Annotated in this window: 59 protein-coding genes and 1 pseudogene (1 of these 60 running past the window's edge); 14 read left to right on the forward strand and 46 right to left on the reverse strand. The window is 37.1% G+C overall.

Annotated elements, in window-relative coordinates:
* Positions 1-159: 159 nt before the first annotated feature.
* From M3600_RS18125 to M3600_RS18150, 6 genes are all read right to left on the reverse strand, one after another.
* Positions 160-717 (reverse strand): PepSY domain-containing protein, encoded by a 558-nt coding sequence (locus M3600_RS18125; RefSeq protein WP_233314008.1) that lies wholly within the window; start codon positions 715-717, stop codon positions 160-162.
* 100 nt (positions 718-817) lie between these two features.
* Positions 818-1,522 (reverse strand): PepSY domain-containing protein, encoded by a 705-nt coding sequence (locus M3600_RS18130; RefSeq protein ID WP_251646974.1) that lies wholly within the window; start codon positions 1,520-1,522, stop codon positions 818-820.
* On the reverse strand, positions 1,519-2,883 hold the full coding sequence (locus M3600_RS18135; protein WP_251646976.1) for a sensor histidine kinase: 1,365 nt from the start codon (positions 2,881-2,883) through the stop codon (positions 1,519-1,521). The genes M3600_RS18130 and M3600_RS18135 overlap by 4 nt, the downstream gene beginning before the upstream one ends.
* Positions 2,880-3,578, reverse strand: a complete 699-nt coding sequence (locus M3600_RS18140) for a response regulator transcription factor (RefSeq protein WP_251646978.1) — start codon at positions 3,576-3,578, stop codon at positions 2,880-2,882. The genes M3600_RS18135 and M3600_RS18140 overlap by 4 nt, the downstream gene beginning before the upstream one ends.
* A gap of 158 nt (positions 3,579-3,736) precedes the next feature.
* The gene (locus tag M3600_RS18145) at positions 3,737-4,666 is read right to left on the reverse strand and encodes a manganese-dependent inorganic pyrophosphatase (protein WP_233314012.1); all 930 of its coding nucleotides are present in this window, start codon (positions 4,664-4,666) and stop codon (positions 3,737-3,739) included.
* Between the two features lie 228 nt (positions 4,667-4,894).
* Positions 4,895-6,229 (reverse strand): glutamine synthetase family protein, encoded by a 1,335-nt coding sequence (locus M3600_RS18150; protein WP_237941336.1) that lies wholly within the window; start codon positions 6,227-6,229, stop codon positions 4,895-4,897.
* 600 nt (positions 6,230-6,829) lie between these two features.
* Here M3600_RS18150 and M3600_RS18155 point away from each other — a divergent pair.
* Both M3600_RS18155 and M3600_RS18160 read left to right on the forward strand, forming a co-directional pair.
* A complete protein-coding gene (locus M3600_RS18155) occupies positions 6,830-8,047 on the forward strand; it encodes an aminotransferase-like domain-containing protein (protein ID WP_237941335.1) in 1,218 nt (405 codons plus the stop codon).
* Positions 8,047-9,024, forward strand: coding sequence for a D-2-hydroxyacid dehydrogenase (locus M3600_RS18160; RefSeq protein WP_237941334.1), 978 nt, complete (start codon positions 8,047-8,049; stop codon positions 9,022-9,024). Before M3600_RS18155 ends, M3600_RS18160 begins: the two co-directional genes overlap by 1 nt.
* Positions 9,025-9,070: 46 nt before the next feature.
* Here M3600_RS18160 and M3600_RS18165 read toward each other — a convergent pair whose 3' ends face one another.
* The 3 genes from M3600_RS18165 to M3600_RS18175 all read right to left on the reverse strand — a co-directional run bounded on the left by M3600_RS18165 (position 9,071) and on the right by M3600_RS18175 (position 12,776).
* Positions 9,071-9,460 (reverse strand): rhodanese-like domain-containing protein, encoded by a 390-nt coding sequence (locus M3600_RS18165; RefSeq protein WP_233314016.1) that lies wholly within the window; start codon positions 9,458-9,460, stop codon positions 9,071-9,073.
* Positions 9,461-9,596: 136 nt separating this feature from the next.
* Positions 9,597-12,302 carry an aconitate hydratase AcnA gene (gene acnA, locus M3600_RS18170; protein WP_233314017.1) on the reverse strand — a complete coding sequence of 902 codons (2,706 nt, stop codon included), beginning with the start codon at positions 12,300-12,302 and terminating at the stop codon, positions 9,597-9,599.
* A 213-nt stretch (positions 12,303-12,515) separates the two neighbouring features.
* Positions 12,516-12,776, reverse strand: coding sequence for a hypothetical protein (locus M3600_RS18175; RefSeq protein ID WP_233314018.1), 261 nt, complete (start codon positions 12,774-12,776; stop codon positions 12,516-12,518).
* A 165-nt stretch (positions 12,777-12,941) separates the two neighbouring features.
* Between M3600_RS18175 and M3600_RS18180 the strand changes: the two genes are divergently transcribed.
* Positions 12,942-13,094 carry a small acid-soluble spore protein P gene (locus tag M3600_RS18180; protein WP_233314759.1) on the forward strand — a complete coding sequence of 51 codons (153 nt, stop codon included), beginning with the start codon at positions 12,942-12,944 and terminating at the stop codon, positions 13,092-13,094.
* A 109-nt stretch (positions 13,095-13,203) separates the two neighbouring features.
* Complete coding sequence (locus M3600_RS18185; protein ID WP_251646980.1) at positions 13,204-13,512, forward strand: Hsp20/alpha crystallin family protein; 309 nt, start codon at positions 13,204-13,206, stop codon at positions 13,510-13,512.
* Here M3600_RS18185 and M3600_RS18190 read toward each other — a convergent pair.
* Both M3600_RS18190 and pdxR read right to left on the reverse strand, forming a co-directional pair.
* A complete protein-coding gene (locus M3600_RS18190; RefSeq protein WP_251646982.1) occupies positions 13,509-14,063 on the reverse strand; it encodes a hypothetical protein in 555 nt (184 codons plus the stop codon). The two genes, M3600_RS18185 and M3600_RS18190, sit on opposite strands and share 4 nt — an antisense overlap.
* A gap of 21 nt (positions 14,064-14,084) precedes the next feature.
* Positions 14,085-15,476, reverse strand: coding sequence for a MocR-like pyridoxine biosynthesis transcription factor PdxR (gene pdxR / locus M3600_RS18195; protein ID WP_251646984.1), 1,392 nt, complete (start codon positions 15,474-15,476; stop codon positions 14,085-14,087).
* A 107-nt stretch (positions 15,477-15,583) separates the two neighbouring features.
* Between pdxR and M3600_RS18200 the strand changes: the two genes are divergently transcribed.
* The 3 genes from M3600_RS18200 (at position 15,584) to M3600_RS18210 (ending at position 18,957) form a co-directional block, all read left to right on the forward strand.
* Positions 15,584-16,132 (forward strand): pyridoxamine 5'-phosphate oxidase family protein, encoded by a 549-nt coding sequence (locus M3600_RS18200; protein WP_251646986.1) that lies wholly within the window; start codon positions 15,584-15,586, stop codon positions 16,130-16,132.
* Between the two features lie 143 nt (positions 16,133-16,275).
* Complete coding sequence (locus M3600_RS18205) at positions 16,276-17,823, forward strand: ABC-F family ATP-binding cassette domain-containing protein (protein WP_233314023.1); 1,548 nt, start codon at positions 16,276-16,278, stop codon at positions 17,821-17,823.
* A gap of 114 nt (positions 17,824-17,937) precedes the next feature.
* Positions 17,938-18,957: a potassium channel family protein gene (locus M3600_RS18210; protein WP_251646988.1), complete on the forward strand. Its 1,020-nt coding sequence runs from the start codon at positions 17,938-17,940 to the stop codon at positions 18,955-18,957.
* 54 nt (positions 18,958-19,011) lie between these two features.
* Here M3600_RS18210 and M3600_RS18215 read toward each other — a convergent pair whose 3' ends face one another.
* The gene (locus M3600_RS18215; RefSeq protein WP_233314025.1) at positions 19,012-19,347 is read right to left on the reverse strand and encodes an antibiotic biosynthesis monooxygenase; all 336 of its coding nucleotides are present in this window, start codon (positions 19,345-19,347) and stop codon (positions 19,012-19,014) included.
* 205 nt (positions 19,348-19,552) lie between these two features.
* On the opposite strand from M3600_RS18215, the gene M3600_RS18220 reads away from it, so the two are divergent.
* Positions 19,553-20,515 (forward strand): processed acidic surface protein, encoded by a 963-nt coding sequence (locus M3600_RS18220; protein WP_251646990.1) that lies wholly within the window; start codon positions 19,553-19,555, stop codon positions 20,513-20,515.
* On the forward strand, positions 20,505-21,083 hold the full coding sequence (locus M3600_RS18225) for a class D sortase (protein ID WP_251646992.1): 579 nt from the start codon (positions 20,505-20,507) through the stop codon (positions 21,081-21,083). The genes M3600_RS18220 and M3600_RS18225 overlap by 11 nt, the downstream gene beginning before the upstream one ends.
* Positions 21,084-21,109: 26 nt before the next feature.
* Here the strand turns inward: M3600_RS18225 and M3600_RS18230 are convergent, their stop codons facing one another.
* The 5 genes and pseudogenes from M3600_RS18230 to ltaS all read right to left on the reverse strand — a co-directional run bounded on the left by M3600_RS18230 (position 21,110) and on the right by ltaS (position 31,339).
* Positions 21,110-21,817: a class I SAM-dependent methyltransferase gene (locus M3600_RS18230; protein ID WP_251646994.1), complete on the reverse strand. Its 708-nt coding sequence runs from the start codon at positions 21,815-21,817 to the stop codon at positions 21,110-21,112.
* Between the two features lie 97 nt (positions 21,818-21,914).
* Positions 21,915-25,265 carry a hypothetical protein gene (locus M3600_RS18235; RefSeq protein ID WP_251646996.1) on the reverse strand — a complete coding sequence of 1,117 codons (3,351 nt, stop codon included), beginning with the start codon at positions 25,263-25,265 and terminating at the stop codon, positions 21,915-21,917.
* A gap of 128 nt (positions 25,266-25,393) precedes the next feature.
* A pseudogene (gene helD, locus M3600_RS29380) lies at positions 25,394-27,717 on the reverse strand (RNA polymerase recycling motor HelD).
* 191 nt (positions 27,718-27,908) lie between these two features.
* The gene (locus tag M3600_RS18245; protein WP_251646998.1) at positions 27,909-29,162 is read right to left on the reverse strand and encodes an MFS transporter; all 1,254 of its coding nucleotides are present in this window, start codon (positions 29,160-29,162) and stop codon (positions 27,909-27,911) included.
* Positions 29,163-29,377: 215 nt separating this feature from the next.
* The gene (gene ltaS, locus M3600_RS18250; protein ID WP_233314760.1) at positions 29,378-31,339 is read right to left on the reverse strand and encodes a lipoteichoic acid synthase; all 1,962 of its coding nucleotides are present in this window, start codon (positions 31,337-31,339) and stop codon (positions 29,378-29,380) included.
* Between the two features lie 474 nt (positions 31,340-31,813).
* Between ltaS and M3600_RS18255 the strand changes: the two genes are divergently transcribed.
* Complete coding sequence (locus tag M3600_RS18255) at positions 31,814-32,863, forward strand: M42 family metallopeptidase (RefSeq protein WP_251647000.1); 1,050 nt, start codon at positions 31,814-31,816, stop codon at positions 32,861-32,863.
* Between the two features lie 52 nt (positions 32,864-32,915).
* On the opposite strand, the gene M3600_RS18260 is transcribed toward M3600_RS18255, so the two are convergent.
* The 9 genes from M3600_RS18260 to M3600_RS18300 all read right to left on the reverse strand — a co-directional run bounded on the left by M3600_RS18260 (position 32,916) and on the right by M3600_RS18300 (position 41,611).
* A complete protein-coding gene (locus M3600_RS18260) occupies positions 32,916-33,467 on the reverse strand; it encodes a M15 family metallopeptidase (RefSeq protein ID WP_233314033.1) in 552 nt (183 codons plus the stop codon).
* Positions 33,468-33,532: 65 nt separating this feature from the next.
* A complete protein-coding gene (locus M3600_RS18265; protein ID WP_233314034.1) occupies positions 33,533-34,471 on the reverse strand; it encodes a response regulator in 939 nt (312 codons plus the stop codon).
* Positions 34,472-34,860: 389 nt separating this feature from the next.
* Positions 34,861-35,805 carry a C40 family peptidase gene (locus M3600_RS18270; RefSeq protein ID WP_233314035.1) on the reverse strand — a complete coding sequence of 315 codons (945 nt, stop codon included), beginning with the start codon at positions 35,803-35,805 and terminating at the stop codon, positions 34,861-34,863.
* A 281-nt stretch (positions 35,806-36,086) separates the two neighbouring features.
* The gene (locus M3600_RS18275) at positions 36,087-39,221 is read right to left on the reverse strand and encodes an SbcC/MukB-like Walker B domain-containing protein (RefSeq protein WP_251647002.1); all 3,135 of its coding nucleotides are present in this window, start codon (positions 39,219-39,221) and stop codon (positions 36,087-36,089) included.
* The gene (locus M3600_RS18280) at positions 39,218-40,363 is read right to left on the reverse strand and encodes an exonuclease SbcCD subunit D (protein WP_237941319.1); all 1,146 of its coding nucleotides are present in this window, start codon (positions 40,361-40,363) and stop codon (positions 39,218-39,220) included. The genes M3600_RS18275 and M3600_RS18280 overlap by 4 nt, the downstream gene beginning before the upstream one ends.
* Positions 40,364-40,536: 173 nt before the next feature.
* A complete protein-coding gene (locus tag M3600_RS18285; protein WP_233314038.1) occupies positions 40,537-40,737 on the reverse strand; it encodes a cold-shock protein in 201 nt (66 codons plus the stop codon).
* 215 nt (positions 40,738-40,952) lie between these two features.
* Positions 40,953-41,087 (reverse strand): YvrJ family protein, encoded by a 135-nt coding sequence (locus tag M3600_RS18290; RefSeq protein ID WP_233314039.1) that lies wholly within the window; start codon positions 41,085-41,087, stop codon positions 40,953-40,955.
* A gap of 58 nt (positions 41,088-41,145) precedes the next feature.
* Positions 41,146-41,361, reverse strand: a complete 216-nt coding sequence (locus tag M3600_RS18295) for a DUF2922 domain-containing protein (RefSeq protein ID WP_233314040.1) — start codon at positions 41,359-41,361, stop codon at positions 41,146-41,148.
* Positions 41,362-41,392: 31 nt separating this feature from the next.
* Entirely contained in the window at positions 41,393-41,611 is a 219-nt protein-coding gene (locus M3600_RS18300; protein ID WP_233314041.1) for a DUF1659 domain-containing protein, read from the reverse strand.
* A 168-nt stretch (positions 41,612-41,779) separates the two neighbouring features.
* On the opposite strand from M3600_RS18300, the gene M3600_RS18305 reads away from it, so the two are divergent.
* Positions 41,780-42,037 (forward strand): phage holin family protein, encoded by a 258-nt coding sequence (locus M3600_RS18305; RefSeq protein ID WP_233314042.1) that lies wholly within the window; start codon positions 41,780-41,782, stop codon positions 42,035-42,037.
* Positions 42,038-42,422: 385 nt separating this feature from the next.
* Here M3600_RS18305 and M3600_RS18310 read toward each other — a convergent pair whose 3' ends face one another.
* From M3600_RS18310 to M3600_RS18350, 9 genes are all read right to left on the reverse strand, one after another.
* Complete coding sequence (locus M3600_RS18310; RefSeq protein ID WP_233314043.1) at positions 42,423-42,605, reverse strand: hypothetical protein; 183 nt, start codon at positions 42,603-42,605, stop codon at positions 42,423-42,425.
* 47 nt (positions 42,606-42,652) lie between these two features.
* Positions 42,653-42,970 (reverse strand): HIT family protein, encoded by a 318-nt coding sequence (locus M3600_RS18315; RefSeq protein WP_251647004.1) that lies wholly within the window; start codon positions 42,968-42,970, stop codon positions 42,653-42,655.
* A gap of 108 nt (positions 42,971-43,078) precedes the next feature.
* Positions 43,079-43,480 carry a VOC family protein gene (locus M3600_RS18320; RefSeq protein WP_233314761.1) on the reverse strand — a complete coding sequence of 134 codons (402 nt, stop codon included), beginning with the start codon at positions 43,478-43,480 and terminating at the stop codon, positions 43,079-43,081.
* A 54-nt stretch (positions 43,481-43,534) separates the two neighbouring features.
* Entirely contained in the window at positions 43,535-44,290 is a 756-nt protein-coding gene (locus M3600_RS18325) for a phosphotransferase family protein (protein WP_251647006.1), read from the reverse strand.
* Positions 44,291-44,367: 77 nt separating this feature from the next.
* Entirely contained in the window at positions 44,368-45,249 is an 882-nt protein-coding gene (locus M3600_RS18330; RefSeq protein ID WP_251647008.1) for a M23 family metallopeptidase, read from the reverse strand.
* Between the two features lie 119 nt (positions 45,250-45,368).
* Positions 45,369-45,911 carry a GrpB family protein gene (locus M3600_RS18335; RefSeq protein ID WP_251647009.1) on the reverse strand — a complete coding sequence of 181 codons (543 nt, stop codon included), beginning with the start codon at positions 45,909-45,911 and terminating at the stop codon, positions 45,369-45,371.
* A 32-nt stretch (positions 45,912-45,943) separates the two neighbouring features.
* Positions 45,944-46,477: a GrpB family protein gene (locus tag M3600_RS18340; RefSeq protein WP_233314048.1), complete on the reverse strand. Its 534-nt coding sequence runs from the start codon at positions 46,475-46,477 to the stop codon at positions 45,944-45,946.
* A 138-nt stretch (positions 46,478-46,615) separates the two neighbouring features.
* Positions 46,616-46,855, reverse strand: coding sequence for a hypothetical protein (locus M3600_RS18345; RefSeq protein WP_233314049.1), 240 nt, complete (start codon positions 46,853-46,855; stop codon positions 46,616-46,618).
* 228 nt (positions 46,856-47,083) lie between these two features.
* Positions 47,084-47,689, reverse strand: coding sequence for a hypothetical protein (locus M3600_RS18350; RefSeq protein WP_251647010.1), 606 nt, complete (start codon positions 47,687-47,689; stop codon positions 47,084-47,086).
* Positions 47,690-47,818: 129 nt separating this feature from the next.
* Between M3600_RS18350 and M3600_RS18355 the strand changes: the two genes are divergently transcribed.
* Positions 47,819-48,208 carry a hypothetical protein gene (locus M3600_RS18355; RefSeq protein ID WP_233314051.1) on the forward strand — a complete coding sequence of 130 codons (390 nt, stop codon included), beginning with the start codon at positions 47,819-47,821 and terminating at the stop codon, positions 48,206-48,208.
* Positions 48,209-48,255: 47 nt separating this feature from the next.
* On the opposite strand, the gene M3600_RS18360 is transcribed toward M3600_RS18355, so the two are convergent.
* Positions 48,256-48,891, reverse strand: coding sequence for a DUF1349 domain-containing protein (locus M3600_RS18360; RefSeq protein ID WP_251647011.1), 636 nt, complete (start codon positions 48,889-48,891; stop codon positions 48,256-48,258).
* A gap of 174 nt (positions 48,892-49,065) precedes the next feature.
* Between M3600_RS18360 and M3600_RS18365 the strand changes: the two genes are divergently transcribed.
* Entirely contained in the window at positions 49,066-49,245 is a 180-nt protein-coding gene (locus tag M3600_RS18365; protein WP_233314053.1) for a hypothetical protein, read from the forward strand.
* 106 nt (positions 49,246-49,351) lie between these two features.
* Here the strand turns inward: M3600_RS18365 and M3600_RS18370 are convergent, their stop codons facing one another.
* The 4 genes from M3600_RS18370 to M3600_RS18385 form a co-directional block, all read right to left on the reverse strand.
* Entirely contained in the window at positions 49,352-49,903 is a 552-nt protein-coding gene (locus tag M3600_RS18370; protein ID WP_233314762.1) for a DUF2441 domain-containing protein, read from the reverse strand.
* A gap of 135 nt (positions 49,904-50,038) precedes the next feature.
* The gene (locus M3600_RS18375) at positions 50,039-50,509 is read right to left on the reverse strand and encodes a CcdC family protein (protein WP_233314054.1); all 471 of its coding nucleotides are present in this window, start codon (positions 50,507-50,509) and stop codon (positions 50,039-50,041) included.
* Between the two features lie 141 nt (positions 50,510-50,650).
* Positions 50,651-51,010 (reverse strand): response regulator, encoded by a 360-nt coding sequence (locus M3600_RS18380; RefSeq protein WP_233314055.1) that lies wholly within the window; start codon positions 51,008-51,010, stop codon positions 50,651-50,653.
* A 157-nt stretch (positions 51,011-51,167) separates the two neighbouring features.
* A complete protein-coding gene (locus tag M3600_RS18385) occupies positions 51,168-51,875 on the reverse strand; it encodes a cytochrome c biogenesis CcdA family protein (protein WP_233314056.1) in 708 nt (235 codons plus the stop codon).
* Between the two features lie 244 nt (positions 51,876-52,119).
* On the opposite strand from M3600_RS18385, the gene M3600_RS18390 reads away from it, so the two are divergent.
* Positions 52,120-52,293, forward strand: coding sequence for an aspartyl-phosphate phosphatase Spo0E family protein (locus M3600_RS18390; RefSeq protein ID WP_233314057.1), 174 nt, complete (start codon positions 52,120-52,122; stop codon positions 52,291-52,293).
* Positions 52,294-52,461: 168 nt separating this feature from the next.
* Here M3600_RS18390 and M3600_RS18395 read toward each other — a convergent pair whose 3' ends face one another.
* From M3600_RS18395 to tkt, 6 genes are all read right to left on the reverse strand, one after another.
* Positions 52,462-52,671: a hypothetical protein gene (locus M3600_RS18395; RefSeq protein ID WP_233314058.1), complete on the reverse strand. Its 210-nt coding sequence runs from the start codon at positions 52,669-52,671 to the stop codon at positions 52,462-52,464.
* 857 nt (positions 52,672-53,528) lie between these two features.
* Positions 53,529-54,194 (reverse strand): 3'-5' exonuclease, encoded by a 666-nt coding sequence (locus M3600_RS18400; RefSeq protein WP_251647012.1) that lies wholly within the window; start codon positions 54,192-54,194, stop codon positions 53,529-53,531.
* Positions 54,195-54,402: 208 nt separating this feature from the next.
* On the reverse strand, positions 54,403-54,762 hold the full coding sequence (locus M3600_RS18405; protein ID WP_233314061.1) for a hypothetical protein: 360 nt from the start codon (positions 54,760-54,762) through the stop codon (positions 54,403-54,405).
* Positions 54,763-55,425: 663 nt separating this feature from the next.
* Positions 55,426-55,644 carry a YneF family protein gene (locus tag M3600_RS18410; protein WP_127741347.1) on the reverse strand — a complete coding sequence of 73 codons (219 nt, stop codon included), beginning with the start codon at positions 55,642-55,644 and terminating at the stop codon, positions 55,426-55,428.
* Positions 55,645-55,730: 86 nt separating this feature from the next.
* A complete protein-coding gene (gene sirA, locus M3600_RS18415; protein WP_233314062.1) occupies positions 55,731-56,174 on the reverse strand; it encodes a sporulation inhibitor of replication protein SirA in 444 nt (147 codons plus the stop codon).
* A gap of 182 nt (positions 56,175-56,356) precedes the next feature.
* Positions 56,357-57,671: the 3' portion of a transketolase gene (gene tkt, locus M3600_RS18420; protein ID WP_233314063.1), read on the reverse strand. Its footprint extends 695 nt past the window's final position; 1,315 of the gene's 2,010 nt are visible here — the last part of the coding sequence; its start codon lies beyond the right edge, outside the window; it ends in the stop codon at positions 56,357-56,359.

Genomic DNA, 57,671 nt, shown 5'->3' on the forward strand with positions numbered 1-57,671 from the left:
CTTCCCAATGTTGGTGTTTATCAAAAAATATTCTTCTCAATATATTGGTCTCCATAAAATGAAAATACCACAGCTTAAATGACTGTGGTAGACCCAAATTTTTATACTTTCTTATCTTTTAAAAAAACAGCCTAAATGAGGCTGCTTCTTATAGTCAGATTAAAACCTGTCTTGCTCTTTACTTAATATTTTTCCTGTTTCTGCTGAAATGCTCAGCTCTGTTTCCATGCCATCCTTTGCTGTTACTTCTAGGTCATAAATGAATTGAGCGTTATCATCATCTAACTCAAATTCTGTAATGGTGCCATCTGCTTCTTTTAATGCTATTTCTTTCGCTTGCTCTTCTGTTACTTTAATTTTATCAGCAAGCATTTCCTTTGTAATGATGGTGCCGTCTTCTGAATCGACATATATATCATCTTGGTCATCAGCGAATTCTACTTGGTATACACCTGCTCCAGTTTCCGTATACTCTTGCTCTACCTCTTCTACAGCACTATTCTTTTCTTTTGAAGCAATTTCAGCAGCCTCTTGTTTTGATACAGCCGCCGTTTCTGCTGTAAAGCTTTTTACAATACCACCGTTTGCATAGACATCTCTGTCATCAATCAGGTCATATGCAGCTGCTCCGCCAAAACCGATGATTGCTGCACCGATACCGTATTTTAACCATTTAGTTTGTATAATTTTGCTCCACGCTTTTTTTATTGTATTCATTTTTTAATTCCTCCTTTTTCTTATACTTCTATCCTATCCTGAGAAAATGATAAGACTTTAGCAGAAATATGAGAAATTGATGAGAATTCATCGGAGCGTTTTAATCATTGTCCCAATTAATTGATTCAATGGCACCTGTATAGGCATTAATATACATTTTTACTTCTTTATCGCCTTCCGCTTCTATTTCCAATTCATAAACGAGACCGAAATCTTCATCCTCTTCCATATCGATTTCTGAAACAGTTCCTGCGATTTCCTGTAAAGCTATTTCCTCTGCTTTTTCCTTTGAGATATATTCTGTAGTTCCGTCTGCCGCATCTTCTTTAATTTCTCCAGTTTCCCTGTCTAGCAAATAGGCTGTGTCTTTAGCTTCTGTTTTAATAATAAAAGAATAATAGGAAATACTATCTTGGTTTGTTTCTTCAATTGTCAATAAATCACCTGTTATCTGCTCTTGTATCAACGTTTTTGCCTCTTCTTCTTGGATGAGACTAGCTTTGTCGGTAGTATCCTTCACAGATTGTTGAATTAAGGTCTCCACTTTGCCTGTCTTTTTGTTAAGCACTATATTGTATACACCACTGTCTGTTTCAAAAATGATTTGATAAGAAGGTCCTGATTCTCCATCCCTTTGTGAAACACTACTTACTGTGCCTCCATAATTAGACAAGACAAAATCTTTTGCCGCATCCTCTGTTAAAGTACTGCTTTCATCGGCGAAGAAGATAAAATACCCTAAAACCAATAGGACAATAATCAGGAGGAAGCTGCTAATGAGGAGAAGTTTCTTCTTGTTCATCATTTGTCCACCGCCTTTTGTCCTGCAGGGAACATACATGTAAACGTTGTTCCTTTATCTAACTCACTTTCCACTTCAATCATACCATCATGAGCAGTCATGATAAGTTTTGCGATCGACAGTCCTAGCCCAACACCGCCGTTTTCCCGATTTCTCGACATATCAGCACGGTAAAAGCGGTCAAATATTAACGGCTGCTTTTTTTTATCAATACCGATGCCATCATCTTCAACCTTTAAAATAATATTCTCTTGTGTAGTGTTCACTGCCAATTTCACTGTATTTGCTCCATACTTAAAGGCATTATCAAGGAGAATAAGAAGAAGCTGCTTTATTTTTTGCTTATCACCATACAGAATGACTGGCGTGCTTGCCTTTTCAACTAACACGATCCGTCCTGTCGCCATTTCCATATTCTTCGCAGTCTTGATGCAAAGCTTATTCAGCTCAAAGTCTTCCAAATGCAAGACAAGATGATCATCGGCTTTTGCCAGCTCAAGCATTTCATTTGTCATTTCCTTCATACGTACCGCCTCTGATAAAATGGCATCTATTCCTTCCTCTAAAGCATCAGGCTTATTCTTTCCCCAGCGCTTCAGCATGCTGGCATAGCTTTCAATTACAGTAAGCGGAGTTTTCAATTCATGCGAGGCATCATAGACAAATTGTTTTTGCTTATCATATTGCAATTCTAATATAGATATCATTTTGTTAAAGGTGTTCCCAAGCTGATACAATTCATCCTTACTTCTGTCTTGCAATTCAAGCTTTTGAAAACTGCCCTTTGACTGGATCTCCTCCATTGTTTTTATAAGAGACTGAATTGGTGTCAATATGAAACTTGATAGCAATCTTCCAGCCAAAAAAGTCGGCAATATAACGAGAACAGTCCCGATTATCAGAATCAGTCTTAATACATCCAATATACGCAGTGAGCTGTCGATATTTTCAGCCATCTCCAGCTTTACTACACTGCCGTCATTCCAGATGACTGGCAGTGAAGCAACGGCAAACGAGCTTCCATCTTGTTTTAGAACGTTTTCCGATTGGCCAGCTGAAAAGGAATGGTCTATATCAGCATAGCTTGATTCTTTCGTGCTTGTAAAAATCACTGCATTATTTTCGTCAATTGCACGAATCATTCCATTTGCCGGGACGAAGGCACGCAGGAGGGAATTTCTCGTCATTTCTGTTGTTGCACTGTCAAGATTTCCTGCTGCCTGCATCAACTTGCCTGCTGTTTCGTTCACTTCATTTTTAAGGATTTCCTTTTGAAAAACGAAGTAAATGGTCGTATTAAGACAAACCATCATTAGGATTAGCAGCAATGTTGAAAAAACTTGGATGCGCGTTCTGACTCTCATATAGAAGATTCCTTAATGACATAGCCAACCCCGCGAATTGTTTGAATCAGCTGTCTATCAAATTGATAATCGATTTTCTTGCGTAAATATCTTATATAAACATCCACCACATTTGTATCTGCCATAAAATCATAACCCCAAACATGATTCATAATTTGTTCTCTGCTTAACACAATATTTTTATTTTCCATTAAATAAAGAAGCAGCTCAAATTCCCTTGGTGTCAGTTCAATATCGATGTCTGCACGCTTTACGGAATAAGATTTGACAAATACTTTTAAATCATCCACTTCTAGCACTTTTTCCTGCTCTTGTTTCCATTGCATCTTGCTGACGCGAAGGCTTGCCCGAATTCGGGCAAGCAGCTCCTCTATTTGGAATGGCTTTGTCATATAGTCGTTTGCCCCTAAATCAAGGCCTGCTACTTTGTCTGGAATAGAATCTCTTGCAGTCAAAAGAATAACCGGAACATGCACAGCTGCATTGCGGATTCTTCTTAAGACCTCTAAACCGCTTAATTTTGGCAGCATTACATCAAGCAAGACAAGACTCCAGCCTCCCTCAAGCACTTTCTCTAAACCTTTAACACCGGAATGCTCTGCGTGAACTTCATAACCTTCGTATTCGAGCTCCATCGTAATGATTCTTGCGATTTTTTGTTCATCTTCAATAACAAGAATTTTATCCTTTGGCAAACTTCCTCAGCTCCCTATTACATCTCTGGGGGAAATGTTTTTTAGTCATATCTTTACTTTGATATTATCGTAAACACGCACATAAAAAAAGAACTTGCCTTTGAATAAGTGATCTTTATGATCAACTTACACAAGCAAGTTCTTTTTACTATTATGGATTATTTTGATAATTCCTCTGTTAATACAGGAACGATTTGTTTTTTGCGTGATACAACACCTTTAAGCAAGGCTGTGTTATTTTCAAGTTTTACGCCAAATGCCGCTTCCACTGCACTGGTTTTCGTTCCAAGTGCGAGGGCAACAGAATCATTGTTTAAGATATCTGTTACAACAAGCAAGAATAAATCAAGCCCTTTGTCAGCAATCACTTTATTTAATGCATCTTCCAGTTCGCCTTGTTTAGCAAGTACATCATTTGTGTCCACTGCATTAACTTGAGCAACTTCCACTTTATATGACCCCATTGGAAATTCTTTTGCATCAAGGCTGATTAGTTGCTCTACTGTTTTGTCGCTTAAATCTGCACCAGCTTTAAGCATGTCCAAACCATATTGGTCCAAATTAATGCCAGCAATTTCAGCAAGCTCTTGTGCTGCTTTAACATCCTGATCTGTGCAAGTTGGAGATTTAAACAATAATGAATCGGAAATAATTGCAGAAACCATTAAACCTGCAATGTCTTTTTTGATTTCAACATTGTTCTCTTTGTAAAGCTTGTTAAGAATTGTAGCAGTACAGCCAACAGGCTCAGCGCGATAATATAAAGGATCGCTTGTTTCAAAGTTAGCAATACGGTGGTGGTCGATAACTTCCAGGATAGAAACCTCTTTAATATCTTCCACACTTTGCTGGAATTCGTTGTGATCTACAAGAATTACAGAATCTGTTTCCTCTGACGCCTTTTGTATGTATCTTGGAGCTTCAGCTTTGAAGTAATCTAGAGCGAACTTTGTTTCGCCATTGATTTCTCCCAGGCGTACAGCTTCCGCTTCTACACCTAAAGCTTTTTTCAATTCTGCATAAGCGATAGCAGAACAAATCGTATCCGTATCAGGATTTTTGTGACCAAAAACTAAAACTTTTCCCATTCTTTAATTCTCCTTGTAACTGAAATTATTGACATAGATAAACAAGGATGCACTTGTTATCCAATGTATTTATTGTATCATATCGCTAGCAAAAATAAATAATCGATAGACAAAATCTCCTTCTTATTTTATCGGAATTGTATTTTTGCGAAGAAGCATTTGACATAAACTACTAAGATAGCACAACAAAAAAAAGAGGGCTGATGCCCTCTCTTATCTATCAAACTATTAGAATTTAAATTGGTAGTTTTCAATTTCCCAAGCATGGATTTGTGTACGGTAGTTATCCCACTCTTCTTTTTTCGCTGCAACATACTCATAGAATACGTGCTCTCCAAGTGTTTTAAGACCGATTTCTCCTGCTTCTAGTTCAGCGATAGCTGCTTCTAGGCCACCTGGTAGGCTGTCGATGCCCAACTCTTCGCGGCGTGCATCTGTCATGTGGAAGATATCTTCGTTAACAGGTGCTGGAGCTTGCAATCCTTTTTCCACTCCATCAAGACCAGCAGATGCTATTACTGCAAATGTCAAATATGGATTTGATGCTGGATCTGGACAACGCAATTCTACGCGAGTTGCCATGCCTTTTTTAGCTGGAATACGGATTAAAGCTGAACGGTTTGAAGCAGACCAAGCAAGATATACTGGTGCTTCATAGCCAGGTACTAGACGTTTGTAAGAGTTTACTAGCGGGTTTGTAACAGCTACGAAACTCTTAACATTATCAAGGATACCAGCGATGAAAGAGTAAGCTTCACTTGAAAGCTGCAGTTCATCAGACGGATCGAAGAAAATGTTTTCGCCATCCTTGAAGAACGACATGTTAACATGCATTCCTGAACCGTTGATGCCGAATACTGGCTTTGGCATAAATGTTGCATGCAAGCCATATTGTGCTGCGATTGTTTTAACTACCCATTTGTAAGTAGTCGCAAGGTCTGCAGCTCCTAGAGCATCTGCATATTTAAAGTTAATTTCATGCTGGCCTTCTGCTACTTCATGGTGCAATGCTTCAATTGTAAAGCCCATTGCTCGCAAAGTTTTGAAGATTTCAACACGAACCTTTTCACCTAAGTCTTTAGGAGATGGCTCAAAGTATCCGCCTCTGTCACCTAGGACTGTCGTTGGGTAACCTTGTGCATCTGTTTCAAACAAGAAGAATTCCAATTCAGGACCTACAGAAATCGTATATCCTTGTTCTGCTGCACGTGCCACTGTCTTCTTAAGAACATTACGTGTGTCACCTTCAAATAATGTACCATCTGGATTTGTTACAGAGCAAAGGAAGCGTGCTTCTGAATATCCTTCTTCTTCTGTCCAAGGCAACACAACAAATGTGTTTAAATCTGGGGCTAAATAAGAATCTGATTTATTGATAGGTGAGAAACCTTTGATGGAAGAACCATCAATCATGATTTTCCCTTCTACTGCATCATCTAATTGAGCTGCTGTAATTGTGATATTTTTCAAAATCCCTTCAATATCTACAAATTGCATATGCAATAATTCTACATTTTTTTCTTTAATGATACTTTGAATCTGTTCTAATGTAATTTCAGCCATGTCAATTTACCTCACAATTCATGTTCTATTATCTAACTTGAATTCATTATAAGAAATTATTTATAGTTATACAATATCTTTTTTAAAATTTTTTAAATATTTTATAAGATAGCGTTTACATTCTTTTGTTTTTATGTTTGGTTCATTTTTTATAAAAATCCGAAAATTCTGTAAAAAATGAAACTAACTGCTTATTTTCTTTTGAATGCTCGTTTTTTCGCCGTCTTTTAATATTTCCATATTCGAAATAAATAGCATATAGTTGGCTCTATATTCAGTAATTCTCCAAACGTTTTACTGACGAAAGGAGCAAACTGGCTTGGCTTCATGCAGTTTTGCTATCGGCAGCTTCTTTTCCCATTAGGAATGTCTGCACCATTAATCTTGTCAGATTTTCTTCGCTTATTAGCAATTCATGGAAGATAAATCAGGAATTTACAAAACAGTACATGGAGGTAGTGAATCAAGGATTTATGATTAGCCTTTAACAAGCAATCCTTTTCTACTAAAAGCAGTTTTTGAAATAAATTACTTTATAAATTATTTGAATAGTGTTAATTTTTAAAATAAATTATTTTTTAAGAGGATGGTGTTTAAAGTATGAATTCATTAAAGCAATTTACATTTAGTAAAAGATTTCCGAACATGCCGATTATCGGCTCCTCCTTCGCCGGTTCACTAGACCATGTTATTCCATTGTCTTATGGTTTTCCTGCTCCAGAGTCTTTTCCATTAGAAACGATGGTTGCTGCAACACAAGCTGCCATGAAAACGCAAGGGTTTGGTGCTATGTCTTATAGCGGCGGAACAGGCACAAGTCATATTGTTAACTGGATTCTCGAACGATCAAAGCTCCGTGACGTACATGCAAAAGAGGACCAAATCCTTGTAACTGCCGGGAGCATGCAGGCAATCGATTTAGTGGCACGAACACTCACTGACCCAGGTGACGAAATTTGGATTGAAGCTCCTTGTTTTTTTGGTGCAATTCGGACATTTAATTTGGCGCAGGTAAAATTACGGTCATTTCCGATTGATGAGAATGGAATAATGGTTGACTATGTGGAAAAAGCGTTATTAGAAGCCACTCTTCAGCAAAAGCCAATTCCGAAGCTTCTGTACATCATGCCCAATTACCATAATCCAGGCGGTGTCAATCTCTCTGTAGACAGACGAAGGAAACTCGCAGAGCTTGCTTATGAATATAATTTCTTCATTTTGGAAGATGATGCTTATGTGGAGCTTTCCTTTGAAGGCACTTATCTCCCTTCAATCCACTCCTTCGGTCCTGAGCGCGTCATCTATTTAAGCACCTTTTCTAAAGTAATTGCACCTGGTATCCGTTTAGGCTGGGCAATTGGATTAAGTGAGATTATCACTAAGATGCGTATTTTGAAAACAGACGGGCTGACTAGCGTATATGTACAGGAAGTTGTTCACAATGTGTTAGACCAGCTGGATATCGAAGAACATATCAAGTATTTAAGCAATACGTATAAATCAAGAAAAGAGGCAATGGTTGAAGCCATTAACGAGCATTTCGGCGACGAGGTCAGCTTTGTTTCACCAGAAGGAGGCTTCTTTCTGTGGCTCACATTCCCTGCTGGCATAAATACAAGCGACTTTGTGGAAGCTGCAATGACTGCTGGTGTCTCCTATTTGGATGGACAGCATTTCTTCCTTGAAGACGAAGGCTTTAACACAATGAGACTTTGTTTCACATACTGTAGTGAGGAGAAAATTAAAGAGGCGATTAAACGGCTTGCGGAAACTTACTTCCAATATATCCGCACCTTGCCGATGGAGGAAGCTAACTGATGGATTCATCATCCCCTGTCATTTATGTTAGGTACAATATACCAAAAAAGTATATCGAAAAAATAAAAGCCTTAGGTGCAACCGTTTTGTTTGATCCTTGGCAATTTGGTAAAGAAGAACCAGCAGTGAACTTCGATTTAAGTGAGTGTGATATTATCCTTACCTTAGGTTTAATGGACCCTCTTACCATTAGGAACAACGCCCCAAAGCTTAAATGGGTACAATCATTAAGTGTTGGACTGGATGCTCTGCTTCATGAGGAAACAATTAAAAGTAATCTACTGATTACTAATACAAAGGGCTGCACTTCTATACCGATTGCCGAACATACTGTTGCCATGATTTCTGGGTTTGCAAGAGGGCTGCCAACCATGCTGCGTAATCAAAACAAGCGAATCTGGAGCAATACGGATATTCAAGACTTAGACGGCGCCACTATAGGAATTATCGGATATGGAGAGATTGGCAAAGAGATTGCGAAAAGATGCAAAGTTCTTGGCATGCATGTAGTCGGCTGCCGAAAGAGACCTTCCATTACAACAAGTAATGATCCTGCAGATGAGGTGGTTGGACTTGAACAAGTCGATGATGTCATTGAAAATGCTGATTTTCTTGTTCTCGCTTTGCCTTCAACAAAGGAAACGTACCAATTCATAAATAAAGAGAAGCTAAAGCTTATGAAACCATCTGCTTACTTGATTAATATCGGCAGAGGCAATACAATTGCAGAAGCTGATTTGCTGGAAGTGTTAACAGCTCAGCGAATTAAAGGTGCTGCTCTTGATGTATTTGAGGTGGAGCCGTTACCAAGCGAGTCCCCCTTCTGGGCATTGGAGAATGTCATAATATCTCCCCATAATGCCTATTATTCTCCGAAAAGCATGGATCGTTATATGGATATATTTTTAGAGAATGTCACTAGATTTAAAGAAGGCAAAGAGCTACTTAATTTGGTTAATAAAGAGCTTGGCTATTAAAATATAAAGAGGAGCGACCATTTAGCGCTCCTCTTTTCCTTCGGTATTAAACTGTTTCGTAGCCTTCTTGTTTCCAAGCTGTTGTTCCGCCTTCAATGAAAGCTACATCAGCAAATCCCATTTGTTTAAGCAAATAAGCGCCAAGAGCAGCTTGTCCGCCTAAACCGCATGTTACTAGAATCGGTCTGTTGCGATCAGCTAATTCTGGATTGCGAAGCTCTTCAGGAAGCTCCAAATCAGCACGAATCGGCAGCATGCCTAGTGAAATGTTTACACTGCTTGGAATTAAACCGCAAGCTCCTGCATCCTCAGCATCCTGCACATCAATTACATATGTATTAGGTTTGTCTTCCATTTGTTTTTTTGCTTCAATTGATGAGATGCCTTTCACATTGCTTCTTGCTTCTTCTAATAATTTTCCGAATGTCAACGCCATTCCAATCACTCCTTCATGGTAATTTCCTACATATCTATAGTAGCAAACTTTTCCTTAATTACCTAGCAGAATGTACGCCCACTAAAAGAAAAAGAGACTAATGAGTCATTAGTCACTCATTAGTCTCTTTCTATCATTAGTTCTTCAATTTATCTCGAAGCACCATCGGTAAGATTCCACCGTGACGGTAGTAGTCTATCTCTACTTCAGAATCAAAGCGTACAAGCACTTCAAATGTCTTCTTGTTTCCATCCTCATCTGTCGCAGTAACTTCAATGAAATCACGAGGTTTAACTGTTTCATCGACATATATGTTAAACGTCTCTTTACCTGTTAAACCAAGAGACTCTGCGCTGTCTCCATCCTTGAATTGCAATGGAAGCACACCCATTAACACAAGGTTAGAGCGGTGGATTCTCTCAAAGCTTTCAGCAAGAACTGTTTTAATTCCAAGGAGATTCGTACCTTTTGCTGCCCAGTCACGAGAAGATCCCATGCCATAATCTTTGCCGGCAAGAACCATTAGGCCAGTTCCATCTTGTTTATATTGCATACAAGCATCATAAATGGATGTCACTTCACCTGTCGGCCAGTATGTCGTAAACCCGCCCTCTGTACCAGGAGCAATCTGATTACGGATACGGATATTCGCAAATGTTCCTCTCATCATGACCTCGTGGTTACCGCGGCGAGAACCGTAAGAGTTGAAATCGCGAACCTCTACTCCGTTTGCTTTTAAATATTTACCTGCAGGAGTGTTGACACCGATTGCTCCGGCTGGTGAAATATGGTCTGTTGTAACAGAGTCGCCAAACTTGCCGACAATTTTAAGCCCTTTAATCGGAAGTACCTTCTCAGGATCAGGCTTCAGCCCTTCAAAGAATGGAGGGTTTTGAATATAAGTGCTTGAATCATCGAATGTGTATAATGAATCGCTGCTAGTCTGAATTTCATTCCAGCGCTCGTTGTCGTCGAACACACGCTCATACTCCTTCTTAAACAGTTCAGGAGTTACAGTGCGGTTTACCACTTCATTAACCTCTTCAGTTGATGGCCAAATATCCTTGAAGAATACATCGTTGCCATCCTTATCTTTGCCGATTGACTCGTTTTGCAGGTCAATATCAACAGTTCCCGCAAGTGCATAAGCCACAACTAACGGCGGTGATGCCAAGTAGTTTGCTTTTACAAGCGGATGAATACGACCTTCAAAGTTTCTGTTACCGGAAAGCACACTAGTAACAAGCAAATCAGAATCAGCAACTGCCATTTCGATTTCATCACGCAATGGACCAGAGTTTCCGATACAAGTCGTACAGCCGTAACCAACAAGGTTAAAGCCGATTTGTTCCAAGTATGGCAGCAAGCCGGAATCTCTTAAATAACCAGTTACTACTTTTGAACCTGGCGCCAAAGAAGTTTTAACGAATTTAGGCACTTCCATGCCAAGTTCCACTGCTTTTTTGGCAACAAGGCCAGCACCAACAAGCACATACGGGTTGGATGTATTTGTACAGCTAGTGATAGCAGCGATTGCAACAGAACCTGTCCTCATTGTCGTTGAGTCCCCGTTAGCAAACTTGATATCTACTGATTTATCAAACTCATCTTTCTTCAAGCCGAAGCCTTGATTTCCTTCAGGTGCAGTCACAGAATCAACAAATGCTTTTTGCAGCTGCGATAATGGAATCAAGTCTTGCGGACGTTTTGGTCCAGACAGGTTTGCTTCAATATCTGAAAGATTAATTTCAATTACTTTTGTATAAACTGGCTCAATACTAGGATCAAAGAACAGTCCATTAAGTTTAGAATATTCTTCTACCACTTTGATTTGCTCTTCTGATCTGCCTGTTAATCTCATATAAGCCAATGATTCCTCATCAACTGGGAAGAATCCGCAAGTTGCTCCGTATTCTGGAGCCATGTTAGCGATTGTCGCACGGTCAGCTAGCGGCAATTGGGAGATACCAGGTCCGAAGAATTCAACGAACTTGCCTACTACCCCTTCACCTCTCAACACTTGTGTAACTTTTAAAGCAAGGTCTGTTGCTGTTGAACCGTTAGGCATATCACCAATAAGCTTCACACCCACAACTTCTGGAACTGGGAAATATGATGGTTGTCCAAGCATGCCAGCCTCTGCCTCGATACCGCCGACACCCCATCCAAGTACGCCGATTCCGTTGATCATCGTCGTATGTGAGTCTGTTCCTACTAATGTATCAGGGAAAGTTTCTAACTCTCCATCTTCATTTTCGACTACTTGCACAACATTTGCTAAATATTCTAAATTTACTTGGTGTACGATTCCTGTAGCAGGCGGAACGGCACGATAATTATCAAAAGCTTTTTGAGCCCAGCTCAAAAATTGGTAACGCTCTGCGTTTCGTTCAAACTCAAGATCCATATTTGCAGTCAACGCATCTGGCGTACCATATTTGTCAACCTGCACACTGTGGTCAATAACAAGATCGACCGGTTTTTCCGGGTTAATTTTGCTTGGATCTCCGCCAAGATCAGCCATGGCTTTTCTTAAAGAAGCCAAGTCAACAACTGCAGGAACTCCTGTGAAGTCCTGTAGGATAACCCTTGAAGGCTTAAATGGCACATCAATTTCTTTCAGTTCATCTGTTCCCCATTTTGCAAGGTTTTCCACATGTTCGTCTTTAATGACAAAACCATCCATTTGTCTTAATACAGATTCCAATAGAACTTTGATAGAGTACGGCAATTTGGAAACATTGCCGATTCCCGCTTTTTCCAATGCATCCAATTGATAATAATGATAACGCTTCCCATCAACCTCGAATGATTTACGTGCATTGTAAGTATCTTTTGCCATATGTATTACCCCCTCCATGTAATCATATACCAAAAATAGAAAAATAGTCGAATATTTCGTACTTTCTATCTTTTTAGTCTTTTATTTCCTCATTCATTTTAATACAGTAGCTTTGATAAGTAAATAATAAGAAAGTTATCATTTATAATAAGCGCTACTTATGACCTAATTAAAAAAGCACCCTTTCCAAAAGAAAAGGTGCAACTATTAAAGTTACGAAAGATCATTTACCTCACTGACAATCGTTTTTAAATCTTGCTGGAATGTCTCTAGCTGTTTGCGCTGATGTTCAGACGCAGTTTCTAAAGCATTTTCGATTTGTTCATATGTTTCGTTAATTTCTTGTTTCAGATGCTTCAGCTGATGACCGTAGCTTGCAGAATCCTTTACAATATCTTCATATAATGTCTGCGTTTCACGCATGTTATTTTGGGCAGCTTGGAAAGCTTCTTGTTTATTGCTGTGATAAAACACTGTATTTCCTCCTATCTATTTTTGCATAAGAATCGTGGTTGTAAGCAGGAAAGAAATCCTACAGTTAAATTGCTCAAAGACACAAAAAAATATTCTGTATAAACAAGAGATATTTCTCCCATTCTAAACAGTGAAGAGCAAACTGCTTTTCAAATGGCAAAGGAGATGAAGGTCTTGAATAAAAACGACGGTAAAGATATGCGCAAAAATTCACCGAAAGGCCATCACGGCGGACAGCCTGAGCCTCTCAGCGGGAGCAAAAAAGTGAAAAACCGCAACCATACTAGACAGAAGCACAACAGCGGACACGACTTTTAATAAATAGATAAACACAGGCTGATGATATGTCATCAGCCTGCTAAAAAATTTTCTATGCACAGGTTACGGCAGCTGCGAATATCTTGTCATCAAAAAGGAGCAATTCACAATGAGTGATGAGCAATTATTTCCCTTGATGGAAGGATATAACTCTATTAGCAGCTATTTAGATGAAACAGAATTTCCTGTCGATTTATATGAAGCAGATTCTTACTATTTAGCTGAAAGCCTTCTGCCATACATCTCTCCTAATAGTATGGAGATTTTTGTAAAGGACAACTACCTGACTGTAAGGGTTCGTACTTTAGACAATCACATTAAATCAAGGACAGTTTATTTCCCTCAAAAGATTGAACATAATGCTATTACTTCCGCCTTTACCGACAATATTTTAGAAGTAAAAATCTTTAAAAATTAGGAATACTTCAGTGTTAATCGTTCTTTCTCTAATATATAGTATATGATTCCGTTTGAATGGTTGCACGCCTTCATCAACTGCTTATTTGCTGAATCACATTTCCCCTGCTCTTGATAATCTAATGCAGCGATCGTATATTCCATCCATTTATGATCGGACGCTAAGCTTGAATCATTAAATTCATCGTTGTTTTGTCTGATTTTTAACCACTGCATAAAAAATTTTTTATTGTTATCACTGCTAAGTTTTGCTATTTCTTCCTTCACTCCTTTCGTACTGTGAAAATAAAAGCAAAATAGAATGGTCAAAAGCGGATAATACTTTCTGAGATTAGGGCGTTTCACAGCTCTGCGATAATTGGCAATAACAGCTTTGTCATCCTTATTAGCAAGGGCATAAATATAGCCATAATACGGGTTATGTTTTCTAAGCCGCAAATACGTTTCTATCCACTTGCTGCTCCGTGATTTTTTTTCGAAATGATAAGCAAGTAATCGTAAAAATAGAATCGCTGTAAGCATAATGATTGCTGTTACATATATAACTGTCAAAAGCACCCACCCTCTTCTCTTCTAATTAAACCAAACTTTCGCAAGCTGCTTTATGTATTCGTCTATTTTATGCAGTGTTAATCCTCCAAACCCTAATATGATTGGACAATCATCTACTGATTTATTGGAATAATAGCTTGCAGTAGAATATATGCCAATAGACTGGTGTGCTGCTGCCTCAATCAATTGGGAATGCTGCTTATTTTCAACATTTATAAGCAGATGCAATCCGGCCTTTTCACCGATTATGTTAACAAATCCCCCCATATACTCATTTAGGGATGACAGCAGCATCTCATGTTTTTCTTTATAGATTTTCCTCATTTTTCTTAGATGCCTCTCATAGTGTTCTCTTTCCATAAATAGTGCTAATGCATGCTGAAAAATGGGTGAAGCATTTTGGGAATCAATGAACCCTTCATGCAGATTCTCCAATAATTTTTTTGGCAATACCATATAGCTAATCCGAACAGAAGGCAAAAATGATTTTGAGAAAGTCCCTGCATAAATAACTCTGTCCTGCCGGTCTAAGCCTTTTAAACTTGCAACCGGTGCCCCTTCATAACGAAACTCACTGTCATAATCATCTTCAATAATATAAGCGTTTGTCTCTTCAGCCCATTTTAACAGCTCCAACCTTTTGGCAGCTGGCATGATACATCCGAGGGGGAATTGATGGGATGGTGTGATATACGCGGCATTGCAGCCACTGCTTTTTAATGCTTGGACATCGTACCCATCGTCTGCTGTAACAGGTATGTCAACAATCATACAGCCTTCTGTTAAGAAAGTATTTTTTACCCCATCATAGCCAGGGCTCTCCATGGCAACAGCTAGTTTATCCTTTTGAAGAAGGGAAATAACTGTTCTGACAAGCTGATTTGTTCCTGCTGATATTACGATATCTTCATATGCGCAATGAATTCCCCGCGATTTGTAAAGATATGTGGCTATCTGTTTTCGCAATAAAATGCTGCCTAATTTATTTCCGTATAGCAGGATTTCTTTATCATTTTCCTGTAAGCTGTCTTGTAAGCATTTTTTCCAGGTTTTCATTGGGAAATGCTCTAGATCAATATCTCCGTATTGAAAGTCAATGGTAAATTCCTTCGCTGCAATAGTTTTATTCTCCTCTTGAAGTACTTCCTGCTTTGTATCAGGTAAATATTCAAGATTAGGGACAACCCAATACCCTTTTTTGACTCTGCTTTCAATAAATCCTTCTGCCAAAAGCTGCTGATATGCTTCATTTACTGTATTTTTACTTATGCTTAACGTTTGAGAAAGGGATCTGACAGAAGGAAGTTTTGTGCCTTCTTTTATGTTCCCATTGAGCATTTCTTCTTTGTAGAAATCGTACAGCTGTTTATAAATTGGTGTTTTTTTGTCTTTTTCAATAAAACAGGAAACCATCTTCCCTCTCCATTCTGTCCCAATGTTTTTTTCGCAAACTGGCACTTTTTTCTATGACACTATTTTTTTACAATGATTCTAACATAACACTGAAGGAGATGGATAGGATGGAACAAATGAGACAGAAAAAAATGGAATGGACAGATGATGAACAAATCAACAGCTGTTTAACAAGTTGCCGCACCGGTTATCTTGGCTTGAGTGATGGCACTGAACCTTATGTTATTCCCCTTAATTATGTTTGGTATAACAAGGCCATTTACTTTCACGGTGCTGATGAAGGCAGAAAGGTGCGCATTATCGAAGCAAACCCCGCAGGCTGCTTCACCATTTGCGAAGAGCTTGGCACAATGAGCAATCCTGTTCCTGCAAAAACGGATACTGCTTATTGGAGTATCATGGCATTCGGAGAAATAAAGAAGGTAAGTGATATGGAGGAAGCTAGGAATATCATGCAGGAAATGCTGAACAAATATGTACCAGATTACTATAACAAACCTCTTGCTTCGTCTCATTTAGAAAAATATCGGTCTTCTTTAGGCAGCAAAACAGCCATTTATAAACTTTACCCAACAACGATAACGGGCAAGGAAAATCCACTTGATGCAAAGACAAAATTCTCGCTAGGACGAACGATTTCAATGGATTTAAGATGAAAATAATAGAAATGAAGGAACTAGTCTAGTTTTCTGTTCATTATTTTAGTATTATGAAGAAATGGATACTGCTATTTATTGATTTTAGAAATAGCAAACTGTCATCTTACATGTACTTTATAATGAAGTGAGGATACAAAAATATGTTATTGAATGTGGAAAATTTAAGCCATACATTTGGAGACCGCACCCTATTTAAAGATGTGTCTTTCCGTTTATTAGCGGAAGATCATGTCGGTCTTGTTGGTGCAAACGGGGTTGGAAAATCAACACTGATGAATATTATTACAGGACAGCTGATTCATGACTCAGGCAAAGTAGAGTGGATTCCTTCTGTTCATTACGGCTATTTAGATCAGCATACAGTTCTTACACCTGGAAAAACAATTCGCGATGCATTAAAGGACGCATTCCTTCCTCTATTTAAGGAAGAAGAGAAGCTGAATGAAGTAACGGCGAAAATGGGCGATGCCACTCCAGAAGAGCTGGAAGCTCTGCTTGATGAAATGGGAGTTATTCAAGATAAACTTGATGCCGGCGGCTTTTATACACTTGATATAAAAATTGAAGAAGCAGCGCGCGGGCTTGGTCTTGATGCAATCGGACTAGACCGTGACGTAACAGCACTAAGCGGTGGACAGAGAACAAAAGTTTTACTCGCAAAATTGCTCCTTGAACAGCCGCAAGTGCTATTGCTTGATGAGCCAACGAACTATCTGGATGTAGAGCATATTAAATGGCTTGCTTCTTATTTAAAAGAATATCCATATGCTTTTATCTTGATTTCTCATGATACAGAGTTTATGAACCAAGTATCAAATGTTATCTTCCATCTCGAATTCTCGAAGCTGACGAGATATACTGCAAGCTATGATAAATTCCTTGAGCTTGCTGAAATTAATAAAAACCAGCATTTGAATGCTTACGAAAAGCAAAAGGAATTTATTAAAAAACAAGAGGATTTCATCGCGAAAAACAAAGCGAGATACTCAACAACAGGACGTGCAAAAAGCCGTCAAAAGCAATTGGACCGCATGGAGCGCATTGACCGTCCGGAAACTGCCTTAAAGCCGACATTTGACTTTAAAGAATCACGCGGCAGCAGCCGTTATGTTTTTGAAGGGTCAGATTTTGAAATTGGCTATGGATCTCCGCTATTGCCGAAAATGTCCATTACAATTGAGCGCGGCGAAAAGATTGCTGTAGTCGGCTGTAATGGTGTCGGAAAATCTACGTTGCTGAAAACAATGCTTGGTAAAATACAGCCGTTAAGCGGAAAAATTGAACGAGGTGACTTCCTGTACCCTTCTTACTTTGAACAAGAGGTTAAAGCAGGAAACTTAACACCAATCGAGGATGTTTGGAATGCATTTCCAAGCATGGATCAGCACCAAGTACGTGCTGCCCTTGCACGTTGCGGGTTGAAAAACGAGCATATCTCAAGACCATTAAACCAGCTGAGCGGAGGCGAGCAAGCAAAGGTGCGCCTATGCAAGCTATTGATGGAAGAAAGCAACTGGCTATTGTTTGACGAGCCTACGAATCACTTAGATGTGACGGCAAAAGAAGAATTAAAACGAGCGCTGAAAGCTTATAAAGGCACTGTTGTTCTTGTTTGCCATGAACCTGATTTCTATGAAGATTGGGTTACAAAGGTTTGGAATGTGGAAGAATGGTCTAATCAAAACTAATTAATTTAAAAAACTATCATTAATGATATATTTTTCGCAAGGAATGGATAAACGGCCATTCGCGGGAATATTCATTATTTGATAGTTTTTTTATTTGAAGAAAGGAGGCTTTGCATGTATTTCTTTGGCCGAATTTGGAAAGTGATCATCAGCTTCAGCTTTTCAGCGATACTGCTCGTTACCATTATTGTTCTAATAAGTGCTGCATGGGTGTTTCACTTTTTAGAGCCTGCTACATTCCCAACCTATTTTGATAGCTTGTGGTTTACAATGGTCACTTCTACAACCGTTGGTTATGGAGACTATTATCCTCAAAGTGTGCCAGGACGCTTATTTGCAATGGTCTTTTTCTTATACGGTATTATGACATTGACTGTTTTTATCGGAAAAATGCAGCAAATGCTTTCTGACTATAAAAGATTAAAGGAGGAAGGAAAGCTGGACTACAAAAAATCAGGTCATATTATTTTTATTGGTTATGGAAAAAAGACAATGATAGCGCTGAAAGAGATAAAAAACGCCAGCCCTGAGATGGCAATTGTGCTGATTGACAGCAAGCTTGCCAAAAACCCATATGATAATGATTATGTTTTCTTTATAAGTGGAAATCCAGCCGAAGATAAAACATTACTGAAAGCAAATTTGCCTGTTGCTGAACGGGTGTTTATCTTCTCAGATGAAAGGATAGAGGATGATTTAGCAGCGGATGGAACAACTGCGCTGATTGCATTAGGCGTTGAGGATTTATCCAGTGCTTATCATGTAAATATGCATACTACTGTTGAAATTCGTAAAGCAGCACATAAGGAGCGTTTTAAACATGCGAATGTAGAACGTTTCATTTCTTCCTATGAATCTGTCGGGCTGCTATTTGCCAGAGAATGTCTGCATTCTGGAAGTGCGACTCTGTTTAATGATCTTCTGTCAAATGAAAGAGGCTCTGACTGGCATCACATAAAAGCCAAGCCAGAATGGATTACATATAAAGACGCTGCACTTGGTGTGTTTTCTTTAGGTGCAACATTACTAGCAGTGAATAATGATCTTGATGTCGCCACGAGAGCAGCAGAGCCCCTCCCGAAAAATGCGACACTAACGATTGTTTGCACCGACAGTTCTATCACTAATTTTTAACTGTACATAATTTGGGCTCTTTGTGTGTTTAAAACCAATCAGCCCCATTTTTTATTAATTTGCTTCTGTAGACTGCTTCCCTTTTTTAACTGCTTTTAATTCATATTTGCCGACAGTGACAGAGATTATATGATCCGGCTTTGGCTTGCCAAGATTTTTGCGGTGTCCTTCAATATGTGCCGGGCTCTTTTCCCAATTTTTCCATGCTTCTTCTGATTCCCATCTGATTAATATCAGCACTTCTTCGTCACCGCGGCGGACTTTTTTTACATATACGCTAATGTCGACAAAGCCTTCCTGCTCCTCAATTATTCCCCCTTTACTGAACCTGTCCACAACAAGATGTGATGTTCCTTCCTTTACGACCATATTTCGTGTAACAACAAACATAACTCTATCCCCTTTCCAACTTATATATACATATATTTTATTGATAAAGATTATCATTGTCAATTAAAACCCTTCTCTTCTTCATCTTCCTGTCTGAATAAATACAAGGAAAAAATCAACTTTAAGCACTTTTTTTGGAAAGACTGTATTTTTTTCTCGTAACGACAAATAATACCAATAATTAGATTTATTGGAGGTCTTTCCTATGTTTAAAGGTTATACTCTTGCACTGCTTGCCTGCTGTTTGTTTGTTATGTACCCGCTCGATGCGTTTGCTGCTCCTACTGGTGAAGAAGTCAGTCAGCTTGCCGACTCCCTCGGCTGGACAGTTGATGATTTAGAAAACTACTTAAGCGATAAAGAGCTCTCTGTAGAGGAGTTTGATTCCATTAAGGAATTGAAGGATTATCTCGGCACACCAATTACGCCAAATAACTTAGATGCCTTATTAAAAAACTATAATATGACAAGGGAAGAACTTGATATTCTTCTGACAGGATTTAATGAAAATGTTCAAGATTACTGGTTTATTGAGGATTTAGACGTTGCGATTGATTTTTACCAGAATCACGAAGAGCAAATGCAAAGTCTAGAGGTATTCCTTCTCAATGCAGGAATGACGGAAGAAGAAACGGCAAATCTTTACCACCATTTTAAAAAGCTGGATAAACAAACACTTGCCGAAAATATTTCAGCCTGGAAGGAATTACTGCAAGGATTCGCTGCGATGGATCAGGAAGAGCAATTATCTGCTTCTAGCAAAGAGACATTGCTGTCGATGTGGAAAAGTGTCAGTGAACAGCTCGAATTGACACCTGTTTTCTACTCTGTTGATGACAATGGCAAGCGGGAAAAAATTGCTTTAGATGAGTTTCTCCAAGCACCGCAGTATGACACTGTCGCACTTGAAGTATTCGACAACAATAACGACTTGCTTGTCGATACTGTCATTTCTCCAGAGAAATTAACAAGCAACTTTGCTGTTGCAGCTGCTGACAAAGTCGTAAATCTTGCTGAATTAAGCGGTAACTTAACAACACTTTATGAGTCTCAGCTGCCAAACACAGCGTCAAAAGTCCCGTTATACTTATTTATCGGCTATTTGCTTGTATTAATCGGCTGCTTTATCCTTCTTGGTAAAAAGAGCAAAAAGCTTTATGAAAAGTAAAGCTGTCAATAGCCTATCTTTGCTTGCGTACTTCCTAGTGATTATTGGAATGACATTCATCGTGTTTAATTCCATTATTCTGTTAAGAACACATGAGCAGATACCTGTACAGGACATCACAGACAATCCCTCTTTCGATAAAAAGGATCTACCATTAAAAGAAGGCGAATGGTTCGGTGTTTTAATTGCACCGAGCCAAAATAAAAAGGTGCCCATTTATGAAGGCACAAGCAGCGATATTTTATCGAAAGGGGCTGGTCATTATTCAGCCAGCGCTTCTCCTGAAGACAGTGATAATACGATTATATCAGGACATCGTGATACGTACTTCCGTTTTTTGAAGGATGTATCAAAAAATGATAAAATTATTATCCAAACAAAAAAAGGGATTTTCACCTACCGTATCCGAAAAACCGATATTGTTTCTGCTTCGGCTGATAATATATTAACACCTAAAAGCAGACCGATTTTAACGTTAACGACTTGTTTCCCTTTTTCCTATATAGGCGATGCGCCTGATCGGTATATTTTAACGGCAGATTTAATAAAACAGGAAATAAATAAATAAATAAGCCAAGATGCTACCTATCTTGGCTATTCTTTCGTTCCTTTTACAACAAGAAAATGCGGATGACTCATCAAGTAATCATAACTTCCCCTAGCCAATTCTTTTAGCTGCTCTGTAGGCTTTAGCTCTTTTACTGCATTTAGCTTGAATGCTTTTGTTGTTTCATTAATAATAGCATGCAGCGGCCTGCGGTACATCGGAACCTCAAATTTTTGTCCGTCTTTATGCCAAGAATCTACATAAGCTTCCGTTTCAAAATAGCCTTGTTCGCCTGCATTCTTTATATCCATAAATGGATGATGAACAGAATAGATTATCTCACCACCCTTTTTTAATATCCTGTTAAACTCTTTAAATGTGCTGCTCCAATCTCGGATATAATGGAGGGTTAAAGAGCTGACAATGATATCAAAGGAAGCATCCGCAAATGGCAGTGCTTGCTCTAAATCCACGCAGTAAATTTTACCCCTTTCACCAATTCTCCTTCGTGCCGCTTCAACCATTTGCGGGCTGATGTCAATCGCAGTTACGCTAGCGCCTCTAACAAGCAGTTCATTTGTATACCAGCCTGCTGCACAGCCGGCATCCAGTATGCTCTTATCGCTTAGGTTCTCCGCGATTTCAGCAAGCATTCCCGGTCTTTCGTACTCTGCATTATAATAACTAGAACTATCCACTTGTGTTTCATAAATAGTGGATAAAGCATCGAATACCTTCCGTAATTCTGTTTTCATCCTTAAGCCTCCCTCACCTTTTTTATCCTTTGTTTATATTCTTGATATAAGCAAAATATCCTTTATCCAAGCAAAAAACCATGCAAATGCATGGTTTTTAATTCCATTTCGTTAAAATGGCCGCTAGTTTATTTTTCCATTCTTTTAAATATAAACTAATATTTCTTCCGCTTTTTTGCTTTTGCATTTCATACAGGCTGGCAGACGCAATTAAGATTGTGCCTGCGATAAGCAAGTACGCCCACCATGGCATAACACCCCAAAATGGTCTTGTTTGCAGAAGTACATTTAATAGAAGCACCCCTATGCCGATGAAAAAGTAGGATTTATACCGGAAATAAAATCCGCCGATAACAGACAGTAAGGAAAGTGTCCCTAAAATGATAGCATCTGTTATAGCAGAGGTTCTCAATCCGTCAACACATAAACTAACGGCAGCAATAAGCAGGAAGCCCCATTCTGCTCGTATGATGAATTGCTTAAATGGCGCCATGATTTTTTTGCTTGCCCAAAATAGCATAAACCATGGGAAAAGCAGAAGCTCCATTCGATAATAAACTGATATCTGCCATTCATGGAGCAATATATAATATGGCTGCAGCAACAACAGCAAAGCAAGCATTTTTACTGTCCACGTAAATTTAATGCTAACTCTTCCCTTCTGGATGTATGCAGTTAATGCCATAAGCAATCCAGGCACTGCCTTCATCCACCATACATCCACGTGCGAAAACACCAAGAAAAGGAAGGCTATAAAGCCACTGATAGTGTAGAAATCAATGGATAAGACTTTTCCATTTTCAATGAGAAGGATTTTTTTATAAAGATACATACCAATACAGACAAGTGCGACACCAATTAAAGTGTAAAGAATAAAGCGGTCTGTTGGCAGAAACCCTTTTGCGTATATTAACCGTTCTGCACTAATGAACAGGAGCAGCATTGCAGGTGCGACAAGAAAATGCTTCCTGTCCAGATGCGTAATAACTAAGTATATAATCAGATAAAACAGTGTGGCAAAAAAGACTGAATAAGAAAATACAGTAAGCACTTGCCACGAAATGATTCCAATGATGCTAAATGGGATAAAAAACAGGAGCAATGATCTGCTGCTCGCGCTTAAAACAACTCTGTGCAGGAGCAAAAGTATACTTGTAAATATAAAGGCTTGTGATACGGCAGGGACACTGTCAATTACAAGCAGCTTTTCTAAAGTAAAAAATAAAAAGAAAGATAGATAAGCCCCATATTGCAGCAGCACGTTAAAATACTTCTGTTTAACAAAATAAGCACTTGCCGCATAAGCAAAAAAGCTAAAAACAAAATGAATGCTTGCGTCACTATAGTTAAACCAAACATCCAATAGTAATGCAAATGGCAAATACAAATGACCAATAAAACTTAAAGGCATTTTAAAGTCTTTGTTTTTTATAAGCACGGCGGCAGTCATTAGGAATATCCAGCCATATAGTGCTGCTTTTTCAAATAACCAGTCAGATGAATCAAATAATAGGTCAATGGCCGAAAAATAAGTAAAACAAGCTACTGCTGATACAAGCCAAGCCAATGGTTTTTCCCGTTTTTTCCTATAAAACAGGTAAAAGACAAAGATGCCTGCAGCATATACTGCTGTTCGTGCGAAATCATGAGTAGATGGTGATGTAACAGTCAGCAAGATTGAGACCATATACATGATTTGGCTAATATAAAAACCATTTATGCCTAGTTTTTGATTTTTATTAGAATACCATTTGCACACCGATAATAATGTGATACTGCCAAGTGCAGTTGGACATGCTATCCCAAGCTCTCTAATGACTGGGACAGCTGTGTATAATGCTGCAAACGCAAAATATCCGACAATAGGAATAACAATGTCCAGTAATGAAAAACCAATCATATCTACCTTTTTATATTGGATATACAATAATATTACTCCAAGAAGGATAAGCATAAATACTACTTCCCATCCTCCAAAGAAAAACATCCCGCTTCCATATGCGCAAACAGCAAGTGCCCAAATGGAGATATTTGTTGAACTTCTTTTAATTAACTGAAGCATGGAAAACTTATTAAATATCCCTAAAACTAGCAAAAGGAAAAAGGCAATGACATAGCAAGTCACTAAAAAACTGTTTAAATTGGTGACAAAATCCCATTTTACTGCAAGCTGCCACAGACTGCTTCCCCAAAGTACTGCTGGGAAATAGGCAATGATGCCATGATAGAATCGAGATAAATAAACAAATTGTGCTCCAAGCAGTAAAAACGTACAGGAAACTATAAGAGAACCATACCAAAATAGTTCTAAATGAAAAACAGCACTATACAGCAGTGACGCCAAGCCGACAGCAATACTTGTGTATTCCCATGTTTTCCCTAAGTACAAGTCATTCCTCACCAATTTGAGCAAAAGGAATACAGCTCCTAAAGCAGCAAAGGCTAATGGCTGGAAATTGAAAATAAGATCATTTGAAAAAAGCTGATATGTCCCGGCAACAGCGGTCACTGTAACAAAAAAATGATAGTCCTTTTTTTTCGTTTGTAATAAAAATAAGAAATAAACTGCACTCATTAACAAAAAGTTCCAACCTTGAAAAACAGCAGATTCATAGAAAAAGCTTAGAAAAAGGGTTGTAACTGCCATATGAACAAGCAAATATACTGGAAGCAAACGATAGTAGCTTGAAGCCCATTTGTATTTCTTCTTTATTCCCATAAACAGAATGACTGCTAAATTAAAAATAACCATCAGCAAGACAAATACATCAAGCGGCACATACAATGCTGCAAACGCAAAGGCAAAAGCTGCTGAGACAGCGATTAATACTAATATGCGAAAAATGAGCGATTCTGTTATTTGTGCACATTTATGATAGACAGGAACAAGGATAATTCCTGCCATGACACCAAATAAATATTTGCCATCCCCGGTGACTGAAAGATACAGGCCTGCCAAGCGAAAATAGCTGACTGACAGAAATCCAATTGGTAAAAACAAACCGCCTAGCACAGTAAAGGCAAAAGCAGTTTTTTCAATCTTCACAAATACTTTGGCTACATAGCTAAAGCCGAAAAACAAAATAGACACAAAGAAGATGCTCGCAGCCTTCATCCAATCTGCCATTGTGCTCCAATTGCTTGTAGCAACAAATAGCCCGCCAATTATAAGCAGAAAGACGCCGATATACAAAAGATACGAAATATTTCTTTCGCGTATTTCTTCTTTGCTGCGGATTTTTTTTGGTTTTTTCGGTTGAACCGGCTTGGAGTTTACTTGTTTCTCTGTATAGGTTGAAACCGCCGTTTTAGCCTTTTCTGCTGCTGCTGATTTTTCATCATCAACATAGCTGGTATAGCCGCCTAACACTTCATCATACGTTTGTTCCCGTATGTATCCACGCGATTTAAGCAGTGCAAGCTTAGTCAAAAATGGATTTTCTGTCATTTCTATTAACCCCTTATGATCATTTTGTACATAATGTGTAATTTTACATTATTTAATACGAAATTTCAATATTATGCACAAAAGTAATAAAAAAGCCGCTTAGGTTTATGTCTAAGCAGCGATTAAGATTAATTTGAAATTTTTATATATGTGTAAGTATCTTCCGCAATATTATTTAGGAATGGACTAGGTTTATCTTTTTCTTTATAAACATACAATTCATGCATTGCTCTTGTGCAGGCAGTATAAAAAAGTTCTTTTTCGAGCTCATTCACATATGCTGAGCTGTTATAAAGGATAACAGCGTCAAATTCAATTCCTTTTGCCAAGTAGGCAGGAACAACAGAAATACCCTTTTCGTAAGAAATAGTTCCCTTTTCTAATAAGCGGACACCGCCTAATCCTTTTAAGGAGTCATATACTTCTGTACTTTCCTTTTGTGTTTTACAGATGACTGCAATTGTTTTATGACCCGCCTCTTTTAAGGTCTGCAAATCTCCTTGCAAATTAGCCAAGATTACTGCTTTATCAGCAGCTTCCTTAACGACTGGCTTATTTCCATGACGGTTAAATGGCTCAATGTCATCCCCATTATGAGTTAAACTTCTAGTAAACTCGATGATTTCTTTCGTGGAACGATAACTTTTCGTTAGAGTAATTTTCTCGACGTCTTCATTGCCATCCCGTATAAATTCATCATTTCCATGTGCAAAGATAGCCTGGTTTAAGTCACCTAAAAATGTCATTTTACTGTACGGGAAAAGCTCTTTTATATAGCTGATTTGGAAAGCGGAATAGTCTTGTGCCTCATCGATAAACACTTGCCTGATGCTTGTGCTTGCTTTTTTCCCTTCAAGCTTATCCTTCAAATAGGAGTAAGGTGTTCCATCTTCATTCCAAAGCAATCTCTTTTCTAGATTCTCCGATGTATCAGTGATAATTTTGTCCCAGTCTGTGTTTGACAGCTCTGCTGGCGTTGGCGTAATCTCCCTTAATGCGTTTTTGTATATTTGGCTGTAATCGATAAACCGGAGATTTTTTATCCTTTTATAAATTGATTTAAACCGTTTGTTCACAATTACCCTGCGAAGAACAACTTCTTCTTTGTCAAAATAAGTAAACTCATCTAAGTCATTATTTTTTTTCTGTGCTTCTTTAAAGGCATTTAAATAATCTTCTTTATCCAGAAGCATCATTTCCTCATCGACCCAGCTCTGTTTTCTTTCTGTTTTCGCATGCTTGCGCATTTCTGCTTGTGCCCAGTCCTTTAGAAGCTGCATTCTATTAGGTATAGTGATATGCTCTTCGGACTCATAAAATTTCCGTTCTAATTCTTCCTTAGAAATCAGGACTTTCTTTCGGAAAGAGATATCTTTAAAAACAATCCCTTCCTGCATTAATCCTTCTACATATTTATCAAGCTCATTTTTAAAGGAAAGACTGCTCTTATATTGAATCCCTGCAAGACGGAGCTTATGGCTTTGCACATCCTCATCGGAAAGAAGAGCTTCCAGCTGGGAAAAGGGATCTTCCACTTCTAATGATTTCCAACACGATTGACAATATACTCATGCCAAGTTGTCTGCTGCATATTCTCCTCTCCTAATTCAGGAAGAACGGTGGAGACATAGCTGTTAAATAACGGATTGGGTGAAAACAGCATGATATTATCCGATTTAAGTGTCTTACGGTGCCTGTAAAGGAGAAATGCGACACGCTGCAGTGCAGCCGAAGTTTTGCCGCTGCCTGCGACGCCTTGAACGATTAAATATTTGCTCGTTTCATTGCGGATGATTTTGTTCTGCTCCTTTTGAATGGTGGCGACAATGCTTTTCATCATCGAGCTTGCATTAGTGCCGAGCACCTCAAGGAGCAATTCGTCACCGATCGTTACGCCAGTATCAAAAAGATTTAGAATTTTTCCATCACGAATCAAAAATTGCCTTTTTAATAAAAGCTCTCCGCCAATTTCTCCTTCTGGTGTCATATATGCAGCCGCACCTGGCGAATAATCATAATAGACACTGGAAATAGGCGCTCTCCAATCATATATTAAGAAATTTTCTTCGTTTTGGTCCATCAAGGAAGTAATGCCAATATAAATGGCTTCTGCTTCTTCGCCTTCTTCCTTAAAATCAATTCGGCCAAAGTATGGTGAGTACTGCAGTTTCTCTAATGTCTTTAGCTGCTTATGTATTTGGCCGATGCTTCGCTCTCTTTCACCCAACAGTTCTGCCTGCTGTCTAAGACTGATATGCGTCTCTAAGACGTCATCAGGCTCGTCAAGGTTAACCGTGACATCTTCCCAAAAAGTTTCACGAAGGTGTCCTGCATCACCGCCAACTTCTTTTCTGTTTGCTTCTAATTTATTTATTTTTTTGCCGATTTCCTGTATTACCATATCTGCTCTTTGTTGCTCTGTTGAGATTTCTTCTATATCCTTTTTGCTCATTTTTTCTACCACTCCTTGTACTTTACTATTTGACAAGCAGGATTTTTTATGATAATATAATATTAGATAGTTATAAATATTTTTATATGTTGTTATTTATAACTTTTCAAGTATATCATAATTTTCTTTACATATCTATAGAAATCATCCCATGCTAATAAGAAGCATGGGATTTTTTGCGTTTTCATTTTTTAAATCTTCGCCGCGGTTCTTTTCAAAAGAAGCGTATCTTTTCTCTTTAAGTATACGTAATAAGCAAAGAAAAATACACCGCTTAACGCTCTCAAAACAGATGATATATTCATCGCACTGTATATATTCGTCATTTCCAGCAGCACTACACCTGCTTGGGGTGCTACAAATGCAACAAGTGCCAAAAGGATATTATAATTTGATATACTTTGACTTCTTGTTTCTTCATTGGTGCTGTCCAGCAGCTGATTAAACAATAGCAGAACCGTTCCTGACACGAATAGTCCAGCAAGGAGATTAACAGCAACTATATAAGGTAAATTAGTGGATAGCACCGTCATAAATGGAGTTGTTGCCATCCCTAACGATACAAGGACAAGCATTTTAGAATGGGAATGCTTTTCAGCCATCCTGCCCCACCATTTAAAGCTGACAATTTGTCCGATGGAGTTGGCGACAGCAAACAAACTGATCCATAAACCAGTAGCTCCAGCGTACTTTATTTGATAGATGCTGAATAATGACCAGCACATTTGCCATGCAAAATTAAAAAACAAACTGCATAGCAGAAAATATAAAAAAGGTTTATGCTTAAAAACTGTTAAACCAAACAATGATTTTTTAACAGCTGTTTTTGGTTTTTCTTTTATCGGTTCGACATGTCTTTTTAAATAGATAATTTCAACTATTCCGCAAAGGAAGGCAGCGATAAATAACAGCTGGTATGGCAACGGATTGCTTGAATCAAACAGCTGCAGAAACAAACCGACAAGGAAAGTTGATATCATTGCTACAATTGTCATAACCTTATTGCGCGTGCTAAAAAATATATTTCGCCTCGTTTCTGAAACGATATCAGCAATTAAAGCCTGCCATGATAAATTAGCAAAGGAAAAAGGCAGATTCATCAAAGCGACAAGGAGAATAAATGTCCAGCTTTGCATTGTCTCTGGCAGGAAAACAACTAATGCCATCCCAATTAGAAAGATACGCGCCATCATAAAGGAATATACTGTAAACATTTTTTTACTTTGCAGCCTGTTCATGATGACGGAACCTATAATCATCGCAAACATTCCAACAAATTGCGGCAATGAGCCGATCAGTCCAAGCTCATAGTTACTAACACCAAGAACACTAATAGCGAAAAGAGGAAAATAATTATTAGAGATATTAAGAATGAGAGTAGTATAAATCCCGTTTTTAATACTCCATTTTTCATTAGCGCTTTTCACCTGTTCATGCTCATCCATTATTGAATCCATCCTTTTATCGAATAGTTTTTCCTATCAAAATTTATTTCGAATTCTGAACTTTTCCACTAGTAATAATACTCCCATCCTATCGCTGTTACAAGTACTTTTTGAGAAATAAAAGTACAATTTTTATAAAGCTTATATAAAAGGAATAAAAGCTGTTGTTTGCAAATAAAAAAGCCGTTTATCCAATTGGATAAACGGCTTTACTTTTATTCGCCACTATCTGTTGTTGCATTTGTTTCTGTTTCAGACTCTGTTGAATCTTCACCATTTTTTACATAGCTGTAATCATCTCGATTAATTGGCGTGAACCCTTTTGGCGTATAGAAACGCAGCAGATCTTTATTTACGATAGCATCAGATGTTTGCAGCTCTGCTGCTGCACTTTCTGCTTGCTGTGCACATTCTTTGCTGTCTAATAAATCACCGCTATTCGTATCATAACAATTGTCTCCGATTTTTGTTACGGTCGGTGACACATAGTCTCCGTTACGGAACGGTATTGTTTCACGATGATCTTTTGACAGCAAATCAGATCCGATTTGCAGATAATCCTTTGTGTCTACGCCTAATAAATGAAGCACTGTCGGCATAACATCAACGTCGCCGCCATACTCGCTGACAACTTTTCCTTCAGCACCAGGAACGTGAATGAATAATGGGACACGTTGCAGCTGCGCATTCATTAACGGTGTAATTTCATCAACACCCATAACCTTTGCCATTGCAGTATTATGGTTTTCAGAAATACCATAATGGTCTCCGTACATGACAACCATTGTGTCGTCATATAAACCTTCTTCTTTCAAGTAGCTGAAGAATTCTTTAATCGACTCATCAAGATAATGAGCAGATTGGAAATAGTCGTTTACAACAGAATCGCCAAAATCACCAGCAGGGAAGTCCGTATCTCCTTCATCCATTTCAAAAGGATGGTGGTTAGACAATGTGATGAATTTTGTATAGAACGGCTGTTGCAATGATTTTAAGAGCGGCATGCTTTCCTTAAAGAAAGGAATATCCTTCATACCGTAGTTCTTTGTATTTTCTTCGGACATATCATAGTATTCTGCATCAAAGAAATAATCATAACCAATTGATTTGTACATTTCATTTCTGTTCCAGAAAGTCTTGTAGTTACCGTGGAACGCCGCAGAAACATAGCCTTTTGTCTTCAGGATAGCTGGAGCAGACTGCAATGTGTTTTGCGCTTTGTTCACGAACACTGAGCCTTGGCTCATTCCATACAAAGAGTTATCCATCATGAACTCAGCGTCAGAGGTTTTCCCCTGGCCTGTTTGATGGAAGAAGTTTTCGAAATAGAATGTGTTTTGGTTACCAACAAGAGAATTCAAGAACGGCGTAACTTCTTCTCCGTTAAGCTTGTAGTTAATAATAAAGCTTTGCAGTGATTCAAGAGAAATATAAACGACGTTTTTGCCTTCCGCTTTTCCATAATAAACGGAATTCGGCTCTGCGAAGTTAGCGTTGATATAGTTTTGCACTTCCGTTATATCACTGCTGTCAGCAAGAGCTCTTTGGCTTTCTGAGCGGGCATTCTGCACGACATCATAAATCGTAAAGTTATATGCGCCCAAATATTTCACCAAATAGTTTCGGTCAAATGATCTGCTTAAAAGCTGTGGACGATCTGCTTCTGCAAGACCTAAGTTGATGATAAACACCAAGATTGCAAGAGCAAACACAGATTTGGCAGCTCTTCTATTTTTTTGAACTTTAGGTTTATAAACTTTCGTTGCCAGCAATACTATTAGTATAATCACATCCAGGAAGTACAGGATATCAAATATGCTCATCAGCGAGTTGATGCTGTCGCTGAGCTGGCCACCGTTCACCTTCACCTGCATAACAACAGGAACGGTGATAAAGTCTGTAAAGAATCGGTAGTACACGATATTTGCATAAAGCAATGCAGACATGATTCCACTTATGACAACTATCATGATTGATTGTGCTTTTCCTTTAATAAACAAAGCAAGTCCTATAAAGAATAAAGCAGAGCTTAACGGGTTTAAGAACAGAAGGAATTGCTGCAGTGCACCTTCGACTCCAAGGCTGAACTCAACCTTATAAGCAATATACGTTTTCATCCAAAATAAAATAATGGCGATTAAAAAGAAAGAAGAATGTTTAGAGAAAAATTTCTTCATTAATTCCGCTGTACCTTTCAATCATATTCACCTCAATTCAAGTTTGTAGCAAAAAATCCAATACTGATTTCATCGGCTTCTTACTTAGCCTTTTTTTTGTAAATTTTATTGTCTAATCCTAATACAATTAGTAAAAGCCTATGTTCAGCCTTAATCGAGATGTGTTTTGCCTTTACATCAAAATACCGTTTAAAATTATAACACAGGATGATTCAAAGAGAAATAAATAAATATGCCTTCTTTTCCACTAATATCCTTCACATAGTGTTTACAAAAAGCATATAAATTCTTCAAATTAAACCCATCTTACATTAATTACAAAAAAAATGCTAGTGAAATACTATAAGTAAAAAGAATCAAAATACTTCGTTAATCAAATTAATTTTTCCCTCCTATTTCAGGGATTTCTTTAAACTATATCTTCCAGAATTTTTCAAGTATAATAAAATAGATACTTTAGCAGGAGGAATTAGCATGAATAACTGGAACAAAGAGGAGTTCTTTGAGACACTAGAGGGCTTATTAAATATAAGCAGCCCTTCTGGCAATACCGATACCATTATTGAATACATAGAACATCAGCTGCAAGCTGATGGAATCAGCACGAAAAGAAATAATAAAGGCGGCTTGATTGCAACCATTGGTGGTAAAAGCTCTGACAAACATAGGATGCTGACTGCACATGTCGATACACTAGGAGCAATGGTGAAGGAAATTAAAGCAAATGGAAGGCTTCGTCTTGACTTAATAGGCGGCTTCACCTACAACAGCATTGAAGGTGAAAACTGCCGCATCGAAACGGCAACAGGCGATGTATACACAGGAACCATTCTGCTTCATCAAGCATCTGTTCATGTATATAAAGATGCAGCCAAGGCCGAAAGAAACCAGGCAAACATGGAAGTCAGAATCGACGAACGTGTCTCTACTGCAGAGGATGTTAAAAAATTAGGAATTGCTGTAGGTGATTTTGTATCGTTTAATCCAAGAGTAGAAATGACTAAATCAGGCTTCATTAAATCTCGTCACTTAGACGATAAAGCTAGTGTTGCAATTCTTTTGCATATTATAAAGAAACTGCAAGCTGCAACAGATACTCTACCCTATACAACTCATTTCCTTATTTCCAATAACGAAGAAATTGGCTATGGCGGAAATTCCAATATACCAGCAGAAACGGTTGAGTATTTGGCTGTTGATATGGGTGCAATGGGTGATGGCCAATCAACAGATGAGTATACTGTTTCCATTTGCGTAAAAGATGCAAGCGGTCCTTATCATTTAGGGCTCCGTAAAAAGCTGGTGAAGCTCGCAGAAGATAACAGTATTCCATACCAGCTTGATATTTACCCCTATTACGGCTCCGATGCTTCTGCTGCCATCCGATCAGGACATGATATTATACATGGATTAATAGGTCCTGGAATTGATTCATCTCATGCGTATGAAAGAACGCATTTTTCCTCGATTGAGGCAACGGCAAACTTAATTTATGCTTATGTATGGAGTGAAATGGTTAAATAACTTAAATTATTCATAAAAAAAACAGCGGCAATGTCATTTTGCTGCTGTTTTTTTATGGACGTTCCCCATTTTGCAAGTCTTCAATCGATAAACCGAAGTCCATTTGAAAATGTGGATAATCCTTAAAGCTGATCCAATCGCCGCCCCACTCAAATCCTAAGGATTTAGCTATTTCGACAACCTCCGACCAGTCATCTTTTGAATTGCCGTTTCCGTCATATTCCATATCCCAAATGACTTCCCCATTTATATTCATTAAGGCAAAATCGATTGCCAATCCATAGTTATGATAGGATTCGCCGCCCTTAGCATTTGTCACAATATCTCCATCTGCAGTCCTGCCTTGGGCATACAGTTCATCCTGTTCCTCTGCGCTTCTGAAATCTGCCGTTATAACCACATTGATTCCTTTGTCTGCTGCTAAGCTTATTAGCTCATCTCTTTTTTTAGCAACGGTCTCATTTAGTTCTGTCGGCATTGGAACATTTTCTTTTTTTACAGGCTGCTTTTCCTGCCAGTACACAACAACAAATAGACATAAAATCAGACAAACTAAAAGGAAGCTGGCAATATTCCTGCTCTTTCTTTTATTTGTTTTTTTCAATAATTCTCTCCTTGTTTCTTCTATAATATTATTGCTTAGTTAACAAATAGCAACACATATTTATATCACCTGCTGCTGCTTAACTTTTTCGCCTCAAAATAAAGCACTTGGATAAACTTTTTCGTGTGAATTTTCACTTGCTTTGGTGAAACTTCCTGTTCATTGCTGAGCTCTGTCATCTTACACCTTATAGTTGAAAAATCAAAAAACTTTGTCGCGTAATTTTCAAATTTTGCATTAGTTGACGCACTTAAACCAATGTTCGCCCAATGGGTAATCGATTGATAAATGGCCCTCCGCACCCGCTGTTCACTAGCTTTCGTCTCTCTGTTCAGCTCAAGTGGCGATGCTGCTTCGCCAAGTCTCATAAATGACAGCTTTTCAAACAGCTCCTTTAAAGAAGGAAAATGAAGATCAAACCCATCATTTATTTCATGTTCATATAAATATTGAACCATTTCCAGTAAATCTTTACTGCCGTTTTCCCCGATGATACCAAGTTCTGACAGCAAAAACTCTGCTGATTCGACAATTTTTACACTTGCTTGAGCAACTGCTGTACCGTCTGCGGTGTTTTTCCCATTTGATGTCAATAAACTGTTAAGTGAACAGCGAATATCATTAACGGTTTTCTCCAGCTGAATGGATTGAATCACTTTATTTATAACAGCAACTAATTCCTTTTTGTTAATTGGTTTTGTCACATAATAATCAACGCCTTCAGCATAGGCATCGCCGATTAATTCTTTTGTTTCAACTTGAGAAAGCATGATAACTTTGCCTTTAAACTCTCTGTTCCAGGACTTTATTGTTTCAATACCATCACGCTCTGGCATCAGTAAATCCATGATGACAATGTCGATATCATTAAATTGCAATACATTGCTTGTCACTTTACAGCCTGTTTCCGCTTCTCCAATAACAGAGCCAAGCTTTTCACCCTCAATGATATGCCTCATTACAGATCGGATTGCTCCATCATCATCTACTAAAAAAAATCTCATGCATTATGCCCCTTTTTCCATTTTACTAATAATGGCCAGATTTTGCAGCTATTCGCAACTGTCCTATATACTAATTAAACATGTGTACTAACTAAAAATCTATTTTGAAACTATGTTTAAGTCGCTTTTTATCAAAATAGTACTACAAATTTTCCATTTCGTTGTATTTTTTTATTTTTCTTATTATTCAGAAGTCAAATAATAAAAAAATATAGGACGCTTATTCACCGTCCATTATAGCAGGACAACCAAAAAGGACATGTGCTAAAAATCACTTTTGTGATAAAAAGCCATGCCCTAATTATCTTAGAAAGCCTCTTTCTTTATTAGCAATTAAAGCTCCTCGAGATTTCCGAGCAATACTGATATAGAAAGGAGTTCTCTATTTATTAGAAATATGATTTCACGCCTAAATAACGTGGTTTCCAGTATGAATTGCTCATATCTGTAATTGTAACACCTGTTGAAGATCCAGCATGAATAAATTTATTATTCCCCATATAAATACCAGCATGTGATGGACCAGAAGTTGTCTCATAAAACACGATATCGCCTACTTCAGGTGTTGAAACTTGAGTTCCAGCATTCCAAATTGTTGCAACTGTTCTAGGAATAGAAAGACCTACTTTTGAGAAAACATAATTAATGAACCCGCTGCAGTCAAAACCAGATGGTGTACTTCCGCCCCATACGTACGGAACACCAATATATTTTTGTGCTTCAGCAATTAATGCATCAGCTTTACTAGCTGTGTTTTGAGTGGGAGCAGTTGACTCGCCAGATGCAGGTGCCTTAACATTTAAGGCTTGTCCAACATAAATGGTGTCTGTGCTTAACTTATTCCACGTTTTTAATTGATCGACTGTAATCTTAAACTTTGTTGCGATCGACCATAACGAGTCTCCGCTGGCAACCTTGTACGTTGTCACTGTTGAAGCTGTTTCAGTAGTATTCGTAGCTGTACCTTGAGACGTGACGATCATTAATGATTGACCAACTTTAATGATATCGCTTGTCAAACCGTTCCATTCTTTAATCTTTGCTGCTGTCGTATTATACGTGACAGCAATTTTAGACAATGCATCACCGCTTTTCACCGTGTAATGAATATGAGTCGGAAGCAATGTCAGCTCTTGTCCTACCTTAATAATAGAACCATTTAAATTATTATAAGCTGTAAGATTCGCAACAGAAACATTATTGGCAGCAGAAATCTTCCATAATGTATCTCCTGATTTTACTACATACTTCTTTTCATGAGCACTTGCATTTGTTTGAAATCCGGCAAAAAATATAGTCGCTGTTGCACAAACAGTTAGCAGCTGTTTTTTCATGTAGCAGCATTCTCCTTTTGGTGTGTTGTTGTCTATCTGACTTTTATTCTAATAACTAACCTGCTAGATTCCTATGCGTAAAAGCTGGATGTTTTGGTGTTCATTTCCTTTTTTGCAGCAGCAAGTATAAAAATACTATAAACGTTCACAGAAAACAGTATATTAAGCCTAGTATTTTTCCGGATGATTACTGTATTACCATATAAAAGAAAGAAAGCGCAAAGCAAAAAAAGCAATACACTAGGAGTATATCCCTAGTGTATTGCTACTTTATCTGTCTATTAAAACAAATGATGGAACTGAGTGGTGCTTCCGCTTTGTCCTGCTATAACTTCTAATTGTACATCAATTCTTTCCTTTAACTCAGGCACATGAGAAATAATTCCAACCAATCTGCCGGAGCTTTGAATTTCCATCAATGTTTCAATTGCTTGATCTAATGATTCAGGATCTAATGTTCCAAATCCTTCATCAATGAACATGGTTTCCAAAGAAACACCGCCAGCATATGCTTGAACAACATCTGCAAGTCCCAATGCTAACGACAAGGCAGCTTTAAAGCTTTCTCCGCCTGATAAAGTTTTAACATGCCGTTCTTGTCCAGTATATTGGTCAAAGACAAGCAGCTCAAGCCCACTTTGAACATTTCCTTTCGATCTGTCCTTCTTTCTCATGAGCTGATATCTTCCGCTTGTCATCTTCACAAGCCTGCTGTTGGCCTCTTTTAATATATCATCAAGGAATGCCGCCAATACATAACGCTCAAACGTCATTCTGTATGTGTTCTGCCCTCTTGTAATATCATATAAATGACCGATAAGCTTATAGCTCTCTTCTAGTTCTTTAATTTCTTGATTGATTTTCTCCACCTTGCTCATAATTTCTTTATTATCATTTTCTTTTATGAGCAGATTTGTATGCTCCTGCTGCTTCTGGCTGATGACTTCATCCAAGTCTTTCCGTCTTGCCAACAGTGATTCCATATCAGGTGTTTTCACATCCCGAAGTATTTCGTCCAAATCATGATAGCGATCCCTAATTGAACGGTATTGTTCCTTATATTGCTGTATGCTAACCAGCAATGCTTCAATCTCACTTGCAGGCAGCTTCGCTTGATGAAATTGTCCGTATGTGGAAAAACCTTCTCCTGTCATCTTATCCAAGAAAATTTTCCGTTCTGTTTGCAGGTTCGCAGCAATATCCTTATGCTGCTTGTCCAAGCTTTCCATAATGCCAAGTTCTTTTTGCTGTTTCGTTTTCATTTCCTGCAAGGCAGCCTGTGATTTGCTGTATGCTTCCTCCAGAAGAGCAAGCTTAGACTCAGAGGCTGAGAGCTCCTGTTTAAAGCTAGCACTGTTCCGAAGATTTTCTGGGACTGCATTCCTCATTGTATTAAGGGCTGATTCTGATTCTGTCTTTTTTAAGGTTAACTGATGAATTTGCTCTGTTGTCTTTTCCATACGAGCAGTATTTACATCCATTGCCTTTTCCAGCTCTGTAATCGTACTATTAAGCTTTTCGAGCTTGCTTGCAGAAAGCTCTAACTTGCGCTGCTCACGCTCTAATTCTTCTGTTTCCTGTAGTACTATTTGCTTCATGTCTGCAGCAGATTTACTTACAGCATCCTGTCTAACCTCTTCTAGTTCCACTCTTGTTGCCGTCTTCTGCTCTTCTAGGAAGCTAATTTGCGAATTTGTCTGCAGCAAGTCATTTTCTGCAGCAATCTTTTCCTTCTCAATGACAGCTAAATCTGCTTTCGCACTTTTAATATCTTCCTGTGTCGGCATTGTTCCATGGTTGTTTTTAGGGTTAGGGTGATGCGTGCTGCCACAGACAGGACATGGCTTGTCTTGTTCAAGTGTTTGAGCTAAATGGTAGCTTTGTGCTGCAAGCCAGTTCTCCTCTAGTTTCTCAACAAGCGCTTTAGCATCCTCGAAGCGGGCCGTATTATGGGCTGCCAATTTCGTTTTATTTTGGACTTCTACTGTGCGTTCTGCAATTTTATTTTCAACGGATATAAGCTTTTCAAGCTTTTCCAATAAGTATCTTTTATCTGCTAATATTCCTTTGTTTTCCAAAAGGGTAAGTTTATTTTTTTCAAGTTCTTGCTTGTTTGCTTTTAATGCTTGAACGTCTTTTTCGTGCTGGGCTTTTTCATTTACTAGAAACTGCTTGTTTGCTTCTTGCTGGCTTATTTGCGCAGACGCCTTGACTACGGCTTCTTCTAATTTAGAAAACTGCTCCACATCATGCTGGATTGTTTTTAGATAAGCAATATATTCAGACAGCTTTTTTCGTTCCGGCTCTTTATCCACTTCCTGGTGAAAAGCTTTTTCTGCTTGGATTATATTTTCGGAAATTTTTTCAAGAATAGCAGTCAAATCATTTTTTTGTTGCTCACATCTGTCCAGCTGTCTTTTTAAATGATGGCAAATTTCCTCCTGTTGGGTAAGCAATGCAGCCTTTTGGGCCAATAATGCTGTCTTTTCGTTCGTTTCGACAGCTTCGCGCTGTTGTTCGAGCTTATCTTTTTGCTCTTTCAATTCTTCCCTTAGCTTCATTTGCTTTAAAACAGCTTCTGCCTCAAACACTTTATTGTTAAGGTCATCCCGTTCTTTATGCTTTGCTTCCAATTCTGTTTTTAACTGAACTGCTGTTTGCGCCATTGCTTGTAATTCCTTTTGAAGAAGCGGCATTAGGACAACATCATTATCATTACCTTGCAGAAGCAATTCTTTCAATTCATCTACAAATAGGCTAGTAATATTGGAAAGAGCAGATGCGCGCATTAACAGCTGCTGCTCCACATTCTTCTTTAGATGAGAGGATTTTTCCTTCAGCTTTTCCTCCATATATTTATATATTTCGGTATGGAAGAGACGCTGAAGAATCGCTTCCTTCTCCTTGCTGTCTGAAGTGAGAAGCTTTCTGAACTCTCCTTGTGGTATCATAAGAATTTGGCGAAATTGATTGCTGTCAATTTGCATTATCTCTTTAATTTTTTCCTCAACATCACGAATGGAAGACGCAATATTCTTTAATTCCCCATTTTCGTCATACACATATAACTCTGCTTTTGCGCCAATTGTTGTGAAGCCGTCGCCTCTTTCTTTCTTCTTCTCCTGCTGTGGTGACCTTGTGATAAGATACCGTTTATCCCTTAATTTAAAATCAAGGCTCACTTCTGTTGATAAAGAGTCACTTGCAAATTGGCTTCGCAATTCAGGGCCATTCCGGTCTTCTCCGCTTGCTTTTCCATAGATAGCATAGCTTATGCCATCAAAAATCGTCGTTTTCCCTGCACCTGTTTTGCCTGAAATAACGAACATTGTCCGAGTTCCAAGCTTAGTAAAATCGATTACTTCTGTTTTTGCATACGGCCCAAAGGCCTGCATTGTCAATTTTAGAGGCCTCATTTCAACGCTTCCTCCCTTCTGACCTGATTGATGACATCACTAATCATCTGGCGCTTTTCTTCTGTAAACTCAGCTGTTGTCATCTCTTCATAAAAGGACATAAATAAATCAAGCTCTGTTTTTCGCTTCTGGTCTTTTTCTGTTAAAGATGACTTTTTCTTTTTATCAATATTTTCTAATTTACGTTCAAGATGAAGAACGTTTGGGTACACCTGTCTCAGCTTTTGAATAGGATCCAAAATGGCTCCTTCATCTAAAATCGTTATTTTTAAATAATCATCTATTTTTTGCTGCCCATAAAAGCTTGGATCGAGCAATTCTTCCATATATCCCTCTAATTCTCGCATGTCTTTTTTTGGTGTAAAGGTATGGAAGCGCTCTGTGAAGTTGCCTTTATCATCCATTTCGATAATAGATACAGATTTACGCTGTTTTGCTTCTGAAAAGGAATACTTCATTAAACTGCCTGAATATTTAACTGATTGATGATTTAAAGCATCTGGACTGTGAAGATGGCCTAAAGCAGTGTACGAAAAAGGCGCGAACACTTCTGCACCGACACAGCCTGAACCACCAACAGACAGGACTCTTTCTGAGTCTGTTGTTTTCCCGCCTAGAACGAAGCTATGTCCTATAAGGATATTCGGTTCGCTCGCATTCAATTGAGCTTCTATTTTGCCGACGATTGCTTTCATTGCATCATGGTGATTAACGATGGAAGAATCTCCGAGAAATTCTCTTACAGTTACCGGCTCACAATAAGGAACTAAATAAAAGTTAACGCCTTTCATATGAATTGGCGCAAGGCTATTTTCGATTTTGCCGTTTAAGAAAAATTTGTTTTGTTTATACCATGAGCTTCCGAAAGATAATCGTTCTGCACTGTCATGATTGCCTGAAACAGCTAGAATCGGAATATTCAATTCAACGTTAATGGTATATAACACCTCATCAAGCAGGTTCACTGCTTCTGTAGGAGGTATGGAGCGATCATATAAATCCCCGGCAATAATAATGCCATCCGGCTGTTCTTCCTTCGCAAGCTCAACAAATTGATTAAGCATATGCCTTTGGTCCTCTGTCATATACAAACCATGAACAAGCTTTCCTAAATGCCAATCTGCAGTATGAATGAATTTCAAATCTATCACCTCAAAAAACTATATATATTAAAATTTCGTTATCTAGTATTACTATGGAGACTATCCTTCATTATAGCAAACAATTGAGTTTTGCAGTTTATGAGATTTTTTGACAATACAAATTAGGGGATGCTTCTTGTGGAAGCATCCCCTAATATATTTATGTTAGTATATTATTTTTTATTAACATTAGCAGCTTGAGGGCCACGTGCGCCTTCTACTACTTCAAATTCAACTTCTTGTCCTTCTTCTAAAGACTTGAAGCCTTCTGTTTGAATAGCAGAATAGTGTACAAATACGTCGTTTCCGTTTTCTTGTTCAATAAATCCGAAACCTTTTTCTGCATTAAACCATTTTACTTTGCCGTTGTTCATGAAAATATCCTCCTATTAGCTAAAAAGCTTCCCTTAAAATTACCATTTTATCCCGCATTTTTATTACGAATGCCAATCTTTAAAACTATGAAAAAAAGGCTGTAACACGTAAATACGTTAACTAACGGTTAATGTAAATTTAACATTTTTAGTTATTATTGCCAATAGAAAACCCTTTCATTTTTCAGATAATTACCCCAGAAATTTTATTACTATTATTTCATCCTATCTGGCAGACTATCAATTGACTGAATCATCGAGTCTAATCTTATTTCAATCCTGTACAGTAAATACATACTGACAGCGATTGGAAAGCCAGCTTCACTGATTACTGCCATCCATTCAGTCATTGCCTTCACCTCTACTTTTAGTTAAAAAGGGACAGGAAAAAAACTGCCCCTTCTTCTGCTACAGTTCATACTCGGTAACATTTCGTTCAATTACCCGTGCACCTTTCGGGGAAATTAAATCACCATTAGCTGTAGTAAAAACGTCGGCTGCAATAATGCTGTCCATTGCCGTTTTCATAGCTTCCAAATCTATTGGCTCCTGCGGCTCACCTAAAGTTAGTTTAGACTGTTTGCCATTTGCGGCGCTAAAGGTCAATTCAAGTGTTTTCGCCATTCTTTTCACCACCTTTCTATGCAAGATTTCTTTATCTTGAAATATCATAGCTTTCATGCTTTGTTACAGAATAAACAGGGAAACTCACAATCGTTTCAATAGAGTCGGCTGCCTGCAGAATCTGATCAGCAGAAGCAGTTGGCTTGACGAGATTAAAGGTTTTGCTGATTAACTGGGGGTCACCATTTTCCTTAACACCGTTTTGAAAATGCAGCTTAATACTAGTTTCTTTCAACACGATTTGTGCCATGATTAACATCACCTCCTTTCCCTTTCTATATAGACATATGGTGCTAAAAAGGACAGGGGGAATGCACCGTTATTTTTATAAATATTTTATTCATAGGTATGCAAACAAACGAAAGAAAGGATTTTTTCATAGAATGGAAGCATAAGAGGATTAAAGGAGGGAACCTACATGGAATTGGAGCTTCTAAAGGCATTTATAAACGAAAATTATTATGTTTTCATACCAGTTCTATGGGTGATTGGATATGCACTTAAACAAACACCCAAAATCCCTAATTGGCTAATTATTTGGATTTTACTAGCATTCTCCATCATTCTTGGAACTTTTGCTTATGGATTTAACCTTTCAGCCATCATAAATGGAGTATTAGTAACAGGTGTAGCTGTATTAGGACATCAAATCATTCAACACAACCCATTCAGATGATATTAAACATCTTTTATATAGAAAAAAGGCTGGTGCAAAGCATCCCTTAAGGGGAGGTGCGCACCTGCCTTTCATTTTGCGTTTTAAGCACAACAAATTTTTTATTCCTTAACCATCCTTTTTTCTATAACTAATACAACAAATAATCCTGCCAATAAACATAGACCTGAAAGTATTTTTACCGATATGTTTACAGCAGAAGTAATATCTTTCAAAAAAGAAAAACAAACATATATGAACAAAAGCCAGTGACCCTTTTTAGCTATCCGTTTTATGTTAATCACCCTTCATCTAGTTAGACTAATATTTATTGATTTTTGATCGGAGTATCCAACTGGGATAAAAAGGTACCGACCTATTTAATTATCTGTCCTTCTAGCAACTTTTAAGACTTTTCCTCTGTATATAATTTATATAGTTTTAAATGCCTCTCACTGAGCGTTTTCCGTTTCTCGATATCTCTATTTAATTGAATGAATGCTTCTAACTTAGCGTTTCTTCGCAGCCAATATACTTTTAAGTGCTCCTCACAATACCAGTTTAATGCTGTTCCTTCCCAATTTTTCAATGGACGATTTCCCCTTGAATCACAGTTCTCTGCTTCGCATTTTCTATCTATAAAGTATTGGGCCATAAATCTTCCTTCTCTATTTTTTTAATGGTTTCTTTTAGGTTCTCCTTTGTTTCTGCTAATCTTCTCTGTAAATGGCTATTGTGATAGATATCCAAGTAAAAATCTGCAAAAGATTGATGCTTATAGCGTGGTACAGCATGCATATGAAAATGAGATAACTCGCTAAAGATGCCGCGATTTTGGCATCTCGTTATACAATCCGGCTGGTAAAGCTTTTTAAGAGCTTGTGCAAATAATCTAGAAGCTTGTATGACAGAATTTGCTGTATTTGTATTAAGCTTCCTCAACATGCCCTTCATTAAAAAGACCATCATCTAATAGACCACAAATATACTCATTATCATAAACGATATGCACTGTTAATCTCTTATTTGCTAGACTGCAGCCTTAACATTCCAACTACTCACCTAAATATTAAAACTGGGACTACATTCACTCCAAACATCAAATTTATTGCCATCAATATCTGAAAATACAAAGTTACGTCCTGAGTGTCCTCTATCTTCTATGTCACCAACTTGGATTTTTTTATAAACAAACTCGTTATGTAATGCTTCTAATTCGCGTAATCCATTAACTTCGAATGTCATGGAGAAATGTTCTTGACCATATATATCCAAAAAGTTTGCAGTTTGGTTAGGTTGGGATGCAACTAAAAATAAGCTTTGGTTTGCCAGGTTTAGGATAGCCTTATCAGCATCCTTATAACTCAACTCCGCACCTAAATTCCGTACATACCATTCTGCAGAAAGGTCTACATTAGTAACTGGGATATAAGTTGTGCCTACTCTTATTAGTTTTTCACTCACCATTATCCTCCTTTTCTAAGTTTATTTTTTACGTATATCCTGTAAAAATCAGCTTTATCTGCTGCAGTATTCGTTTACCATTTTCATCAATAGTTTGTTTTCTTCCGCAGATACATTTTCATATAACCTTGCTCCTGCGATTATTGGCAACCACTCGAGTATTTCACCTTTAAGAATGGTTGTATGTTTACAATACATATCTATATAAAGCTCGGCTAACTCTATAGAAAATGACAAAAACAATAAATAAGTTCGGCATATATCTGCCAGCCTATCACCAGCACTAGCATCCACCCAATCAATGATATAAACTTCCTTGTCTGTTGCAATTAGATTAAACGGATGAAGATCTCCATGACAAAGTCTGTGTTCATGCTTTAAACTCTTCAATTTTAGAACCAAGGCTTGCTTTTGTATGTCATTTAAACAAGAAACCGCTTGAAGCTTAGATTTGAGTCTTTCTGGCAGAGGCTCTAATGCATCGGCTTCAACTATAACTGCATGAATGGATGTTTGTACGTTAATTAAAAGCTTCATGTATCGCTCCGCATGCTCTAAATCATTTAATAATTGCTGCCCCAATGTTTCCCCGTAAATATACTCCATAACGATTGCCTGACTGTCATTTATATTTTTCACTTCCAGTACTTTAGGAGCATTAAGCCCTTTAGAATAAGCATACTGTTGTTTTTTAGCTTCATAATAAGCTTCACCCTGCGGTAAAAAATCTTTAAAAACTTTCATTATTTTACTGTCCAATAAATATAGATTGGCTGTATTACCTGTAGCTATTGGATTCCCTAAATTCATTATTTTCTCCTCCGAACGAATAACGTACTAGACGTAATACAAAAATGGCTGTATTGCAGCAACTAACATTTTCTATTTTAGGAAAAGACAGCAGGACTAATAAAATCTCCTTGGATAGGATCTAACCCTTTCTCAAACCGAATACGAATGGATGAACCCTCTCGGTAGTTTGATGAATTCATAACTTGAAAATGCAAATGAGGTTCTGTTGAATTACCTGAATTACCGCATAAAGCAATTAATTGACCTTTCGTTATTGAATCTCCTTCTTTTACAACAATGGAATCCTGTTTTAAATGGGCAAGCATACTAAACTCATTATTGCGGTGTTCCATGATTACGCAATTTCCTTCAGGATATTCCGAATTCAAATCACCTATAGCATTGTCTTTCATACCATCTACAATTTTTACAATCTTGCCATCTGCTGGTGCAGTTATTTCTTTATTAAAGGCATAATAATTACTCAGATTGTTTCTAGAATCATGGTAGGATATACCATCCTTCATAATGACTAAATCATATGCATATCTTTGATTTTCATAAGGATAATGATAGTTAATAAATTGATTAGTGCCGCCCCAAAAAACAAACCATTCTTCTTTAATTGGCATTATATAAGCATTTCGGCTAAATTGACGGTCACTTTCTGGATAGGAAATAAAGGGGGCAAGTCTTATTCCATGTATGACATTATCCGGGGCAAAGAAAACCACCATAGCCTTGTCCCGGCTGCTGTCTAACCACAAATATTGTGTTAAATCTCTATTCAAATTTGTTTTCATTTCTAAGGAAAAGCAGTCTACTCCGCTATTGAAGGATTCTCCGAGTTCCTTTAATTGTTCAAATGATACTTCCTGTTTAAATTCTTCTGTTGTTTGAGAATAAATGCTTAAAAAATCTCCATCTAAAAATTTATGTGCGAATTCTTCTGGTGTGACCCTTCTATTTTCTTTCATATAGACACCTCCTGAATTATTACATGTATCTTTACGGACTCATTTGGGAAAAGTTTCTAAAACGTAATTAATTTACTGTAAAAACTACTACTAGACCTTTTTTACAGTCCTTTCCACTTTCATTCTTTATTTAATATGTCTCTGATAAATTCCGTTTTGCCATTTGTATATACTTGCCTGTCTTTTGCCGTTCTTGCAAGGTCTCTTTTTAATTTAGTATATTCGGCTGCTGCTTCTGCATTCTTACGAAGGTAGTTGCGAAAGGCAAGATGCCTAGCTAATTCTTCACTTCCTTTATCACATACATACAAATGATGTTCCAGCCAATCTGTACAATAATTATCCCATGGAACGAAACAATCTCTTCTCCCAAACGCTTCTCTGCCTTCAAAGCTCCATTCTTGCTGATGATAATAGCCTATTTCCTCCAGTCCTTTGACTACAGCAGGAAGAATACGATATTCTTCGATGACGATATCAATATCTAAAATCGGTTTCGCTCCAAGCCCTCTTACTGCTGTACTTCCGACATGCTCCACACAGAGTATATGGTCACCAAGAGCTGATTTTATAACATGCTTAATAAGACCAAAACTCTCTTCCCATTTTTCATCATAATCCTTAATTTCAATGCCGCTTTGAGCTTTATTATTTTTTGACATAATCGCCTCCAACAATAGTGTTCATGCACCGATTAATCCTTTCTCCGTTTATAAATATCTTCTACAAATTGCGCCTTATAGTCCGTATATTTATCAATACCGGCAGTAGGATATTTCTCTATAAAACTAGTCTTAAGATTTGTATACATGTCTCGTGCTGTTTTATTTGAATTTAAATAATCCCTAAAAAAGATAAAATTATTCCAAAGGTCTTTATTATATTCAACAAGATGGAGATAATGAGTTTTTTCTTCAAAGGTATCGTCTGTAAATTTTGCTAGTACGATTTCCTCCGGCCTTTCAACACGCAGCCTGAAAAAACCTAATTTTTTTAATGCATAAAAAAATTTTTGGTCAACTTTTGTTAAATCATCTATTCCTACTGCTAAATCCAGTACTGGTTTAGCTGTCATTCCTTTGATTGCTGTACTGCCAATATGCTCCACTCTATTCCTTAATTGTGGAAGCACATGCAGAATAGCCTGCTTTATTTTTATGTATTCTTTATCCCATTGCATCGAATACTGACTTAGTTTCACTTCATTTCTTCTCAACCCGAGTTTCATAAGCGCACCTCAATAATCTATCATGGTATATAGGAGAACCATTCGAGATATATCCAATAAATCCCTCTTCTTACCTTGTAAAATATGATAAAAAACAACTTCCCAGGATTAGGAAGCTGTTTGTCATCATTTCTTAAGTTATTCAACTTCTTTAAGCATCTTCTCTATAACTACTAATCTTTGATTCAATTCATCTAATCTTTGGTTTATTCTTGCTGAATTTTCCCTTTCTAGCATTAGTCTTTCCTCCGCTTTTTGTTCGAGTCTTTTGGCTATTCGGGAAAGACTAATCCAAGCGATAGCTCCTATAATGATAATAGGTATTAATTGCAGAAATAAATTAACAATCATGGATATTATGAGCGTATTATTAGCCATTATTAAACCCCTTTACTGGTTTTCTTTTTTCTTGTTATTGGTGAAGAAAGGAACTAGTGAGCTTATTATTTGTTCATTAATGGTGAAACGCAAGAAATACAACTTATAGTATTTCATCGCCTTACCGCTATCTGATATTTCCATATCACACTTGATACAAGCTCTGCCTCCCCTAATTTTGATAAACGAAGATACAGTAAGGCTCTGCTGATAAGCACCTTCACAGTTCTATAGATTCATTTTTATTTCAAGCCCTGTTGGTTCATCCATTAAAAAATCTCTATATTCTTTAAATACTAAACGAATGCCTGAAACATCATCTGGTAGGGCTGGAGAAACAATAAAACTATATGTATAATGTCCTGTTGAACCGCCTGATTGATTGTTTCGGCACTCATATTGCTTGTCGGTAATATTTAAAGCGTAGGTAGGATTTTGTTTTTTGATTCTGGTCATAATTGGTGTCTCTTCAGACTCTTCCCAGTCAACATGAAGCTTTATGACACTAGTATTCTCATACTGGCGAATAACGGTTAAGGAATAAAAACGGCCAGCTATCTCCTTTACTTTTTGCACAGCAATCTGTTTTCTGAAACCAACTGGTTCTATTGTCGATTTAAATATGTGATCATAATTCATTGCTCCAAATAATTGATATAAAAAGTTCGGATAAAGTTCGTACTGATTTGCCCAGCTAGAAAGAATTTCTTCAGGTGGTACACCTGGATTATCGTTGGAAAGGATTTTACGTTGTTGTAATAAAGAACAAATTTGTTCATCAATTTCGAGAAGTTGATTATCATAATAATCTGTAAAGCGGGGAACTTGTTTCATATAGACCTCCTCCTTTTGTATTTATTGTTACTTTAACAGAAAGTGGAATAAAGTGTATATGGATATGGTATAATTTTCTAAAACAAATACAAAAGAAATATCTTTTCAGAAATATAAGGAGCAGAAACTATGTTAAAAAGAAAATTACTTGCTTGCATGTTTACCTTCCTTTTATCTCTTTCATTCATTACAATATTATTGCCTGCAAATTTATGGTTTTCTGAAATGGAAATGCAATCAGACTTTATTGGTGATTTATTTATGTATTCCGTTTATATAGGGTTAGGATTATTGCTTTACGGTCTCCCTGTTTCCATCCTTATCGAAAAAATAGCAAACAAACTTCCTGAAGGAAGAATGGCATTTACCTTTGGATTACATATTTTATTTGGTTTCCTTCCCTTCTTTCTATTATGGTTTTTTACGTTATTTTCATTAATCAGCTCTATTTTATTTTTTGTAATAGATGAAGGAATAAGATTCATAGAAAAAAGAAAAGCGATGGAGGTAAAAGTCTAATAGCAGACTGGATGTAAGTAAAAAAAAGAGCTGCCTATTGGCAACTTTTAAAGGTAAGCTTCGTTCGGATCTGCTGAAAGCTCTTCTATTGTCAAAAATTCAAATTGCACAGTTTGTTCCTTTCCTTGAGGACTGCATGCGAATACTCCAGCAGAAATTGGTGCGTCATTTGGAATATCCAAATGAGCTAAACGTATTTGCGACCAGTCATTACCATTCCACGAAAAGTCAACATAGCAGTTTTGAGCTATTCTCGATATTCGGAAGTACAGATTTGTCTCATTAGATTCCGCTTTTTGAGTCGACCAGTCCGAGTACCCTTGATTAGTAACGACAGCTCCTAATTTACTGAGCTCATCTGTGATATATTCTAAAGAAGTTTTAACCCAGACATCTTGTGAATAGCGAATCATCAAACCTGTATGATCATACTTTGATTTTGGGTATGTTTTTACCTTTGTTGTCATCCTGAAGTTCTTATCTGTTTCTATAAACAGAAAGTGCCCATTGTCTGCTTGAAAGCCATAATGTGTTTTTTGCCAATAATCTGTTTCCTGATCTGTTTCTAACACTAATTGCGAGCTTTTTTCATCGACGTACCATTTTCTCGGCTCACACCGCCACTGAAGCAAGCTGTTCAACTTTGTATTTTCAAACTTTTCTTCGAGAAGCAAATTACCCATATTCCATTTACCTCCTATTTTCCCAATTATAAGTATACGCTTTCATTATACTTCAGCTTACTTCTATAAGATATAAAAAAGTCATGAGAATCTTAGACTTATATGGTAAATATTATGTTAAAATGAATTAGTTCACGCTTAGTGTTCAAATACATATACTTTTTGAGGTAAACGATGAATAACAAATTGCTATTTACTTTTTCCACTCTGTTAATTGCTGCGATTGCATTTATCACAAGAGAGATTGCTACTGTTATGATGCTGTACTTAATATTATTAGCTTTACATGGCATCCACGGCACATTGAAGAATTTCTATGAAGATTGGAAAAATCGGAATAACTATCCTCACTAGAAGGATTTAATACACCTCCTGTTTTGCAGAAATGGGAGGTGTTTTTACTAACACACAAACCATAGAGGAAAACATGTAATTTGCTACTATAAAAATTTTTATGCAGCTATGCTTCGGATGTATAATCATCTACTATTTCTACCACTTCTATCCTGCCGTTTATTAATAGTTCTGGAAGCTCATTTCCTATATTTTCTTTCCAATATTCTCTTGCTTCCTTGATCTTATGTGCAAATGTTGCCCCATCTTCTTTTGGCAGAAGACTGCCATCACCTTCAAAACAACTGCCTATAACCTTTAATTTAACAATTTGCAAAACATTGCGGTTAAAAGAATCAAATAATACTTTCCACTTTAATGCATCTTCATAGCTTTTGGCAGCATACAAACAAGACAATCGTGAAGGATATTCGGGAAATTCTTGAAGCCTTACCATTTCTACAATTACTTCTCTAATAGCGCGAACGGTTTGGCCAACATATTCAAAGGCAACTTTTGCATCTTCGTCCTTTAAGTTCAGTTCATCTGCTGAAAAGTTATTATAGAAAATTCTCATAAAGTCTTCTCCTTGAGAATTTTTCCAGTCTCTTTCGAAAGAGAATCGATAAAGATTATTAGCTTCATTCTTATCAAAGTTCAGAACTTGGCCAAGCGCCATTTTCTTTCTTGTAACTAGATGATAAACATAATATACTCCATCCACCTGCATCGCCCTCCCTTTCCCAGTATTAGTTCTCGTCTTTTTTTGAAAAGCCTGCTATAATAAAAAACCTTATCCAAAAAGGATAAGGCTTTAACTAGCTTTAAGCTGTGCTTCTAGTTTTTTATAGTTAACTAACATCGCTATTCTCCAAGGTACAATCATCGAAAAAGCAAGAATCCAGAACATTCCGCTTAGTGCTCCCACATCTATGGAGCTGCTTAAGATTAATTTAGCGACAATCCGAACAGCAAGAAGCCCAAATAAAATAAAAATAAAGGCTTTCGACTTTTTCAAGTATATATCATTTTCCTTTATCTCAAAACTTGAGGTTTTAATCAACAAGATAGAAAAAAGCATACCTATAATACAAGATTCCAATATCTCCGTTGTCGTTACCGCAAACATCGGAAAAACGAACATGAGCGCGCCTGTGCTCATCATGACTGGAGGCAAGATAATTTTTTTTGCTGATACTGGTTTTTTTGCCGCTTTCATTCGGACGACCATAAAAAATGTCCCCATGAAAATAGCTACAATTGATGATAGAATGACTGATGTCATTGCTCATCTCTCCTTTTTATTTAAGCCAGCCGATTGGCTATTATCATTTAATCCTATTATATAGTAACAAAATTTAGCTTTTTTTAAAAGAATTAAAAAACGGATATGATTTGCATCATACCCTAAAAACTCCATTATACATTAGCTCAATACTCTATTGACAGCATCTAAAACTCTGTTTTCATCAAACGGCTTAACAATAAAATCCTTTGCTCCTGCTTCAATTGCTTCTACTACCATTTTTTGCTGTCCCATTGCTGAACACATAACAACTTTAGCATTTGGGAATTCTTTTTTTATTTCTTTGACTGCTTCAAGTCCACTCATTTCTGGCATTGTAATGTCCATAGTGACTAGATCTGGATCTAATTCCCTATACAGGCGAATAGCATCTTTCCCGTTTTCTCCTTCACCAACCACTTCATGGTTTGCTTTGGTTAGTATGTTAAAGAGTGTCAATCTCATAAATTTTGCATCGTCTACTATTAATATTCTTGCCATAGTTGTTCCTCCTCAACAAAAAACGGACAAATACTTTTCCATCTATAAATTAGCACCTTAAACAATATATCGAATCTTTGTGATCTTTTCAATCACTATTTTTTGATAAGTTTGCGGGCATTTCCCTTACCTATTATTATACAGGAAAGTAAAAAATTTAAAAGCCTTTGAAGCCTCCAAAGATTGGCGAAAGAGCTCGAATTATGACATTTAGCCCATTAAAATACAAAATAATTCCCATAATTATCATAAAAACTCCTCCTATTCTCATAAAAGACCTGCTGTATCGTTGAATGACAGGCATACTCCCAATGAAAAAGGAAAGCAGCAAAAAGGGAATCGCAAACCCTAAAATATAGGCAAACATATAGAGAATGCTCGAGGCTGGATTTGTGCTCGCTAAGTAAAGAACAGCACCTATAATTGGTCCAGAGCATGGTGTCCAGCCTGCTGCAAAACTTATTCCGATTAAAAAGGAACCAAAAAAACCAGCTGGCCTTTCACGGAATGTGATTCTCCGTTCCTTCATTAAAAATTTCGGTCTGATTATTTCTAATATAAACAAACCAAAAACAATGATAATAATCGATCCTGCCTTTCTCAACAACTCCATATGCTCTTCAAATAATGTCCCTATTAACGTAGTGCTAAATGCTAAAGCAAAAAAAATCGAAGAAAACCCTATCAGGAAAAAGATTGTATGCAAAATGCTTGTTCTTTGTAGAAGTACAGCATTATTTTTCATACTGCCAACAGACATTCCTGTAATATAGGAGAGAAATGCCGGATAAAGCGGAAGACAGCATGGAGATAGAAAGCTTAAGAAGCCTGCTCCTAAGGATATAAACAAATTAATATCACTCATCAAATCCCTCCTGTTTATGTCCATCCATATACTATATGACAAGCTTTCCTTAATATGATATTTACAGATTTTTTGCATTAAATTCCATAAATCGCTATAATCAAGATATAGACATGCATAGTAAAAGTTTTTTAATAGCTTAAGAAATAGATAACACTTTTGATGCATAAGATTTCGGCGGCATGTACATGATTTAAGTAACAAGGATGTTCGACGAATCATAAAGCTAGAAAGGACTAATACCATGTCAAATCAGCAATTGGTTTACTTAATAGAAATAAAAAGACAAAAATTAGTTGAAGCTGCAAAAGAACATGGTTTTGCTTCACCCATTGTAATCAGCTGCAGTCAGGAACTAGATATACTTATAAATAAATTAATGGAAACTACCGCTAATCCCAAAAAAGTTTCTAAATAAAAAATCCCCCACTTTATGAAAAGAGGGGGATTTTCTTGAGGAATAATATATTCAATTATTCCCCCGGCAATCGCAAAAAACGACAAATTTATTGGTTTTTCACCATTGCTAATAATCTTTATATATAAAAAAGACATCCAACAGGATGCCTTGTACTAATTTTCTATCTTAATACATCTCTCTCGTAAAATCATTAGGTGCTTCTTCAACAGAGAAGCTTAACACTTTATCAAAATTAAAATATTCTCCTGTAACTGAATCCTGAATCCACTGATTCTTTAAAATAAAGCCTGTAGCATTGCTTAAATGATTGTGCCGAATAACCAAGCTTCTTTTTTCATCATTTCCATAAGTAAAATAAACAATATATTCTTTCATATTGAATACACCTCCACTATTATTAGTATTCGGTGATATAACAAACAATTCCTTCTTAATAACGAACACCTTACTAAAAATTTTATAACTTGGCGGTATTCTCGCCTTATTAAGTAGATTAGCTATATCTTCAATTACAAGCTTAAATCTTTTTAGCCAATAGTTCACAAACCATTTCATTCATACTCACTACTCATCGTCTCTCTTTTCTAAACTCAAATATTCCCACTATAATCACACCAACAAAAATAATAGAAAGCCAAAGCCACCAATAGTAGATAAACTTCTCACCTTCTGTCATGTATAAACAGTTTCAATAGCTAACGATGTCCCTTTTTTTAAATCTCTGTTTATTTACAAAAGAATTAATAAAAATAGTGTTTGTTCTTCGTTTACATACCATAAAATCCCATAATATACTTTACTGTAACTTACATAATTAAGCGAAGTAAGTTATACACCGATCTAACCTTCACTAAGGACAAGTGAAGGCTTTTTATTTTATACGCTTATCCAAAAATAAGAAAGCCCATTACTGTACTTCCATTCGCTTGTATTAACCTTTCCCTAACTTTAACCACTGGTCACTTATATGTATTGCATACCATAATGACTTACTAATTGCAGTTGGATAATATGTTTCCACTTCTTCACTGGTTATTAGTAATCAGGAACTTATAGATATATTCAAAACGTCTAAGTTGATTTAACCAACTTAGTGTATTCCATTAAAAAATCCAACGTTGATTGATTTAAGTTATACTTTTCTGTAATCATAATAATCCCCATTTACTTTTTACATTATTATAAAATAAAAAAGCCCTATAATGGGCTAATTTCATTTTAAATTCCCTGTTTTATAAAGTTACCTTTTTTCTTACTTTACTACTACATTGCTTACATTTGCCTTTTTCAATTTCGTTATGGTATACGATTTTCCCACATTCTCGACACTTCTTATATAGATTACTTACAAATAATTCATTGATATTATTTTCAAATAAGTGAATCTTATTTTCATACTTAATAAATAAGTGTGCAGTATTTATAGAATCATCCAGTCCAGAATGTAACTTTCCTTCATGATTAATATTTGCAAATTCTAAAGCCTTTTTTAAGCTAACAGGATGATGACTTCCTAATACTTTAGAAATTGGTTTTTGTATGTCAGTGTAGTTTTTTAACCAGGAAATAGGATATGCGTCAATTGAATAATTATTAATTAATATATTGAGGTCAGATGGACTCCACGTACATATATAGTAATCATCTTCACCTATCCACTTTTCAAACTCCTTCATCGCTATAGCCAAAGGGATTCCCTTGCGCATTTCAGCCTCTGTAATACCGATCATTTTTCTAGATGATTTTCTTATGTGTCCTGTCTTTGGTAAAACAATGCGCCTGAAAGTAGAAATGACTTTGGAGTTTCTAACTTTTGCAGCTCCAATCTCTATAATGTATTGTTTTTCCCCTTTGTTGAAAGTAATTTGATTTTCTAGATCAACAATTATGACATCCATGATGGTTATTACATCTCCCTCTTAATGCTGTACAAGTAAAAATTATACCATTCCTATTATTAGTGTTCAATTTCACTTATATTATTACTAATAAAAAGTCTGCATTTATCAATAAAACACCCAAAGGTTAATGTACTATTATTAACAATAAAGAAAGATGAAAGGCATATACTAAACGTAATACGCACCTTTCATCTTTCTCTTTTATCTACTCTCTAATTAACTGGGAATCTTCTTCTGTTCCACTTGAAGATTTTACTACAATGATTTTGTCTTTATTTTCAAAATAACCTTCAAATAATAATTCATTAGTTCCGTCTTCCGGATTAATTACTTCTAGCAAAAAGTTACCATCTTCTGATTCGGTAACTATGTACTCTGCAGTCACTGATTCATCCTTGTTTATTAATCTTTCTTCACCTATTTCTAGATGTCCAGCAGTTTCCCCATCTATTACAACTTTCCAAGTTCCCACTAATTTATCTTTAGTAGAGCCACCACAAGCAGCTAGAAGTAATACAACAGATAATACTAAAACCAATCCCAATCGTTTATTGCGTAAAAACATTTTTCCAACCTCCGTAATTATTTCTCACCATTACAGTATAGTAATAATTACTCATTATTTCAACCAAATAATACAAATAATAGTACTTTTGTATCACTATAATTATTTCCTTTCAATAATAAAATTAGTTTTCTAATTGCTTTTTTAAACATCTCTCAAAAACTTAGCTAAAGTCTAAATAAAAGTTGTTTTTATTAACCTTCTTTCTCACACCAACTAAAGAAAGCTGATACCATCTTAAACATAGACACTATACTCTGTGGCTTTAATCCATCCTTCTGTTTTAGCCGTACATAGGACTTTAAATCAAATATTGTTATGTTTTCTAATTGTTCAATTCCAAGCTTTTCATTTAGGTACTGTTTGAGTTGTTTGTACTCTTGACGTTTATTTACCATGGTCTATGGGGTAAAACCCATTGCTTCACAATGATATAAATACTCGTTTAATACATCTTCAAATTCCAATGAAAAAACCACCTTCCCTATGATTATGTTTTCACAGGAAAAGTGGTTTTAAATTAGTTTGATGAAAGTTACACCAGAAGGTTAAACCAAATGCGATGTAAATTCTAGATGAAAGATTCACTCTACAAGGCATTTTTAGGGAAACCTTTATCTATTAAACGCTATGTAACAGCGTAGAACCTACAACCACAAAGGTTTATTTCCCTTGTTGTTTGTTCATTGCAGCCATCATTTGATTGATTTTCTTTTGGGATGGTTTCATTCCCATTTGCATCATCATCATTTTAAGCATTTGCTCGTTAATTGGCGGGTTGTTCTTCAAGTAAGTCATCATGTATCTACGCGCGATGAAGAACCCAATAGCTAGTCCAGCAATCAGTGCCAAAACACCAATTAGAATATAAAGCCATAGCATATATCTTTTCCTCCTTCATGTTGTCTATTACTTAGTGTACTAGACCAAAGAATATTATACAATATTTGTCCAATAATTTCTCATGTTCATATCAAATTTCTTTCTTTTATTGGTTTTAACCAGCCAAATCGGGCATTTTCCACGTCAATCGCCAAAAAGGACGGTTCATTTTTTCGCAAAATTTCAAAGAAAATCGACTCAGCATCATAATACCCTTCTGCTTCAATAACTATGTATTGTTTGGTGAGCCTCAGCTGCGCACTGCTTAAATTGCCGTTTTCTATGTAATATGTATGGCTGTCCTGCTGCTTGAAGCTTTTGTTTTTTTGCAGATCGCCAAACAATAGCTTCTGGAGTCTCCACACAGATATAGGAAGTGTGATATAGTCGATTTGCTTTGCCGTCTCTAATTTAAGCAAGGAATCATCTGTTTTAGTATGCTCAGAAAATAATTTGTAAAACATTCTTTCTTTCCCAAGATAATCAGTTGCTATATCCTCTTTAATCAAATACAAATAATATTTTCTCATACCCTTTGCACACCCGCCTATTTGCATTCTTTTCTTCTATTATAAGGAAGCAAATATACAAGTTGTGTCTCAAGCTGTTAAAAAAACAGACTAGTTTTGTCGAATTCGAAATTTATTGGCATATTCGAGAGATTCTGTTCAAAAAAAAGAAGAGCAATCTGCTCTTCTTTTTTCTGTATATATTAGTTGTTATCAAGCACTGCTTTTAGACGTGCTACAACATTTTCTACTGTAAAGCCATATTCTGCTAGAATTTTATTTCCTGGTGCAGAAGCTCCGAAAGTATCGATTGCCAATACTTCGCCTTCGTCTCCAGCATATCTATGCCAGCCTAGTGAGCTTCCCATCTCAATTGCAAGACGTTTTTTCACTGTTTTTGGAAGAACGCTGTTTTTATACTCAGCAGATTGCTGTTCGAAGCGATCCCATGATGGCATGCTGACAACAGATACAGAAATTCCTTCTGTTTCTAATGCCTTTTGTGCTTCAACCGCAAGTCCTACCTCTGAACCAGCTGCTACTAGAAGTGCATCTGGAGTTTCTTTGCTTGCTGGTGAAATGACATATGCACCTTTAGAAACGCCTTCGTATGCGTTAACATCCGTCCCTTTAATAGTCGGCAAGTTTTGACGAGTCAATACTAAAGCAGTTGGTTTGTCCGTTGATTCTAAAGAAAGCTTCCAAGCAGCTGCTGTCTCATTACCATCAGCTGGACGAATTACGGAAAGGTTTGGCAATGCACGCAAACCAGCAAGCTGTTCAACCGGCTCATGTGTAGGACCATCCTCACCTACTGCAATACTGTCATGTGTAAAGACATAAGTTACAGGCAAGCCCATGATTGCTGCAAGTCTGATTGCTGGTTTAAGGTAATCAGAGAATACGAAGAACGTTCCTCCAAATATTCTTAATCCGCCGTGAAGAGCGATACCATTCATAGCAGCACCCATTGCGAATTCCCTTACTCCGAACCAGATGTTTCTGCCTGCAAAGTTTTCAGGAGTGAAATCTTTTTCTCCTTTAATCATTGTATTGTTGCTTCCTGCCAAGTCAGCAGAACCGCCAATGAAGGAAGGAACGTTTTTAGCGATACCGTTAAGCACTTCTCCAGAAGAAGCACGGCTTGCAAGGCTCTTGCCTTCTTCATAAACAGGAATATCTTTATCCCAGCCTTCTGGCAATTTATCATCGATTGCAAGCTTGAATTGTTTAGCAAGCTCCGGATATTCACCTTCATATTGTTTAAGAAGTTCTGTCCACTCTTGCTCTTTTTTCGCACCATTTTCAGCGATTGTTTTTTTGAAATGCTCGTAAACCTCTTCAGGAACATAGAAATCCTCTTCGAAAGTCCATTTGTATGCTTCTTTCGTCAATTTGATTTCGTCTGCACCAAGTGGAGCACCATGTGAAGCAGATTTACCAGATTTGTTTGGAGAACCGAATCCGATAACTGTTTTCACTTCAATCAATGTTGGATGGTTTTCATCTGATTTAGCT

This window comes from Niallia sp. MER 6 (genome assembly GCF_023714395.1).
In the GTDB taxonomy this organism is placed as follows: Bacteria; Bacillota; Bacilli; order Bacillales; family Cytobacillaceae; genus Niallia.

Excerpts from the sequence above, each read along its gene's own strand:
- M3600_RS18125 (WP_233314008.1), bottom strand. The coding sequence starts at position 717 with ATGAATACAATAAAAAAAGCGTGGAGCAAAATTATACAAACTAAATGG.
- M3600_RS18130 (WP_251646974.1), bottom strand. The coding sequence starts at position 1,522 with ATGATGAACAAGAAGAAACTTCTCCTCATTAGCAGCTTCCTCCTGATT.
- M3600_RS18135 (WP_251646976.1), bottom strand. The coding sequence starts at position 2,883 with ATGAGAGTCAGAACGCGCATCCAAGTTTTTTCAACATTGCTGCTAATC.
- M3600_RS18145 (WP_233314012.1), bottom strand. The coding sequence starts at position 4,666 with ATGGGAAAAGTTTTAGTTTTTGGTCACAAAAATCCTGATACGGATACG.
- M3600_RS18150 (WP_237941336.1), bottom strand. The coding sequence starts at position 6,229 with ATGGCTGAAATTACATTAGAACAGATTCAAAGTATCATTAAAGAAAAA.
- M3600_RS18155 (WP_237941335.1), top strand. The coding sequence starts at position 6,830 with ATGAATTCATTAAAGCAATTTACATTTAGTAAAAGATTTCCGAACATG.
- M3600_RS18160 (WP_237941334.1), top strand. The coding sequence starts at position 8,047 with ATGGATTCATCATCCCCTGTCATTTATGTTAGGTACAATATACCAAAA.
- M3600_RS18165 (WP_233314016.1), bottom strand. The coding sequence starts at position 9,460 with ATGGCGTTGACATTCGGAAAATTATTAGAAGAAGCAAGAAGCAATGTG.
- acnA (WP_233314017.1), bottom strand. The coding sequence starts at position 12,302 with ATGGCAAAAGATACTTACAATGCACGTAAATCATTCGAGGTTGATGGG.
- M3600_RS18180 (WP_233314759.1), top strand. The coding sequence starts at position 12,942 with ATGAAGGTCTTGAATAAAAACGACGGTAAAGATATGCGCAAAAATTCA.
- M3600_RS18185 (WP_251646980.1), top strand. The coding sequence starts at position 13,204 with ATGAGTGATGAGCAATTATTTCCCTTGATGGAAGGATATAACTCTATT.
- pdxR (WP_251646984.1), bottom strand. The coding sequence starts at position 15,476 with ATGGTTTCCTGTTTTATTGAAAAAGACAAAAAAACACCAATTTATAAA.
- M3600_RS18200 (WP_251646986.1), top strand. The coding sequence starts at position 15,584 with ATGGAACAAATGAGACAGAAAAAAATGGAATGGACAGATGATGAACAA.
- M3600_RS18205 (WP_233314023.1), top strand. The coding sequence starts at position 16,276 with ATGTTATTGAATGTGGAAAATTTAAGCCATACATTTGGAGACCGCACC.
- M3600_RS18210 (WP_251646988.1), top strand. The coding sequence starts at position 17,938 with ATGTATTTCTTTGGCCGAATTTGGAAAGTGATCATCAGCTTCAGCTTT.
- M3600_RS18215 (WP_233314025.1), bottom strand. The coding sequence starts at position 19,347 with ATGTTTGTTGTTACACGAAATATGGTCGTAAAGGAAGGAACATCACAT.
- M3600_RS18220 (WP_251646990.1), top strand. The coding sequence starts at position 19,553 with ATGTTTAAAGGTTATACTCTTGCACTGCTTGCCTGCTGTTTGTTTGTT.
- M3600_RS18225 (WP_251646992.1), top strand. The coding sequence starts at position 20,505 with ATGAAAAGTAAAGCTGTCAATAGCCTATCTTTGCTTGCGTACTTCCTA.
- M3600_RS18230 (WP_251646994.1), bottom strand. The coding sequence starts at position 21,817 with ATGAAAACAGAATTACGGAAGGTATTCGATGCTTTATCCACTATTTAT.
- M3600_RS18235 (WP_251646996.1), bottom strand. The coding sequence starts at position 25,265 with ATGACAGAAAATCCATTTTTGACTAAGCTTGCACTGCTTAAATCGCGT.
- M3600_RS18245 (WP_251646998.1), bottom strand. The coding sequence starts at position 29,162 with ATGGATGAGCATGAACAGGTGAAAAGCGCTAATGAAAAATGGAGTATT.
- ltaS (WP_233314760.1), bottom strand. The coding sequence starts at position 31,339 with ATGAAGAAATTTTTCTCTAAACATTCTTCTTTCTTTTTAATCGCCATT.
- M3600_RS18255 (WP_251647000.1), top strand. The coding sequence starts at position 31,814 with ATGAATAACTGGAACAAAGAGGAGTTCTTTGAGACACTAGAGGGCTTA.
- M3600_RS18265 (WP_233314034.1), bottom strand. The coding sequence starts at position 34,471 with ATGAGATTTTTTTTAGTAGATGATGATGGAGCAATCCGATCTGTAATG.
- M3600_RS18270 (WP_233314035.1), bottom strand. The coding sequence starts at position 35,805 with ATGAAAAAACAGCTGCTAACTGTTTGTGCAACAGCGACTATATTTTTT.
- M3600_RS18275 (WP_251647002.1), bottom strand. The coding sequence starts at position 39,221 with ATGAGGCCTCTAAAATTGACAATGCAGGCCTTTGGGCCGTATGCAAAA.
- M3600_RS18285 (WP_233314038.1), bottom strand. The coding sequence starts at position 40,737 with ATGAACAACGGCAAAGTAAAATGGTTTAATGCAGAAAAAGGTTTCGGA.
- M3600_RS18290 (WP_233314039.1), bottom strand. The coding sequence starts at position 41,087 with ATGACTGAATGGATGGCAGTAATCAGTGAAGCTGGCTTTCCAATCGCT.
- M3600_RS18295 (WP_233314040.1), bottom strand. The coding sequence starts at position 41,361 with ATGGCGAAAACACTTGAATTGACCTTTAGCGCCGCAAATGGCAAACAG.
- M3600_RS18300 (WP_233314041.1), bottom strand. The coding sequence starts at position 41,611 with ATGGCACAAATCGTGTTGAAAGAAACTAGTATTAAGCTGCATTTTCAA.
- M3600_RS18305 (WP_233314042.1), top strand. The coding sequence starts at position 41,780 with ATGGAATTGGAGCTTCTAAAGGCATTTATAAACGAAAATTATTATGTT.
- M3600_RS18315 (WP_251647004.1), bottom strand. The coding sequence starts at position 42,970 with ATGAAGGGCATGTTGAGGAAGCTTAATACAAATACAGCAAATTCTGTC.
- M3600_RS18325 (WP_251647006.1), bottom strand. The coding sequence starts at position 44,290 with ATGAATTTAGGGAATCCAATAGCTACAGGTAATACAGCCAATCTATAT.
- M3600_RS18330 (WP_251647008.1), bottom strand. The coding sequence starts at position 45,249 with ATGAAAGAAAATAGAAGGGTCACACCAGAAGAATTCGCACATAAATTT.
- M3600_RS18335 (WP_251647009.1), bottom strand. The coding sequence starts at position 45,911 with ATGTCAAAAAATAATAAAGCTCAAAGCGGCATTGAAATTAAGGATTAT.
- M3600_RS18340 (WP_233314048.1), bottom strand. The coding sequence starts at position 46,477 with ATGAAACTCGGGTTGAGAAGAAATGAAGTGAAACTAAGTCAGTATTCG.
- M3600_RS18345 (WP_233314049.1), bottom strand. The coding sequence starts at position 46,855 with ATGGCTAATAATACGCTCATAATATCCATGATTGTTAATTTATTTCTG.
- M3600_RS18350 (WP_251647010.1), bottom strand. The coding sequence starts at position 47,689 with ATGAAACAAGTTCCCCGCTTTACAGATTATTATGATAATCAACTTCTC.
- M3600_RS18355 (WP_233314051.1), top strand. The coding sequence starts at position 47,819 with ATGTTAAAAAGAAAATTACTTGCTTGCATGTTTACCTTCCTTTTATCT.
- M3600_RS18360 (WP_251647011.1), bottom strand. The coding sequence starts at position 48,891 with ATGGGTAATTTGCTTCTCGAAGAAAAGTTTGAAAATACAAAGTTGAAC.
- M3600_RS18365 (WP_233314053.1), top strand. The coding sequence starts at position 49,066 with ATGAATAACAAATTGCTATTTACTTTTTCCACTCTGTTAATTGCTGCG.
- M3600_RS18370 (WP_233314762.1), bottom strand. The coding sequence starts at position 49,903 with ATGGCGCTTGGCCAAGTTCTGAACTTTGATAAGAATGAAGCTAATAAT.
- M3600_RS18375 (WP_233314054.1), bottom strand. The coding sequence starts at position 50,509 with ATGACATCAGTCATTCTATCATCAATTGTAGCTATTTTCATGGGGACA.
- M3600_RS18380 (WP_233314055.1), bottom strand. The coding sequence starts at position 51,010 with ATGGCAAGAATATTAATAGTAGACGATGCAAAATTTATGAGATTGACA.
- M3600_RS18385 (WP_233314056.1), bottom strand. The coding sequence starts at position 51,875 with ATGAGTGATATTAATTTGTTTATATCCTTAGGAGCAGGCTTCTTAAGC.
- M3600_RS18390 (WP_233314057.1), top strand. The coding sequence starts at position 52,120 with ATGTCAAATCAGCAATTGGTTTACTTAATAGAAATAAAAAGACAAAAA.
- M3600_RS18395 (WP_233314058.1), bottom strand. The coding sequence starts at position 52,671 with ATGAAAGAATATATTGTTTATTTTACTTATGGAAATGATGAAAAAAGA.
- M3600_RS18400 (WP_251647012.1), bottom strand. The coding sequence starts at position 54,194 with ATGGATGTCATAATTGTTGATCTAGAAAATCAAATTACTTTCAACAAA.
- M3600_RS18405 (WP_233314061.1), bottom strand. The coding sequence starts at position 54,762 with ATGTTTTTACGCAATAAACGATTGGGATTGGTTTTAGTATTATCTGTT.
- M3600_RS18410 (WP_127741347.1), bottom strand. The coding sequence starts at position 55,644 with ATGCTATGGCTTTATATTCTAATTGGTGTTTTGGCACTGATTGCTGGA.
- sirA (WP_233314062.1), bottom strand. The coding sequence starts at position 56,174 with ATGAGAAAATATTATTTGTATTTGATTAAAGAGGATATAGCAACTGAT.